Genomic DNA, 56,037 nt, shown 5'->3' with positions numbered 1-56,037 from the left:
CAGGATACGTTTCTTCATAGACATACGGGCGTTTTCTGCGTTCTGCTGCAAAGAAATCAGCCAAGTATTGTCCAAATGCCTCATCGTCAATTCCAGCTTCTTTTAAGCCGTTTGTCCAAGCGTTCTTTCGATATTCTGGTGCAAGGGCGTTCAGTTTTTGAAAGCCTTCGCTAATCGGTTCACTAAAATTTGACCACAGTCCTTCGAAAGGATTAATTCCGATCATGACAGTATAATCATATGTTTCATAAGAAGAGTACAGCTTTCTTGCTTCTTCACGTACAATCTGTTCAAACGCTTCTGGATCAAGTCCATATTTCTTTTCTGCTTCCCGGCATGTTTCCTGAAAAGTTGTGTGAATGCTTTTTTCATCCCAAAGCAAAGTATCATCTAAATCGAAAAATACGGCTTTCATGATCTTCTCCCTTGTTATGTATGTAGTTACCTTCAATTGCATGTGACAGGCTCATGTTCATTTTACAATAGAAGTTTTAGAGTTTAAATAGCTGATTTAGTAATAAAAAAGTGCACAAAAAATGTGCACTCTTACATTATTTTGATAAATCAATTGTCTTATACTTACCGCCAGTCCATCCTAGACCTGATGAGACTTGAAGAGAGAATTTCTTTTCATTTGGAACTTCGAAAGCGATTTTACCTTTTTTAGATAATTTAGGATTTATTTGTTTTAAGAAGAAACTGGATTGGGTATCATTGACATACATATTATTTGTTGCGAGTGATTTGTATTCTGTGCCGTCTTTGCCAATTAACCTAAACATCTCAGTATCTGCCATTCTACCTTTTTTACCTGTATTTGTGACCGTTACTTCAACAATCATAAATTTGCCGTCTGTCGTTACATCGCTCATATACTGTTTTTGCAAAGATTTCGCTTCTGTTACGCTATTTACTTGATAAGTAAAGTCTTCGACTGCTACTTTATCTCCAATTTTATGTGTTTTTTCTTTATTATTTTTCTTTTCACTGCTTGTTGCTGTATTTTTGGAACCAGTATTGGATGTATTATCTTTGTTGCTGCCGCCCCCAGCCATACAAGATACAAAGATAATAATCAAAATGAGAATAATGATACTAAGACACCCAACCTTAAAAAATTTTTTCAAATAAATCCCCTACTTTTCCTTGTTTTATTAAATGAATTAGAATACCTTCCAATGATAAGTCTAAAGGATTATAAAATCAATAATTTTTTGAAAAAATAGATATAATATCCTTTTTTATACGGGGGATGATTTTATTTTTTGATTCATTTGGCTTATACAACTTGATTTATATCGGTTTGTTACTGAAATATTAAAGTACTTGAAGAGACTTTATTTCTTTTTAAATAATTCTTGCCCAATTCGTTTCATCATGCTAAAATGAAAAAGTTGTTTCAAGAGTTCGGTTACTTGACGGACAAATGAAAATTGTGTAGAATAGTTAACGAATTGAATAGATATCACAAGCAGAAGCACCCGCTTCTCACCTGATTGACACATGTTTGTAGTTGACAGGTTGACCGTACATTTATTTTTTCATGCAAATGTTCGTAGTGTGGGTGTTTTATATGCCCACACTTTTTGTTTGCCTGTAAAACATACAACGAAATGGTCAAAATGAATTGTGAACTCAATTCAAAATCTCATGGAGGTGGCTCACTATTAGCAAAGATCAATTAGTTAATGAAGGTATTCGTGCGCGTGAAGTTCGTTTAATCGGACAAAATGGCGATCAGCTTGGGATTAAATCCCGACAGGAAGCTCTGGAGATAGCTGCTAAAGCCAATCTTGACCTTGTGTTAGTTGCTGCAAATGCAAAACCACCTGTTTGCCGAATCATGGACTACGGTAAGTTCCGATTCGAACAGCAGAAGAAGGATAAAGAGGCACGTAAGAATCAAAAAATCATTAGCTTAAAAGAAGTTCGGTTGAGCCCGACAATCGATGAACATGATTTTAACACGAAGCTCCGTAATGCAATCAAATTCCTTGAAAAGGGAGATAAAGTGAAAGCTTCTATCCGCTTTAAAGGCCGTGCGATTACGCATAAAGAAATCGGACAGCGCGTGTTAGACCGTTTCTCTGAAGCTTGCGCTGAAGTAGCAACAGTAGAAACAAAACCTAAGATGGACGGACGCAGCATGTTCCTTATGCTTGCACCAAAAGTCGAAAAGTAAAGTAACAGAGGGAGGAAATATCCAATGCCAAAAATGAAAACTCACCGCGGATCTGCTAAACGTTTCAAAAAAACAGGTTCTGGTAAACTTAAACGTTCTCATGCGTATACAAGTCACTTGTTCGCTAACAAATCTACAAAGCAAAAACGTAAATTGCGTAAGAGCGCAATCGTAAGTGCTGGAGATTTCAAACGTATCAAACAACAACTTGCAAACATTAAGTAATTTGGAATAGGAATCATAGGAGGGAATTACAATGCCAAGAGTAAAAGGCGGAACTGTGTCGCGTCAGCGTCGTAAAAAGGTTCTTAAATTAGCAAAAGGTTATTTCGGTTCAAAACATAGATTATACAAAGTAGCAAACCAACAGGTCATGAAATCTGGAAACTACGCTTTCCGTGACCGTCGTCAGAAAAAACGTGACTTCCGTAAACTATGGATCACTCGTATCAATGCTGCAGCTCGTATGAACGGTCTTTCTTACAGCCGTTTAATGCATGGCTTAAAGCTTTCTGGTATCGAAGTAAACCGCAAAATGCTTGCTGACCTTGCTGTGAATGACCTAAACGCATTCAATCAGCTTGCTGATGCTGCAAAAGCACAACTAGACAAGTAAGTCATATAAAAGATCATTCCGTCGAGGGGTGATCTTTTTTTCTCATCATGTGAGGTGAAAAGAATGAACATCGGTCTGATCCTGCTGCTCATCTTGGTGAATGGCTATGGTTTTTTTCTTATGGGAGAGGATAAACGCCGCGCTAAAGCGCATAAATGGAGAATTTCAGAGGCACATTTATGGAGTGCTGCGGTACTTTTTGGCGCTGCTGGGTCATTTCTTGGGATGCAGTATTTCCGGCATAAAACAAAGCATACTGCCTTTCAAATTGGCATGCCTGCTTTAATTGTTTTGCAGTTGATCATATTAGGATATATCCATCTCATCTGAAACTGAAAAAGGAGCAGACGCCATCAGGACGGCGTGTTTGCTCCTTTTTTTTGTTTGATTTTTTTGATGGGCTGATCCCAATCAATTTTTGTTTGAGGATACCGTTCGATGATGTTTTCCTCAAGTTTTTCAAAGTCTTCTAATGTAAATTCATTTAGTTTCTCAGGAGACTCCGTCCAAACGTAAATGGAGTGGACAAACAGAGGATGATCCTTAGAAGGAATATGCTTTTCCCCTTCAAACAAGACACCTTTATAGACGAAATTAAAATTTTTGCGCGCATTTTGCTGTTCGTCCATAAAATAAAAGCCTTCTTTTAATTGCGCTTGTTTCAGCTTTCTTCTCGGATTTGAGAAGAATTTTACCGCCATGTAGAAAATGTAGACAAGCAGTGCAACAAGAGCGAGTCTAATGAGGATTACAAACATGACAGGATGCACCTCCAATACCGTTATCTGATGTACTACGAATGAGAAAGTCAAAAGGTTTCAACTTTTTTTAAAAAATATTTCGTAAAACGAAAAAATATTCATAAAAAGATCGTATTGAACGAAAGAGGTTTTGTATAATAAGAATGCACCATGAAGATAAAGGAGGATAAATGGAATGACAAAGCTAGATCAAACATTAACTATGCTGAAAGACCTAACGGATGCAAAAGGGATTCCAGGTAATGAACGTGATGTCAAAAAAGTCATGCAGACATACATAGAATCATATGCAGATGAAGTCTCGACAGACCGCCTTGGCAGCTTGATCGCTAAGAAGGAAGGAAACGCAAACGGCCCTAAAATCATGCTCGCTGGTCACTTAGATGAAGTAGGATTCATGGTGACAAAAATTGATGACAAAGGCTATATTCGTTTTCAAACGGTTGGCGGCTGGTGGTCGCAGGTCATGCTGGCGCAGCGTGTCACCATTGTGACGAAAAAAGGGGAGATCACAGGCGTGATTGGTTCTAAACCACCACATGTCTTATCGCCAGAAGCCCGTAAAAAATCAATTGAGATCACAGATATGTTTATTGATATTGGGGCTTCAAGCAAAGAACAGGCAATGGAGTGGGGTGTGCTGCCTGGAGATCAAATCGTTCCTTACTTTGAGTTTACGGTGATGAATGATGAAAAAATGCTCCTTGCAAAAGCATGGGACAACCGTATCGGCTGTGCAGTTGCGATTGATGTCATGAAGAATTTACATGATACTCAGCATGAAAATATCGCTTACAGTGTTGCGACTGTACAAGAGGAAGTAGGCTTACGCGGAGCCAAAACAGCAGCTGCTACGATCCAGCCTGATATTGGATTTGCCATTGATGTTGGTGTAGCAGGAGATACGCCTGGCATTACTGAAAAAGAAGCAACAAGCAAACTTGGTCAAGGACCAACGATCGTTGTTTTTGACGCTTCTATGGTATCTCATAAAGGGCTTCGCGATTTTGTTGTCCAGACAGCAGATGAATTGAACATTCCTTATCAATACGATTCAATGCCTGGCGGGGGGACAGATGCTGGCGGTATCCATTTAACGGGACATGGTGTTCCATCCCTATCAATCGGGATACCAAGTAGATATATTCATACCCATGCAGCGATGATTCACCGGGATGATTATGAAAATGCAGTGAAGCTTTTAACAGAAGTAATCAAAAGACTCGATCAAAAAACTGTCGAGCAGATTACGTACGGTTCTTAATAGGAAGGCCTTTCCTCAGCATTGGGGAAAGGCTTTTTTTGTTCCAGTGAATTTCCCAGGAAATGAACCTCGTTGTTCAAGTTGCGTCAAAAGAACTGTTTTTGACAAATGGAGAGGAAATTTTCTAGTGAATAAGGCACATGTGATCAAGCTTTTATTTTTGTAAGATGAAATCAATAAAAAGGACAGAGCTTAGAGACCGCTCTGCCAAAAGAGAGTTTATGGAAGTAGGTGAAGCTAACTTAAGAATAAGTTAATTATTCCTATTTGTCAACTTGGTTTTAAAAGAAAGAAAAATCAATCAATTTATGTTATATTTGTAACAAATTGTTTATACAAAGGGGATGGTTAAATGAATGCGGTTACAATTGTCATAGGATCTATGTGTATTTTAGCGATAGCGTATCGTCTTTATGGCACATTTATGATGGTCAAGGTATTAAAGGTCACAGATGATCATCCGACACCAGCTCATACACTAGAGGACGGAAAAGATTATGTGCCAACAAATAAATGGGTCACATTTGGACATCACTTTGCTGCGATTGCAGCTGCTGGCCCACTAGTTGGTCCAATTTTAGCCGCACAATTTGGATATTTACCTGGTCTCCTTTGGCTTTTAATCGGAGCGGTGATTGGCGGGGCTGTGCATGACCTTGTCGTGTTATTTGCTTCGATGCGAAAAAAGGGGAGATCACTATCAGAGGTAGCGAAAGAAGAGCTAGGACCTGTTGCAGGATTTTGTACAGGGCTTGCCATGCTATTTATCATAACGATCACAATGGCAGGACTGTCGATGGTTGTGCTTCATGCTTTAGAACGAAACCCTTGGGGGACATTTGCAGTCGGAATCACCATTCCAATTGCAATGGGGGTAGGTCTTTATTATAAAAAGACAGGCAATTTAAAGCTGGCCACATCTGCGGGATTTATGTTACTGATGTTTGGTGTATTCCTTGGACCAAATATTCAAGGAACGGCACTTGGTGATTTTTTAACACTTGATACAAAAACGCTGGCTCTCGCCTTGCCGATTTATGCATTCTTTGCAGCGGCTCTGCCAGTTTGGCTGCTATTGGCACCAAGAGACTACTTAAGTAGTTTTATGAAAATTGGTGTTTTCATCGCTCTGATTGCTGGGATCTTTGTGGTGAATCCGGCCATTCAATTTCCAGCGTTTACAGAGTTTGTGAATGGAGGAGGGCCTGTTTTAGCTGGTCCTGTCTGGCCATTTATTTCAATTACAATTGCTTGCGGCGCCATATCCGGTTTCCACGCATTTGTTGGCTCAGGAACAACGCCAAAGATGCTGGACCGCTGGAGTGATATGAAGCCTGTAGCGTTTGGTGCAATGCTAGTGGAATGCTTGGTTGGGATCATGGCGTTAATTGCCGCCACAGCTCTTCATCCAGGAGATTATTTTGCGATTAACAGTACACCAGAAGTGTTCCGAACGCTCGGTATGAGTGTCGAGAACCTTCCGCAGCTTAGTAAGGAAATTGGTCTTGATTTAGAGGGGAGAACGGGTGGAGCCGTTACATTAGCAGTGGGGATGGCGTATATCTTTACGGGGATTCCATTCTTTAGCCATTTGGCGTCTTATTTCTTCCAATTCGTCATTATGTTTGAAGCTGTCTTTATTTTAACAGCTATTGATGCTGGAACGCGTGTGGCACGATATTTGATTCAAGACTTCTTTGGAGAAGCATATAAACCGCTTAAACGAAATGACTGGGTACCTGGGTCTGTGTTTGCAAGTGCGCTTGCCTGTTTTATGTGGGGATACTTGCTTTACTCTGGGGACATCGGGTCCATTTGGGCGCTGTTTGGGGTTTCAAACCAATTAATGGCCTCGGTAGGCTTGATCATTGGTGCGACCGTTGTGTTAAAAATTGCGGATAAAAGGCGATATATGCTGACTTGTTTAATTCCGCTTGCTTACTTATATGTCACCGTGAATTATGCGGGCTATTGGATGGTAGCCAATGTATATCTCAATCCTGAAGCATCCGGCTACAGCGTGCTGAATGCGGTGCTATCGATCATCATGCTGATCTTGGGATTTGTGATTATTGTGTTTGCTATTAAAAAATGGGTCGAGATCTGGCGTGATCCAGCGCTTCGGATGGAGACACCTATCACTGGATAAACGAACAAAAGCCGGTTTGCTGTCATACATAAGCAAACCGGCTTCTTTTATTGCTGCTGCTGAGGCTTTAAGCCTTGCTCCAATGTTTCAAGGATTTCATTTTTTTCGTTTTCTGATGCCTCTTGCCATAACACCTCGAACAAAACACCAAGGCCTGGTAGCATTTTTTCCTCGCCGCTTTGAATCGCATCTAAAATCGTATGTTCAAGCTGCTCTTGATTATGGCCAGTGATGTTTTGAATGACTGCGCCTCTTAAATTAAAATCCATTGCCCACACTCCTTTTTTGATGGTAATAGTCCTATTCTGTCTCAAAGACAGGTTTATTATGTAGTGTGCATGAGATATAATAAATTCATGATATTTAAAGGAGTTAAAGTCGCTTGAAATATATAGAATCAGCTAAAAACGCAAGCATTAAACAATGGAAAAAGCTGCATACAAAAAAAGAACGAACGAAAACGGGGCTATTTCTCGTTGAAGGAAAACATTTAGTAGAAGAAGCATTAAAGAGCGGGATTGTGATGGAGTTAATGGTCACATCGCCTGACATGCTTCCAGCTGGCATCGAGCCTGACATTGAGCTGTACGAACTAAGTGAAGAGGCTTTTTCTGCAATGACAGAAACCGAAACGCCTCAGCACATCGCAGCGGTTTGTACACTTCCTGTATTTGAAGAAAAGAAGTATGAGCGAATTCTTCTTTTAGATGCAGTGCAGGACCCGGGAAATTTGGGCACTCTGATCCGGACAGCAGATGCTGCTGGTCTTGATGCTGTGATCTTAGGGGATGGAACCGTCGATGCTTTTAACGGAAAAACGCTCCGTTCAGCTCAAGGCTCTCATTTCCATCTGCCCATCTTAAAGCAAACACTTCAACAGGCGATTCCAGCATTCAAAGAGCAGGGCATACCAGTGTACGGAAGTGCCTTAAAGGATGCGAAAGAGTATAGAAACATAGCGGCAGAAGGCCCGTTTGCGTTAATTGTTGGCAACGAGGGAGCAGGCATTGATCCAGAGATCCTTCAAATGACAGATCAGAATTTATATGTTCCGATGTATGGGCAAGCAGAATCATTAAATGTGGCTGTTGCAGCAGCGGTTCTTGTCTATCATTTGCGCGGATAGTGTTGCATCATGCACTGAATTTCACTATAATGAAACTAATATTTTAAAAACCATGATAGAGGAAGATTGTTTCAAGGAGCGGCCTTATAGGGAGAATGCATCGTAGACTGAAAGTGCATTTAAGGAATGCTGAAACAGGAATTCACCTCTGGAGTTGTCACCGGGACCGCAAGCTTTGCGTAAAGGTGAACCGGATTCGTTTGATTCCGTTATGTCAATGAAGCTTATTCGCACATGTATTTGTGCTTAACAAGGGTGGTACCGCGACCACAACTCGTCCCTTCTTTTTTGGAGGGGCGGGTTTTTTTATTGTCTTCAAACGATCAAACAGCCGTTTATCCAGGCGGTTTTGTATATCAAAAGGAGGATTACACTCATGCAAGAAACGTTAAAACAGCTTGAAACAGAGGCGATAGCGAAGGTAGAAGCAGCTAGCTCGCTCAAAGAGGTCAACGACATTCGTGTTCAATATTTAGGGAAAAAAGGGCCGATTACAGAAGTCCTTCGCGGAATGGGCAAACTCTCCGCCGAAGAAAGACCAAAAATGGGCGCGCTCGCAAACGAAGTGAGAGAGCAGATTGCTAGTGCCATTGCAGAAAAAAATGAACAGCTGGAAGCAGAAGAAGTGAAGAAGAAACTGGCTTCTCAAACCATTGATGTCACATTGCCTGCAAGTCCCATCAAAATGGGGGCAAGGCACCCATTAACGATTGTTGTAGAAGATATTGAAGATTTATTTATTGGAATGGGCTATACCGTCGAGGAAGGTCCTGAGGTGGAAACAGATTACTATAACTTTGAAGCGTTGAATCTTCCGAAGGAGCATCCGGCACGTGATATGCAGGACAGCTTCTATATTACCGAAGATACACTGATGAGAACGCAAACGTCACCAGTTCAAGCGCGTACACTTGAGAAATATAAAGGTCAGGGCCCCGTGAAGATCATCTGCCCTGGTAAGGTATATAGACGTGACAGCGATGACGCAACCCATTCACATCAATTCATGCAGATTGAAGGACTTGTGGTAGATCACCATATTAGCATGAGTGATTTAAAAGGAACGCTAGAGACGGTCGCAAGAAAAATGTTTGGTGAAGATCGTGAAATTAGACTGCGTCCAAGCTTTTTCCCATTCACAGAACCATCAGTAGAAGTAGATGTGTCTTGCTTTAAATGCGGCGGGAAAGGCTGTTCTGTATGTAAAGGAACAGGCTGGATTGAGATTTTAGGTGCAGGGATGGTTCACCCAAATGTACTGAAAATGAGCGGATTTGATCCAGATACTTACCAAGGCTTTGCTTTTGGAATGGGCGTTGAACGTATTGCGATGCTGAAATACGGTATTGATGATATTCGCCATTTTTACACAAACGATATTAGATTCACAAAGCAATTCAAGCAGGACTAAGAGGAGGAACTCAACATGTTTGTTTCATATAAATGGTTAGAAGACTATGTCGATTTAGAAGGCATTCAGCCGGATGAATTAGCAGAAAAAATCACAAGAAGCGGTATTGAAGTGGAAGCCGTTGAGTATAAAGGTGAAGGCATCAAAGGTGTTGTCGTTGGACATGTCATTGAGCGTGAACAGCACCCGAATGCGGATAAATTAAACAAATGTCTTGTTGATATCGGCGAAGGCGCACCTGTGCAAATTATATGCGGAGCTCCAAATGTGGATAAAGGACAGCATGTCGCAGTCGCAACTGTTGGAGCAGTCCTTCCAGGGAACTTTAAAATTAAAAAAGCAAAACTGCGCGGCGAAGAGTCTCATGGCATGATTTGTTCTCTGCAAGAATTAGGAGTAGAGAGTAAACTCGTACCAAAGGAATATGCAGAAGGTATCTTTGTCTTCCCGAATGATGTAAAACCAGGAGATGATGCACTTCAGGCACTTCAATTAGATGATGCGGTACTAGAGCTCGGCTTAACACCAAACCGTGCCGATGCCCTCAATATGCTAGGTGTGGCTTATGAAGTTGCAGCCATTTTAGGAAGAGAAGTCAAACTTCCTGATACAACACATGAATCTTCTTCGGAGAAAACAGCAGACTACATTTCAGTCAAAATTGAGGATCAAGAAGCGAACCCTCTTTACGCAGCGAAGATCATTAAAGGTGTAAAAGTTGGACCTGCACCGCTTTGGATGCAAACAAGATTGATGAATGCAGGCATCCGCCCAATCAACAACGTCGTGGATATTACGAATTTTGTGCTGCTTGAATACGGTCAGCCGCTTCATGCATTTGATTATGACCGCTTTGGTTCAAAGCAGGTGGTCGTACGGAAAGCGGCTGAAAACGAAATGATTCAAACACTGGATGATCAAGAACGCACATTGTCATCAAAGCATCTTGTCATTACAAATGGTACGAAAGCGCACGCTGTAGCAGGAGTCATGGGCGGCCTTGAATCAGAGGTGCGTGATGAAACGGCTACGATTCTTTTAGAAGCGGCATATTTTAACGGTCAAACAGTCCGTCAAGCATCTAGAGACTTAGGGCTTCGCAGCGAATCAAGCACACGATTTGAAAAAGGACTCGATCCACAGCGTGTGAAACCGGCAGCAGAAAGAGCAGCGCAATTGATCAGCGTTTATGCAGGCGGTGAAGTGCTAAGCGGCACTGTTGAGGAAAATCACCTTGAATCAAGTATGAATGTCATCCATGTATCAACTGAGCGTGTAAACAAAGTACTCGGAATGAGCATTTCAAAAGAAGATATGATTCATATTTTCAATAAACTGGGCTTTACAGTGGGCGAATCAAATGACGTTCTCGTCGTGACGGTTCCTTCTCGCAGAATGGATATTACGATTGAAGAAGACCTCATTGAAGAAGTAGCGAGATTATACGGCTACGATAATATTCCGTCTACACTGCCTGCGACAGCTGGTACAGTTGGCGGTCTCACGCCATACCAAGTGAAGCGTAGAAAGGTGAGACGTTTCTTAGAGGGAGCAGGGCTATCTCAAGCGATCACATATTCATTGACGAATCAGCATAAGTCCACAGCCTTTGCGCTGCATCCTGCTTATGAAACGAGACTTTCACTGCCAATGAGTGAGGAACGCAGTGTGCTAAGACAAAGTCTGTTGCCAAACTTACTTGATTCTGTTGCGTATAACTTGGCAAGACAGTCTGATTCAGTTGGATTTTATGAAACGGGTTCTGTTTTCTTAGCAGAAGCTGAAGGTGCAAAACCGGTGGAGAAAGAGCATGTGGCTGGCGCAGTGACAGGCCTATGGCATAAAAATCTTTGGCAGGGCGAGAAAAAAGCCGTTGATTTTTATGTAGCGAAGGGAATTGCAGAAGGTCTGTTTGGAAAGCTTGGTGTATCAGAGCAAATCACATATGTTCAAGCAGAGCGTGAGGGTCTTCACCCAGGACGTACAGCAGATGTTCACTTAAATGGAAAAGTGATTGGCTTTGTTGCCGCACTTCATCCGGTTGTCGAAAAGGAATTAGATCTAAAAGAAACATATGTATTCGAATTTGATTTAACAGATGTGATGACGTCTGAAACAGAGGATATGAAATATACAGCGATTCCGAGATTCCCTGCTGTGACAAGAGATATTGCGCTTGTCGTAGATCAGCATATTTCAAGCGGACAGCTGGAGCGAGTCATCTATGAAGCAGGCGGCCGTTTACTGACAGACCTATCCGTCTTTGACGTGTATGAGGGGGAGCATATGGAAGAAGGCAAGAAATCTGTTGCGTTCTCTCTGCAATATTTAAACCCGGAACAAACATTGACAGAGGAAGAAGTCACGGCTGTTCATACAAATGTATTGAAAGCATTAGAAGATACGTATCAAGCCTTCTTGCGCGGATAAAGAAAAGAGCTATGGCCTCATGGAGACTGACCCCATGGGCTATAGCTCTTTTTTGATTATAACCATTTTTTCGCTTTCTGGGTGTTGGCAAAATGCAGCTTTGTAAATTGGCGTAAAGCGTCTTCGCCGTGCTGCTTGATGAGCTTTGCAGCCGCCTTGTCAACATGAGAACCGGCTCCTTTTGGAATGTCAAAGCCCGCTGCTTTTGATAATTTGTCCATCTCGATTAAAAAAGCATACCTTGCGATAATGGAAGCCGCAGCAACTGACAAATGGATGCCTTCCGCTTTTGTACTAAAGTACGTACGCTCTCTGATGATCTTTTTTCCTGCAAGGTGCTTGAAATAAATACCGGGTTCTGCAAATTGGTCAATGAGAATAGCTTCTGGCTTTTTCCCATCCAGTTTCTCTAGCACAGAGGTGATCACTTGATTATGAAGAAGTGCCTTCATTTTCCCTTGGCTCATGCCCTTTTCCTGCATCGTATTGTACTTTTCATTACGGAGAACGAGAAGGCTGAACGGAATGGTTTTGATAAGATCTTTGGCAATGTTGATAATCTGCGGATCCTTTAGTCCTTTTGAGTCTTTAACGCCAAGCTCTTTCAACAGAGCAAGCTGGCTGGAATCAACGTAGGCCGCACAGACCGTAATCGGTCCAAAATAATCACCTGTACCTACCTCATCTGAACCGATAACCGACATGGAAGCAATGCCAGACGGCGGGCTGTATTTTGTGACAGCAGGTGCTTTTTTACTTTTCGTATCAGCTGCTTTTATATGGCTGAACTGACTTGCTTCAGCTTCTGCCTTTTGTCCTTGGAACAGCACTTTTCCGGATTGATATGCTGTAATCGTACAGCCAGGAACCTTTGCTTGAAAAAGAGCGCCTGGCGGCAAAGTGTCAGTTAAATGTTGAGCATACAAGCTCTTCATCTTCTTAATGTCTTCTGATGTTGCTTTTAAGACGGATTGGGGCACAGTGGATAACTCCTTTTCACCTTGATATCATTGATTTCTAAAGTGTACCATAACAGGGAAGGGCTCGTCTTTCCATTCAATGTCTAAACATGTTATGATAGAGACTAGGATTCTCGTGGAATGGAGGAGAAACGTTGTCTGACGGCGGTAAAACGAAAACAACAGTTGAGATTTACGGACAGTCCTATACGATCATCGGTCAAGAAACAAAGATGCATATGCGACATGTTGCTTCAATTGTTGATGATAAAATGAGAGAAATAAATGAAAAAAACCCATACCTTGATATAAACAGATTAGCTGTACTGACAGCAGTCAATGTCGTCCACGACTACTTGAAATTAAAAGAGCAATACGAAAAACTAGAGGTTCAGCTTAAAGAAAAGGAATGAAATTACCGTGATCGATATCATCATTTTGTTTTTGCTTCTTATGGGAACGCTTGTCGGTCTAAAACGCGGGTTTATTCTTCAATTTATTAAATTGATTAGCTTTGTTGTTTCTATTTTAGTGGCTTCCATGTTGTATCAGTCACTTGCACCACAGCTTACGTGGATTCCAGCACCTAATTTTAGCGGTGGTCAAGCGGAGCTCGCTTTCTTTAGTGGGAATCTAGAAACAGCTTATTATAATACCATTGCGTTTATCATTCTGTTTATTTTGACCAAAATCCTGCTCGCCATTATTGGCGGATTGCTCACAACCATTGCAAGTATACCTGTGATTAAACAGGTTAACAAACTGCTTGGCGGTGTTTTAGGATTTCTCGAAACATATCTATTTGTGTTTATTCTATTGTTTGTCGCTGCATTGCTTCCAGTGGATGCGCTGCAAACAATGATGAGCAAATCAATATTAGCAGATGTGATCGTAGGCAACACCCCTTATCTGTCCAGTCTTGTCAAAGACTTATGGACGACGTATGGAGTTTAAAAACTTCTCCTTTCTTGGAGAAGTTTTTTCTCATTCCATGACAGAAAGTTGTAGGATGAAGGAAAAGTTTGTATATTGATAAAGGAAGATGCCAAAGCGGCTGGAGGATGAGAGATGAATAAAAAAGATATTATCAAACTTCTTGAAACAATCGCAGTATATATGGAGCTAAAAGGAGATAATCCTTTTAAAATATCTGCCTTTCGTAAAGCAGCAGCGGCGCTTGAACAAGATGACCGCAGCCTTTCTCAAATAGATGATCTATTAGCATTACCCGGCATTGGGAAAGGAACCTTTGCTGTCATCACAGAGTATATCGAAAAAGGACAATCAGAAACTCTCGAACAATTAAAAAAAGAAGTGCCTGAAGGACTTGTCCCGCTCTTGAAATTGCCAGGATTAGGCGGGAAGAAGATCGCTAAGCTTTACCAAGAACTTGGTGTAAGCGATGCACAGTCTTTAAAAGAAGCGTGTGAAGCTGAGAAAGTTCAAGCGCTCGCTGGCTTCGGCAAAAAAACAGAGGGAAAAATTCTTACAGCCCTTGAGGAAGCGGGAAAGCAGCCTGAACGACTGCCAATTGGCTTTGCATTAGATGTCGCAGAGCGAATTGACCATGCGCTGGAACATATGGAGGGAATCATCCGTTTTTCAAGAGCGGGCAGTTTAAGGCGTGCACGTGAAACGGTCAAAGATTTAGATTATATCATTGCAACAGATCACCCAGAACAGGTCAGAGAGCAGCTCGTTGCACTTGATGATGTAAAAGACATCATTGCAAGTGGTGATACGAAGGTATCTGTGATTCTTACGCTTGATTTTGAGATCAGTGTGGACTTCCGTCTTGTGACAACAGAGCAATTTGCTACAACGCTGCATCATTTCACTGGCTCAAAAGATCATAATATTAGAATGCGGCAGCTTGCGAAGGAACGCGGAGAGCGTATTAGCGAATATGGTGTTGAAACGATTGAAACAGGCGAAGTGAAAACATTCGAAGACGAAAGCGCTTTTTACGCCCATTTTCAACTTCCGCTCATTCCGCCAGAAATTCGTGAAACCGGAGCAGAGATTGATACGTATAAAGAAAGTATGCAATTTGTAGAATTGAAAGATATCAAAGGCGACCTTCATATGCACTCGACATGGAGTGACGGAGCATTCTCTATTCGTGAAATGGCAGAGGCGTGTATCGCTAAAGGCTACGAATACATGGCCATCACGGATCACTCGCAATACTTAAAAGTCGCAAACGGTTTAACAAAAGAACGGCTGCGTCTGCAAGCAAAAGAAATTGACAAGCTCAACCAGGAATTCGAGCATTTTCACATTTTCAAAGGGGTCGAGATGGATATTTTGCCGGATGGATCGTTAGATTATGATGATGACTTTTTAGCAGACATGGATTTTGTGATTGCCTCTATCCATTCTAGCTTTTCTCAGCCGGAGGAAGTCATTATGAAGCGCCTTGAAAATGCCCTGCAAAATCAGCATGTGGATTTAATTGCACATCCAACAGGACGTTTGATCGAGAGACGCGACGGCTATGCCTTAAATATTGATCAGCTCATAGAGCTTGCGAAGAAAACGGGCACTGCACTAGAACTCAACAGCAACCCGTCAAGACTTGATTTGAAAACAGAGCATTTAATGAAAGCAAACGAAGCGGGTGTGAACATCATGATCAATACAGATGCACACAACATCGCCATGCTGGATCATATGGAAGTCGGTATAACAGCTGCAAGAAAGGGCTGGACACCAAAAGCAAATGTCGTGAACACATTTTCTCTTAAAGAGATGAAAAAGTTTTTAACGCGTGACAGGTAGTCGTTAGGAGGCTGTACAATGCTGCAACAAAAAGTGTTAGCATCATTAGAATTTCATAAAGTAAAAGAAAAAGTCATGTCCTATACCGCATCCACTTTAGGAAAAGAAAGAGCGCAGGATTTAACGCCACTCACGGATATAGAAACCATTCAGCATTTGCTGGAAGAGGTAGCAGAAGCACAGGATGTAATCCGCTTAAAGGGATCTGCGCCGTTTGGCGGGCTAACGGATATTAGACGCGGGGTCAAACGGGCAGAGATCGGCAGTACATTAAGCCCATCTGAGCTCATGGAAATTGCAGCGCTATTATACACTGCGAAAAATATGAAGCACTTTCTCACGTCCATGTATGAAGATGGTGTAGACATACCGCGCCTTCATACATATGCAGAGACGCTGATTTTACTGCCTGAAGTCAGAAAAGAAATCGAAAGCTGTATCGGTGATAATGGAGAAGTGCTTGATCACGCAACTCCGGCGCTTCGAACAATACGTACGCAATTACGTTCATTAGAATCAAAAGTTCGAGATAAATTAGAATCCATGATTCGCTCACAATCTGCTTCGAAAATGCTGTCAGACACGATTGTCACCATTCGTAATGACCGGTTTGTGATTCCAGTAAAGCAGGAGTACCGCTCGAATTATGGTGGAATTGTTCACGATCAGTCTTCTTCCGGGGCAACACTTTTTATTGAGCCTCAAGTGGTCGTGGATTTAAATAACACCTTGCAGCAAACTCGTTTAAAAGAAAAACAAGAGGTCGAAAAGATCCTGCAAATGCTGACAGCGAGCGTGTCAGAACACATTGAGGAACTGCTTCACAATGTAAAGGAGCTTCAGACGCTAGATTTTATTTTTGCTAAAGCCAAATATGCAAAGGCAGAAAAAGCCACAAAACCTGCTGTGAACGATCAAGGGGAGATTTATTTAAAGCGGGCAAGACATCCTCTATTGCCTAGGGATCAGGTTGTGGCAAATGACATTGAGCTCGGCAAGGATTTTTCAACGATCGTGATCACTGGACCAAATACAGGTGGTAAGACAGTCACCTTAAAAACACTTGGGCTGCTGACACTCATGACGCAGGCGGGCCTTCACATTCCAGTTGAAGAAGGATCGGAAGTGGCTGTATTTGACCAGGTCTTTGCCGATATTGGAGACGAACAGTCCATTGAACAAAGCTTGAGTACGTTCTCATCACATATGGTCAATATTGTGGATATCTTAAAGCATTTAACCTCGAATTCACTTGTGTTATTTGATGAATTAGGGGCAGGCACAGACCCAGCTGAAGGTGCAGCACTTGCGATGAGCATATTAGATGAAGTTCATCAAACAAATGCACGCGTCATCGCAACGACTCATTATCCTGAGCTGAAGGCATATGGGTATAACCGAAAAGGTGTCACAAATGCGAGCGTCGAGTTTGATATTGAAACCTTATCACCAACGTACCGTTTGCTCATCGGTGTGCCGGGACGAAGTAATGCGTTTGAAATTTCCAAACGTCTTGGTTTGCCTGACCATCTGATTGACCGGGCAAAAGCGGACATGCATGCAGAGCATAATGAAGTAGACCAAATGATTGCTTCATTAGAAGACAGTAAGAAACAAGCGGAAGAAGAACTGCATGAGACAGAAGCCTATAGAAAAGAAGCAGAGAAGCTACATAAGGAACTGCAAAGACAAATTCTTGAATGGAATGAGCAAAGAGACAAGCTGCTTGAAGAGGCCGAACGAAAAGCGAAAGAAAAAATCGAACAAGCAGCCAAAGAAGCAGAAGACATCATTCAAGAGCTGCGGTCCATTAAAAGTGAGCATCGCTCGTTCAAAGAACATGAACTCATCGATGCGAGAAAGCGTCTTGAAGAAGCTGTCCCTGAGTTTGACCGGAAGAAAAAACCAGAGCCAGCGAAAAAAGCAGAAAGACAACTAAAACCAGGCGATGAAGTCAAAGTGCTCACATTCGGACAAAAAGGAACGCTGCTCGAACAAACGGGTAACAAAGAATGGAGTGTTCAAATGGGCATTCTGAAAATGAAAGTAAAAGAAAAAGACATGGAATTTATCAAATCAGCACCCGAATTTAAACAAGAGAAAGCCATTACGGCAGTCAAAGGGAAAGATTATCATGTATCGCTTGAGCTTGATTTAAGAGGAGAGCGTTATGAGAATGCCTTAAGCAGGGTCGAGAAATATTTAGATGATGCTGTATTAGCTGGCTATCCGCGCGTGTCGATTATTCATGGAAAAGGAACTGGCGCTCTAAGAAAAGGGGTCCAGGAATTATTAAAGCAGCACAGAAGTGTGAAAAATGCTCGTTTTGGCGAACAAGGCGAGGGAGGATCAGGTGTCACCATCGTCGAATTAAAGTAAAGGAGAAAACGCATGAAAGCCTTTTGGGAAAATGAACTTGTGGAAATCGCCGCCTATTACAGCGTGGCCGTCCTATGTCTTGTCTTATTTCTAACCATTTTTGAACTCGTGACCTCCTATAAAAACTGGGAAGAGATCCAGCGGGGGAACTTAGCGGTTGCCATGGCAACCGGCGGGAAGATCTTTGGGATTGCGAATGTGTTTCAGCATTCCATCACACAGCACAACTCCCTTCTTCAAATGGTTGGATGGGGCGTATACGGCTTTGTGATGCTGCTTGTCAGCTATTTCATTTTTGAATTTTTAACACCAAGATTTAAAGTAGATAAAGAGATTGAGAATGATAATAGAGCAGTTGGGTTTATTTCACTCATTATTTCAGTTGGGCTGTCTTACGTAGTAGCAGCCGGCATTTAAGGAGACGACATGGAAAAGCTAGCAAAAGTATTAATCATAGTTGCCTGCACTTTTGCGGTCATTGGCGCCGTTTACATGTTCCTGTGAAATGAAGAATACAATGTTAGAAAGCTGTCAGGGAACCCCTTGACAGCTTTTATCTCCTCAAAGGCCTAGTATCCATAAACAGATCGTGGAAAGAGTCAATGAGGCGTTCCGTGCGGTTGGGGGATTATATGAGAAGTGGCATCACGAAGGAAAAAGAGCATCTATAGAATCACAGGTGAAAAAATGAAGGTGTGCAATTGAACCAAGCTCTATTTGAAAAAAGGAAACTGCCCTAAGGAAAAGTTTGCTATAATAAAATAGTACGAAAGTTCAGGAAGGAGGGTTTTTATGCAGTCAGATAAACGATGGCTTCTGCATTACCCGAATCAAATTCCCCACGAACTCACCATCCCAAATGAAACGTTGCAATCTTACTTATTCAGCTCCGCAGAGGCAGCACCTGAGCATACAGCCATTCATTTTTCAGGAAAAAACATCACCTATGAACAGTTACAAGAAGAGGCACTCAAACTAGCCAATCACCTGATGAAAATTGGCGTAAAAAAAGGCGACCGAGTGGCTATTATGCTGCCAAACTGCCCTCAATCGGTCATTTCTTATTATGCTGTTTTGATAGCAGGCGGCATTGTTGTTCAAACGAACCCGCTTTATACAGAGAAAGAACTCGCGTATCAAATGGAGGACAGCGGCTCCAAAGTGCTGATCACACTCGATCTATTGTATCCAAAGGCCTATAAAATGAAAGCGCTGACAAGTGTGGAGCACTTAATTATCACCAAACTACAAGATTATTTGCCATTTCCGAAAAATATTCTGTTCCCCATTGTCCAAAGAAGAAAAAACAAAATGGTCATCCAAGTCGAGAAAAGTGATACCATTCATCACTTCTCGCAGGTGATGAAAGAATCTTCAGGAGAACAGATTCCACAGCGAGCCTTTCAACCGAAAGAGGATGTCGCTGTTTTGCAGTATACAGGCGGAACGACCGGTTTACCGAAAGGGGTCATGCTCACGCATGAAAATATATTAGCCAATACAGAAATGTGTGCATCCTGGATGTATAAAACGAATCGCGGAAAAGAACGGATCCTTGGCATCATTCCGTTTTTTCATGTGTACGGAATGACCACTGTGTTGAACCTTGCAGTCAAAGAAGGTCATCAAATGATTCTTCTTCCTCGTTTTGACGTGGCTGATACCCTCAAAACCATTGAAAAACAGAGGCCAACGTTGTTTCCAGGAGCACCAACGATGTATATCGCCCTGCTGCATCACCCGAATATTGAAACGTATGACCTGTCGTCCATTACGGCTTGTTTAAGCGGCTCTGCGCCTCTTCCTGTTGAAGTCAAACAAAGCTTTGAAAAATTAACAGGAGGACGTTTAGTGGAGGGATATGGTCTTTCAGAAACCTCACCAGTTACCCATGCCAACTTCTTATGGGGAGCGAACAAAACTGGCAGTATTGGCTGTCCTTGGCCCAATACAGATGCCGGCATTTATTGCGAGGAAACCGGAGGACTCAAAGAGCCATATGAGCATGGAGAAATCATTGTCAAAGGGCCTCAGATCATGAAGGGATACTGGAATCAGCCAGAGGAGACAGCGGCTGTGTTAAAGGACGGGTGGTTTTTCACCGGAGATATTGGATATATGGATGAAGACGGTTTCTTCTATATAGTAGATCGGAAAAAAGATGTCATCATCGCGAGCGGCTATAATATTTATCCAAGAGAGGTTGAAGAAGCCCTTTATGAGCATGAGCTTGTGCAAGAAGTAGTCGTTGCAGGTATTCCAGATCCGTACAGGGGAGAAACAGTGAAAGCATTTGTTGTCCCAAAAAAGGATGCCTATTTAACTGAGGATGAGCTCGATCGTTTTGTTCGAACGAGAATTGCTTCATTTAAAGTGCCGCGTGTCTATGAATTTAAAGAGTCACTGCCTAAAACGGCCGTAGGAAAAATCTTGCGCAGAGTGTTAATTGAAGAAGAAAAAAGAAAGCAATCATCTTCTTTTGAAGCGCCTGTTGACCAATTGAAAAAATAACCTGCATCATCCGGTCCAGCGGCCGGATGATTTGAATTGTGACTGTCTGCTCTAGTATGCTAAAGGTTGAAAAGAAAAAAGAAGAGCACTTGACAAATCACTCGTTTCTTTTTAACATGAAGTTATGAATGAATGCTCATTCAATTTAGAAAGGGACGAAGCACATTGAAGCAGAAAAGACCGAAGTACATGCAAATTATTGATGCAGCAGTTGTGGTGATTGCAGAGAACGGCTATCATCAATCACAAGTTTCAAAGATTGCCAAACAAGCAGGGGTAGCAGACGGAACGATTTATCTCTATTTCAAAAACAAAGAGGATATTCTGATCTCATTATTCAAAGAAAAAATGGGACAGTTCATCGAACGGATGGAAACAGATATTCAAAAGAAACCGTCTGCCAAAGAAAAGCTTCTTCTGCTGATTCAGGAGCACTTTCGCCTGCTTTCGCAAGATCATCATTTGGCCCTTGTGACACAGCTTGAACTCAGACAGTCAAACCTTGAGCTGCGGCAAAAAATCAATGAGGTGCTGAAAGGGTATTTAAATATGCTCGACTCGATTTTAACAGAGGGAAAGAAAACAGGAGAATTCAGACAAGATCTAGATGTCCGCTTAGCGAGACAAATGGTATTTGGGACGATTGATGAAACCGCTACAACATGGGTCATGAATGATCAAAAGTATGATCTGACTGCACTTGCAGAAAACGTACATGATCTTCTCTTAAACGGAATACATCAATCTTAAAGACAATTGAAAAAGGATGATTGATATGGAAAAGATACTCAGCTTACATCAAGAAGAACAAATAGCGCTCATCACGATTCAACATCCACCTGCAAATGCCTTATCTTCTCAGCTTCTCACTGAGCTCAATGATATGTTTGACCAGCTCGAACAAAACGAAGAAGTGAGAGCCATTGTGATCCACGGAGAAGGCAGATTCTTCTCAGCAGGTGCTGATATTAAAGAATTTACGACCTTACAGAAAGAGTCTGATTATGCGAGTCTTGCAGACAGAGGACAGCAAGTCTTTGAACGAATTGAGCAATGTCCAAAACCAGTCATTGCCTCTATTCACGGAGCAGCATTAGGCGGAGGTCTTGAGCTGGCGATGTCATGTGATATTCGAATCGCAACAAAAGAGGCGAAGCTTGGGCTGCCGGAACTAAACCTCGGCATCATTCCAGGATTCGGCGGCACGCAGCGCCTGCCTCGCTATGTTGGATCTGCTAAAGCACTTGAAATGATGGGAACAGCTGAGCCGATTACAGGAGAAGAAGCACTTGCCTGCGGGCTTGTTTCAAAGCTTGCAGAAACAGAGGAAGAAGCGCTGGATGCAGCCAAAACACTTGCGGCGAAATTTGCAGCGAAAAGCCCTAAAACGCTCGAGTATGTGCTTGAGTTATTGAATGCGGCAAAAGTGTACTCATATGATGGTGGAATGAAGCTGGAAGCCAAAAAATTTGGTGAGGTTTTCCAATCAAATGACGCCAAAGAAGGCATTCAAGCCTTTATCGAAAAGCGCAAACCGAACTTTAAAGGGGAATAAGGGATTAGTATGACACAAGGGGGAGAAATGAATGAATATATTTGTTTTGATGAAGCGTACGTTTGACACGGAAGAGAAGATTTCCATTCAGTCTGGTGCAATTCAAGAAGATGGGGCAGAGTTCATTATTAATCCTTATGACGAGTATGCAATAGAAGAAGCGATTCAGCTTCGGGATGAGCACGGAGGAGAAGTGACCGTTGTCACAGTTGGCAGCGAGGATGCGGAGAAACAGCTAAGAACAGCGCTTGCTATGGGCTGCGATCAGGCCGTTTTATTAAATGTTGAAGATGACTTGGAGGAGTGGGATCAATATTCAGCTTCTACTATTCTTTATCACTATTTCAAGGACAAAGATGCTTCCTTGATATTGGCAGGGAATGTGGCGATTGACGGCGGCTCTGGCCAGGTTGCTCCTCGTCTTGCTGAATTACTTGGTTTTTCATATGTCACAACGATTACACGTATTCAAATAGACGGCGACTCAGCTTCAATTGAACGAGATGCAGAGGGTGACGTGGAAGTGATTTCCGCCCAGCTCCCGCTTGTTGTCACAGCGCAGCAAGGTCTTAATGAGCCTCGTTATCCATCGTTACCAGGCATTATGAAGGCAAAGAAAAAGCCTTTAGAAGAATTGGAACTAGATGATTTAGATCTCGATGAAGACGATGTGCCATATAAAATCAAAACGATTGAACGTTTCTTACCGGAGAAAAAAGAGGGTGGAAAGGTGCTGAGCGGTGAGCCTCAGGATCAAGTCAAAGAACTGACAGATCTACTAAGAAATGAAGCAAAAGTCATCTAAATATCCACTTTACGATATCACGAGAACAAGGGGGAGCTTGAAAGATGAGTAAAAAAGTTGTTGTACTTGGAGAAAGTCGTGACGGTAAATTAAGAAATGTGACATTTGAAGCGATTGCTGCCGCTCATCAAGTGGCTGATGGCGGTGAGGTCATTGGCGTATTAATAGGGGATCAAGTCAAAGAACAAGCCGATGAACTGCTTTACTATGGAGCAGATCATGTCATGCTTGTGGAGCATCCTCACCTTTCATATTATACATCTGATGGTTTTACGCAGGCGCTTCAAGCCATATTAGATCAGGTCAATCCGGATGCAGTGCTCTTTGGCCATACGTCTATCGGAAAAGACTTGTCACCCAAAATAGCAGCACGCCTGCAGACAGGCTTGATTTCAGATGCGATCGATGTAAGCGTTACCGGAGAACATCTCGTTTTCACTAGACCGATTTACTCTGGAAAAGCCTTCGAAAAAGTCATCTCGACGGATCGCCTGCTTTTGGCGACCATTCGGCCAAACAACGTGGCACCGCTGGAGCGGGATGCGTCACGAGACGGAGAAGTCACTCCAGTTTCTGTCGATATTCAGAACCTGCGAACGATCGTGAAGGAAGTCGTTAAAAAAACGTCAGAAGGTGTAGACTTATCCGAAGCAAAAGTTATTGTCGCTGGAGGGCGAGGGGTCAAGAGCAAAGAAGGCTTTGAACCGCTGAAAGAACTCGCCCAAACGCTGGGCGCAGCAGTCGGTGCCTCGCGTGGAGCTTGCGATGCAGACTACTGTGATTATGCCCTGCAAATTGGTCAAACCGGTAAGGTCGTCACACCTGACCTTTACATTGCCTGCGGGATTTCAGGCGCGATTCAGCATTTAGCCGGAATGTCTAACAGTAAAGTCATTGTGGCGATTAACAAAGACCCTGAAGCTGAAATCTTCAAAATCGCCGATTACGGAATTGTTGGTGACTTGTTCGAAGTGGTCCCGCTTTTGAATGAAGAGTTAAAAAAGATGAATATCCACTCGTAACGCTCATACACTCAGAATGCCTAGGTATTCTGGGTTTTTTTGTATGTCATTATGGAACAAAGGAGCGGTTGACAAGTGAAGGGTACAGTAAAAGTCAATGACGTGATCGGACGCATTTCTAAACACATTTATGGACACTTTCAAGAGCATTTAGGAAGAGGGATTTATGACGGGATTTGGGTAGGAGAAGACTCATCAATTGACCATATTGAAGGAATTCGAACCGATGTGCTAAAGGCGCTTCAAGCATTACATATCCCGGTGCTTAGGTGGCCGGGCGGCTGTTTTGCAGACGAGTATCATTGGGCAAATGGCGTTGGTGATCTGAGTGAACGAAAGCCGATGGTGAACACTCATTGGGGAGGTACCATTGAATCAAATGCGTTTGGCACACATGAATTTATGCGATTGTGTGAATTACTTGAATGTGAGCCTTATATTTGCGGCAATGTTGGAAGCGGGTCTGTTCAAGAATTAGCGGAATGGGTAGAATACATCACATTTCCTAAGGGGACACCTATGTCCGATTGGCGCATTCAAAATGGAAAACAAGAGCCTTGGAAGCTGACTTATGTTGGCGTAGGCAATGAAAGCTGGGGCTGCGGCGGGAATATGACACCTGAATACTATGCAGACCTATATAAACGCTATCAAACGTATGTGAGAGAGTTTGCTGGTAACCGTATTTATAAAATAGCTTGCGGCGCGAATTCAAATGACGTGAATTGGACAAAAGTATTAATGGAACGGGCTGCACCATGGATGGATGGGCTCAGTTTACATTACTATACCGTTCCTGGTACATGGGAGAAGAAAGGGTCTGCGACTGATTTTGATGAGGATGAATGGTTTACAACGTTGAAAAAGGCCTATGAGATGGAGCAGCTTGTCATGGATCATGGAAAAATCATGGATCGTTATGATCCAGACAAGCGAATCGGGATGATTATTGATGAATGGGGGACATGGTATGACCCAGAGCCAGGGACCAATCCGGGGTTTTTATATCAGCAGAACACACTGAGAGACGCCCTTGTCTGTGCCCTGCATTTTCATATATTTCACCGTCATTGCCAGCGGATTCACATGGCGAATATTGCCCAGACGGTCAATGTCCTGCAAGCGATGGTGTTAACGAAGGACGAAAAGATGATCCTGACCCCTACCTATCATGTATTTCACATGTTTCAAGTGCATCAGGAGGAAGAAGCACTTGAAGTGGAGTTTGATTCACCGCCGTATGAACGCCGAGGTGAAAAAATTCCTCAGGTCAGCGTGTCAGCCTCACGTTCCTCTGACAAGATGCATATTAGTTTTTGTCACCTGAACCCTTATGAAAAAGCAGAGGTATCCCTTGCAATAGATGGGATTGATCCACAAACGACTGCCACTGGCCGCGTGCTGACAGCTGATCGGATGAATGCGCACAATACATTCGATGATCCTCAATCCGTTCAGCCTGCGGACTTCCAGCAATTTGCTGTAAAGCCCGGCGAATTAACCATAGATCTCCCGCCTATGTCGGTTGTCATGATGACTGTCGATCTGACTTGATCACATATTTTGATGTTTGATGAGAAGAATGTTGGGGCATCATACATTGTAAATGAAGCGGAAAGGGAGTTATGTCATATGCTTAGAACCATTCTGATGATCATCGGTGCGATTGTTGTTATTGGTGCGATTATACGGTTTGTTTTTTAATTCATTTCATAAAAAATGATTCGTAAGCATTTCATTCGCAAGTCACATTGGTAGATGCTATACTAAAAAGCATAATTTACATTGGAGGAATGAATAATGGCAATCGTAAAAGCTACTGACGCAACATTTTCACAAGAAACTGCAGAAGGTGTTGTTCTTGCAGATTTTTGGGCACCATGGTGCGGACCTTGTAAAATGATTGCTCCAGTTCTTGAAGAACTTGATCAAGAAATGGGCGATAAAATGAAAATTGTAAAAATTGATGTAGACGATAACCAAGAAACTGCTGGTAAATACGGCGTGATGAGTATCCCAACACTTCTTGTTTTAAAAGACGGTGAAGTCGTAGAAACGTCTGTTGGTTTCAAACCAAAAGAAGCACTAGCTGAGCTTGTCAACAAACATCTATAAACACAACCATGCCATTGCGGTATGACCACTGAAGCGGTTCTCGTATAGACGAGAGCCGCTTTTCTTTCAATATGGTATAAAACAAATGTTCGTGATACACTAGAAGGAGTGAAAGAGGAAAACAAGGACGGATGAAAATATGAACAAACTGATCAAAGAAAAGCTGTCAGTCCTGCCTGATCGACCAGGCTGTTACTTAATGAAAGATAGACAAAATACGGTCATCTACGTGGGGAAGGCAAAGGTATTAAAAAATAGAGTGCGCTCTTATTTCACTGGATCTCATGATGCCAAAACGCAGCGGCTTGTCAGTGAAATTGCGGACTTTGAATACATTGTGACCTCATCTAACATTGAGGCACTGATTTTAGAGCTGAATTTAATTAAAAAGTATGACCCAAAATACAATGTCATGCTCAAGGATGACAAGACGTATCCTTTTATTAAAATTACGAATGAACGGCATCCTAAGCTGATCGTCACCCGCAATGTGAAAAAGGATAAAGGGAGATACTTCGGTCCATATCCGAACGTACAAGCAGCAAGAGAAACCAAAAAGCTGCTTGACCGCTTATATCCTCTAAGAAAATGTGCGACACTTCCTGATCGTGTCTGTCTTTATTATCATCTTGGACAATGTCTCGCACCATGTGTGTATGACATTTCTGAAGAAACGAATAAACAGCTCGTGGATGAAATCACCAGGTTTCTAAATGGAGGGCACCAGCAAATCAAGAAAGAACTAACCGAAAAGATGCAGGAAGCGGCCGAACAATTAGAGTTTGAGCGGGCAAAAGAACTGAGAGATCAAATCGCTTACATCGACTCAACAATGGAAAAGCAGAAAATGACGATGAGTGACTTATCAGATCGAGATGTATTTGCCTATGCCTATGATAAGGGCTGGATGTGTGTCCAAGTCTTCTTCATTAGACAGGGGAAATTGATTGAACGTGATGTCAGCTTGTTCCCTATGTATCAAGATCCAGAGGAAGAATTCCTCACGTTTTTGGGGCAATTTTATGAAAAAAACAACCACTTCCTGCCGAAGGAAATTTTGGTGCCAGACAGCGTAGATCAAGAGATGATCGAGCAGTTGCTTGAGACGAACGTTCACCAGCCGAAAAAAGGAAAGAAAAAAGATTTGCTTTTACTTGCACACCAAAACGCCAAAATCGCCCTGAAAGAAAAATTCTCGCTCATTGAGCGCGATGAAGAACGGACAATTGGAGCGGTGAAGCAGCTCGGGGACGCACTTAATATTTATATGCCATACCGGATCGAGGCATTTGATAACTCAAATATTCAAGGAGCAGATCCTGTTTCCGCCATGGTTGTCTTTCAGGACGGGAAGCCATATAAAAAGGAATACCGGAAATACAAAATCAAAACTGTCGCAGGGCCAGATGATTATGCATCCATGCGTGAAGTCATCAGAAGACGATATACACGCGTGTTAAAGGATGAGCTGCCGCTGCCAGATTTAATTTTAATTGACGGAGGAAAAGGACAGATCAACGCAGCAATAGACGTGCTCGAAAATGAATTGAATCTGTCTGTTCCAGTGGCAGGTCTTGTGAAAGATGAAAAACATCGGACATCGAATCTCATGATGGGTGATACACTTGAAATTGTTGCGCTAGAGCGTAACAGTCAGGCCTTTTATTTATTGCAGCGTATTCAAGATGAAGTGCACCGGTTTGCCATTAGCTTTCACCGGCAGCTGCGCGGAAAAAATGCATTCCAGTCTATTTTAGATGATGTACCAGGTATTGGAGAGAAGCGAAAAAAACAGCTCCTCAAACATTTTGGCTCTGTGAAAAAGATGAAAGAAGCCTCTGTCCAAGATTTTCAGGAGGCTGGCATTCCGAAACAAACGGCCGAACTTTTAATGGAGGCATTAAAAAAATAGATTGTACTTTTTCCAAAAGTCTGTTAAGATGTGACTAATTTAATAAATGAACGTGTTGTTTGTTGAAGATAGAGGTGCGAACTTCAAGAGTAGGCCTTCAGAGATCGATGGGATCTAGGAAGAGGGCTGAAAGGGGAGCGTCGCCGAAGTGAATAAAATCCACTCATTTTATTCGCTGGCTGTACATTGAAGAAATGTAGGGCTGTCAAGAATTTATTTCTTGGAGGGCTATCTCATTGTTTGCATCTTTTAATGATGATTTCAAAGCAATGGGAGATTTGTTCTCTCATTGCTTTTTTTATTTGCAGTGAGTGGGCAGTCTCCAAAGCCGCTTCTTGCTCTTCTCTCACACGTGATCTTTTGAAAAAGGGTGGTAGACATGGGACTAATTGTACAAAAATTTGGCGGAACATCTGTTGGATCGACAGAAAAAATTCGCAAAGCCGCAGAGAGAGTCATCGCTGAACGTAAGGCAGGTCATGATGTGGTCGTGGTTGTGTCGGCGATGGGAAAATCAACGGATGTTCTAGTAGACCTTGCCAAAGAACTCACAGATGATCCAAGCAAGAGAGAAATGGATATGCTGCTAACAACTGGGGAGCAAGTGACCATTTCATTATTGGCGATGGCGCTGCAAGCAAACGGCTATGATGCCATTTCCTTTACAGGCTGGCAGGCTGGTATGAAAACAGAGCAGGTGCACGGAAATGCAAGAATCGTGGACATCGATGAATCAAGAATCAAAGAGAAACTAAGTGCTGGGAAAGTCGTTGTTGTAGCAGGTTTCCAAGGAATTGCAGATGACCTACATATCACAACACTTGGACGCGGGGGATCAGATACGACGGCTGTGGCACTTGCTGCTGCATTAAAAGCAGACAAATGTGATATATACACGGACGTACCGGGTGTGTTTACGACAGATCCGCGTTATGTACCGTCCGCGCGAAAACTTGCAGGAATTTCATACGATGAGATGCTCGAGCTGGCCAATTTAGGGGCAGGCGTCTTGCATCCGAGAGCCGTTGAGTTTGCGAAAAATTATCAAGTCCCACTAGAAGTCCGTTCTAGTATTGTAAATGAATCGGGTACGTTAATTGAGGAGGAATCATCCATGGAACAAAATTTAGTCGTAAGAGGAATTGCATTTGAAGATCAGATGACACGCGTGACGGTGTGCGGCCTGTCAAGCGGTTTAACAACATTGTCGACCATTTTTACGACGCTTGCTAAGCAAAATATCAATGTTGATATCATCATTCAGTCCGTCACAAGCACAAATCAGACTTCCATCTCTTTCTCTGTGAAAACAGATGATTTGTCCAAAACAGTTGAAGTACTAGAAGAATATAAAGGGGCGCTTGGCTATGAGCAGATTGAGACAGAAAGCAAATTAGCCAAAGTATCCATCGTTGGGTCTGGTATGGTCTCAAATCCAGGCGTAGCTGCTGAAATGTTCGCTGTGTTAGCTGAAAAAGACATTCAAGTGAAAATGGTCAGTACGTCTGAAATCAAAGTTTCCACAGTGGTTGGCCGTGATGATATGGTCAAAGCGGTGGAAGCCCTGCATGATGCATTTGATTTATCGAAAGCGAGCGCAGCTGCTCATTCTTAAAAGAATAAAAAGAGGTGTATCTCATGAAAGAGTGCACCTCTTTTTTATATTTGAATCAGCCGCATAAAGAAAGGAACACACGTGCATAAACCCATTCACTAAGTATGCTATGATAGAAGAAGACATATAAAAAAAGGCGTGACCGGTAGTCCTCGCCTTTCATAAACAGTGTTAGCTAGGGTCTCTTAAATCCCATTTAACGGTTAAAATGACTTTATCAGCACGCTTTTTCACTTGCTCATAGGATTCAGCAACGTGCTCATTGAGAAGCTGAATCTGTTCAGCAATAAAACCTGCCTCCATTTGAAAGCATGGCTCTTTTTGATAGGTGAGTCGATTCGATACAAGTGGACCTTCGAGCTCAAACTCAATTTCCTGTTTTTTAGAATGGGCCATCGTGAGTGTCCCCCATCCGGCATCATGGAAAAATTCGGGGATTTTCTCCCATGACTCTTGAGGAAATTTACGAGCAAGCAGCTTACCCGCAAAATACATCATAGATGAATGATCCTGACCAAGAATGTCAGGCAGCAGAACTTCGCGTATCAGCTCGTAGGCAAATCCATTAACTTCAATTTCTTTTAGCTGTTCTAAGTTAGATTCAAATTTATTCATTGTACGGCTCCCCTCTTTCAACAATTTATTATAGCTTATGTGGGCATATGATGACAGAGTTTTCCCTGAAGTCTAAGAAATTCTTATTGTAGTAAAACGAATTTTGAATTAAAACTTTTAAATTTCGGAAAATTTTAATTTATGTACGCGGTTTCTTGACGCTTTTTTGACATAGGAGTAAAATGAAATTGTCAATAAATTTGAATAAAGTGCTTACATTTGAAAGAAGCGGGGGTAAGACAATTTTCAAGCAATTGCACTTTTTTTACTAGGGGGTAAAGTAATGTCGGGGAACAAAGAATTTTTTTATCGGAGATTGCATTCTTTGCTTGGCGTCATTCCGGTCGGTCTATTTTTAATACAGCACTTAGTGATTAACCACTTTGCGACAAATGGACCAGAGGCGTTTAACAAAGCTGCACACTTTATGGAACAGCTTCCATTCAGATATGCACTTGAGCTGTTCGTGATTTTCTTACCACTGATCTATCATGCTGTTTATGGGGTGTACATAGCCTTTACGGCACAAAACAACACGTCACGCTTCAGTTACTTAAGAAACTGGTTATTCAGACTGCAAAGGATTACAGGTATCATCACATTGATTTTTGTCACTTGGCACGTATGGGAAACACGAATTCAAGCTCAGCTTGGAGCTGAAGTAAACTATGACATGATGGCGAATATTTTAAGCTCTCCATTTATGCTAGGCTTCTATATTGTCGGCGTTTTATCTACTATTTTCCACTTTGCTAATGGCTTGTGGTCATTTGCTGTCAGCTGGGGAATTACCGTTTCACCACGCTCACAAAGAATCTCCACATATGTGACATTAGGTATATTTATAGCGCTTTCATATGTAGGGCTAAGAGCAATTTTCGCTTTTGTTTAAGAGGAAATAGATTAGTAGAAGAGGGAGAGGGGCTACAATGAGTAATTCTAGCATCATCGTTGTCGGAGGCGGCTTAGCTGGTCTCATGGCAACTATAAAAGCAGCAGAAGCGGGAACAGCTGTTAAACTATTTTCAATCGTACCTGTAAAACGTTCGCATTCAGTATGTGCACAGGGCGGAATCAACGGAGCGGTGAATACAAAAGGTGAAGGGGATTCACCTTATGAGCATTTTGATGACACGGTATATGGCGGAGATTTCTTAGCCAACCAGCCGCCAGTAAAGGCAATGTGTGAAGCAGCGCCGTCCATTATCCACTTACTTGATCGTATGGGTGTGATGTTTAACAGAACACCAGAGGGATTACTGGACTTCCGCCGCTTCGGGGGAACACAGCACCACCGTACAGCATTTGCTGGTGCCACAACGGGTCAGCAGCTATTATACGCACTGGATGAGCAGGTTCGCCGCTATGAAGTAGCAGGGCTTGTCACGAAATATGAAGGCTGGGAATTCCTTGGCGCTGTTTTAGATGACGAGGAAGTATGCCGAGGCATTGTCGCACAGAATTTGACGACAATGGAAATTGAATCCTTCCGTTCAGATGCCGTGATCATGGCAACAGGCGGTCCTGGAATCGTGTTCGGTAAATCAACGAACTCCATGATCAATACTGGATCAGCTGCATCAATCGTTTATCAGCAAGGTGCTCATTATGCAAATGGAGAATTCATTCAAATTCACCCAACAGCGATCCCAGGAGATGACAAGCTTCGTCTCATGAGTGAATCAGCTCGTGGTGAAGGCGGACGTGTTTGGACATATAAAGACGGGAAGCCTTGGTACTTCCTAGAAGAAAAATACCCAGCATACGGGAACCTTGTACCGCGTGACATCGCAACGCGTGAAATCTTCGACGTATGTGTCGAGCAAAAGCTTGGCATCAACGGAGAGAACATGGTATACCTGGATCTTTCTCACAAAGATCCAAAAGAGCTTGATATTAAGCTTGGCGGAATCATTGAAATCTATGAAAAATTCATGGGGGATGACCCGCGTAAGCTTCCGATGAAAATTTTCCCTGCTGTCCATTACTCCATGGGCGGACTATGGGTCGATTATGATCAAATGACCAATATCAAAGGTTTGTTCGCTGCCGGAGAATGTGATTACTCTATGCATGGCGGAAACAGACTTGGAGCGAACTCCTTGCTTTCTGCGATTTACGGCGGAATGGTCGCAGGACCAAATGCTGTGAAGTACATTAGCGGTCTTGAAAAGTCTGCGGAAGACCTCTCTTCTGCAACATTTGACAGCGCCGTGAAGAAAGAGCAGGAGAAATGGGACAACATCCTCAGCATGGATGGAACAGAAAATGCATACGTGCTTCATAAAGAGCTTGGAGAATGGATGACGGATAACGTGACAGTGGTTCGTTACAATGACAAACTCTTAAAAACAGATCAGAAGATTGAAGAGCTGATGGAGCGCTATAAGCATATCAACATCAACGATACAGCATCATGGAGCAACCAAGGCGCTGCCTTCACGCGTCAGCTTGACAACATGCTTCAGCTGGCAAGAGTCATTACGATCGGGGCATACAACCGGAATGAAAGCCGAGGAGCACACTATAAACCGGAATTCCCAGAAAGACACGATGAAGAATTCCTAAAAACAACGATGGCTACGTTCAAAGGGAAAAATCAGAAGCCTGCATTCCACTATGAGGACGTCGATGTATCGTTAATTGCACCTCGTAAACGAGATTACTCGAAGAAAAAGGTGGAGAAATAAGATGAGTGAAAAAAACACGATTCAATTCATTATCACACGTCAAGATACAGCAGATGGAAAGCCTTATGATGAGGAATTCGAAATCCCTTACCGTCCGAATATGAACGTCATTTCCGCCCTTATGGAAATTAGACGTAACCCGGTCAATAAAAAAGGTGAAAAAACAACGGCCATCAACTGGGATATGAACTGTCTTGAAGAGGTGTGTGGAGCTTGTTCCATGGTCATTAATGGAAAACCGCGCCAGTCATGTACAGCTTTAATTGACAAGTTAGAGCAGCCGATCCGTCTCCAGCCGATGAAGACATTCCCTGTTGTGAGAGACTTGCAGGTTGATAGAAGCCGTATGTTTAATTCCTTGAAAAAAGTCAAAGCATGGGTGCCAATCGATGGCACATATGACCTTGGACCTGGACCAAGAATGCCTGAGAAAAAACGTCAATGGGCGTATGAGCTTTCTAAATGTATGACATGTGGTGTCTGCCTTGAAGCTTGTCCAAACGTGAATGATAAGTCTTCCTTTATGGGCCCTGCACCGCTTTCGCAAGTTCGTTTATTTAACGCACATCCGACAGGTGCGATGAATAAGTCTGATCGTCTAGAAGAAATTATGGGTGATGGCGGTCTAGCTAACTGCGGGAACTCCCAAAACTGTGTGCAGTCTTGTCCGAAAGGAATCCCGCTGACAACGTCAATTGCAGCACTAAACCGAGATACAACATTACAAGCTTTCCGTAACTTCTTCGGAAGCGATCACGCAGAATAACATCACATTCAGTCCTCGTTGCTAATCATGATGAGTGTTTACAAGAGGCTGGATGCAACACATAACAAACGCCTCTTCCAATACGGGAGAGGCGTTTGTTTGGGAATAAGGAGTGGATCAAATGAGACTGCCGGCATATATTGAAGAACCGTTTGAGCAATGGAGGGCTTCGTTTCGATTTTATGTGGAAACGACCGTCCGTTTTTCAGAAACGGATATGTTTGGCCACATGAACAATGTCACCCCTTTTGTGTATTTCGAAGAGACGCGGATTGCCTTTTTCCAAAAAACAGGGCTTGTTGATAAACGAATGAAACGCGCGCGAGAGACCATCACGGTCGTTGCAAACCTGCAATGTGATTACATCAAACAAGTGGAGATCGGTGAGAGGCTTCGTGTGTATGTAAAGCCGGAAAAAGTCGGATCAAGCTCCCTCATTCTTCATTACCTAGGAGAAAATGAACAGCAGGAACCATGCTTTACTGGCTCTGTGACGATGGTGCAAATTAGTAAAGACACAGGCGCATCTGTCCCATTTACAGAAGAAGAAAAAGAAATATTTCAGGCTCAGCGAAATTAACGGTTGATCAAACGTGTATGCTTCGTTTTGTTATAATAAAAAGATCATATCAAGAAGAAACAAAAGGAGAACACATGAAGATTTTTCAATATGACACCATTGATAGTACAAATAATGAAGCGAAGAGGCTGATTCAACAAGGAAAAGTGCCTTCATTTGCCGTCTATGCCCGGCAGCAGACAGCAGGAAGGGGGAGGCTCGGCAGACCGTGGGAAACACCTACAGGGAATGTCGCGGTGACCATGACGGTCATGCCGCCAGAAGATCTCTCCACCCAGTCAATGATTGCCCCGCTGACGGCTCTAGCGATCTATGATGTACTCAAATCACTCATGAGAGCTGAGGATCAGCTCGCGATCAAATGGCCAAATGATATTCTCATTAATGAAGCAAAGGTATCCGGCACATTGATTGAAGCAGACCGCAGCGCCATCTATATCGGTGTTGGCATTAATGTAGAGACAAAGCCGGAGCATGTCCCGTACAAAACCATTTGCTTATCAGAGCTTACAGAGGTGAAAGCCGATCAGCTTGTGAAAGAACTGACAGTGGCTTTTGAAAAATACCATACACGCTGGCAAAATGAGGGATTTGAAGCACTCACTGCCCTCTACAACAAACGGTTATTTCGTCTGAATCAACCGCTTCGCATCTCATTAGATCGAGAAAAACAAACATGGCAAGAAGGCATTTGCTGCGGGGTCAACCGCTACGGTCATCTGCAGCTAAAAGATGACCAAGGACATATAAAAGCCCATTCTGCCGGAGATATCGATGCACCTCTTCAAAAGTAAAAAAGCAGACGATTTCCTCGTCTGCTTTAGGCTTCTCTTTTAATGTGTTGCTGAACCATATAGTCTTGTTTCGTAAAGACAACCCCGTCCAGAATTTCTCTTGCGGTTCGAATGACCTTGACTCTGTTTTGGGACATATCAATTTCAGTCTGCATAATACCAGCAGGGTGCCCAATTCGCAGCGTTTCATCTTGACCTTGATAAATCTGTGCAGGAAGCGTTTGTTCCATAAAACAGCTGGCTGACACGCAGACAGACCCGGTAATGGCAAGTGCTTGATGGGGTCTTTGCATCGATAGCATGCGCACGATGATATCCATATCTGCTGCTCGTCTCATGATCCCATTTGTATCTACATAATCAGCTGGTTCACTAATAATCGCAAGCTTTGGAACAGCAGGAGACTGTAATGTCGCCATTTCCTTTGGAGAGAAGTGACACATTTCAGCAGCAATGGAACGAATCTCCTCCATATCATTCAGTAATGATTCTGTAAACTCCTCAGGCAATTCCGTTCCTTTTAAGTGGATATCCTTCGCACGGATAAAGGCAATCGGGTTTGCGATATCAATGATCGAGATGGGAATCTCTCCGAACTTTGTTTGAATTGTATCAATGCGGTTCCCAGTCGGAAAGGTTTTACCTGTGACAGCGCCCTCAGGCTTCTCAAAGGATAAATAAATGGGAGAACCTGTCCCTTTTACTCCTGGAATTTCTGCATGTCCTTCGAATTTAACCTCACCATTTTCGACTTCTACCTCTGCCACAATGATTTTATTCGTGTTGGTATTGAGGATACGTACAGTCGTGATGGGCTCAACCGCTTGAACAAACCCTTTAATGATGGCATATGGACCTACAGCTGATGAGATATTCCCGCAGTTTCCTTTAAAGTCTACATATCTTTCATTAATACTGACTTGTGCAAATGTATAGTTTACATCAACATCTGGACGAGTCGATTTGTCAATAATTGCCACCTTGCTTGTTAAAGAATTACCGCCGCCGATTCCATCGACCTGCAGCCGGTCAGGACTGCCCATAATGTCTAAAAGAAATGCCTCGATCTCATCGTGTTCATGGGGTGCATCGTTTGCTTGAATGAATACCCCTTTGCTTGTACCGCCTCGCATGATAGTGATTGGAACTTTTCTCATTGCTCTCACCCTCAATTTTTTAATTAACTGTTTATCTAACCAAAATGGTAAAGTATAATAAGAAATAAGTTAAATACATTATTTATAGAGAATTCAATAAAATTTTTTTATAATGAAAAAGGAGACTACACAATGGATGAGAAAGACTGGCGATTTCTAAAAGTACTTTATGAAGAAAAGAACATTACAAAGGCGGCAGAAAAATTATTTGTCTCGCAGCCTGCCTTAAGCTATCGATTGAAGCAGCTTGAAGAGGAGTTTGATATGAAGCTTTTCTTCAAAAGAAAACGAGGGATTGAATTTACGTCAGAGGGCGAGTACTTGGCTGAATACGCAAATGACATGCTCAAACAGCTCCAGCAAACGAAAGATGGCATGCTCAATATGCAAAAAAAGGTCAAAGGAACGATCCGGTTAGGGGTCTCAAGTAATTTTGCCCAGTATAAACTGCCAGAAATTTTAAGAGAATTTTCTAAGCAGTATCCACATGTTCAATTTATGGTGAACACAGGCTGGAGCACAAAGGTAATGGATCTGTTAGGGACATCCAGTGTGCACTTAGGGATTTTAAGAGGAGATTACGATTGGAATGGAGAACGGTTTTTGCTTGATAAAGAGCGGCTTTGTATCATTTCAAAATCAGATATACAGCTAAAGGACCTGCCGAAGCTGCCGCTCATTGACTATCACACGGACAGTTCATTGAAACGATTGATTAACAGATGGTGGCAGGAAACGTTTACGATGCCGCCGCTTGTGACGATGGAGACAGACCGTCAGGATACATCGAAAGAAATGGTGAAGCATGGCTTGGGCTATGCCATAGTTCCAGAAATTTGCCTCCGACCAAGTGATGAGCTATTTGTCAAAGGGCTTTCGTATAAAGATGGACAACCAGTTTTAAGAGATACATGGCTCATGTATCAGCCAGACTCACTTCATTTGTCTGTTGTGAAAGCGTTTATTGAGTTTTTAAGAAGTCGACAAGGTTAATTATAAAAGAAATTTATTGAATAAACGAAAAAATCAATATTTTCATTATAAAAAAACCTATTATATCCTTGAAATAGAAAGCGCTAACATTCCGGTCGCAAGTGCAAGGGGCGCTTGTTGATCGTGTAAAGAAGAGGATGGAGGGATATAAAGTGCTAGCTATTTTAGGGATCTTGATGGTCTTGACATTTACATTTCTCATTATGACAAAACGAATGCATCCGGTGGTGGCTTTAACCGTTGTACCTATCATATTTGCATTGATCGGTGGATTTAACAGCGGCTTAGGGGACATGATGCTTGATGGACTCAAAACTGTTGCACCATCTGCTGCTTTATTGTTATTTGCAATTTTGTTCTTCGGTGTCATGCTGGATGCGGGTTTATTTGATCCACTGATTAGACTCATTTTACGTATTGTGAAAGGCGATCCTGTCAAAATTGCTTTTGGGGTAGCGATTTTGTCTATGCTTGTTGCATTAGATGGTGATGGGACAACAACGTACATGATTACAGTATCAGCTATGCTGCCACTTTTCTTAAGAATTGGGATGAACCCGCTGATTTTAGGAACCATCTCATTATTATCATTAGGAATTATGAGCGGTATGACGCCTTGGGGCGGTCCGGCTACTCGTGCAATCGCTGCGCTTGGATTAGATGCCGCTGAATTTTTTATTCCATTACTCCCGACGATGTTAGGGGGCGCTCTTTTTATACTTTTTACTGCATATGTACTTGGGAAAAAAGAACGGAAGCGAATTGGTATTGCTGAGATTCAGCACAAAGAAGAGGTATCCATCTCTCCTGAATTAGCTGCATCAATTGAGGATGGCGTAGAGGATATGAAGAGACCAAATCTGATCTGGGTCAACTTTTTCCTGACGATGGCTGTCATGACCACACTTGTCTTCGATATCGTGCCGATTCCTGTTCTCTTTTTAATTGGATTTGTCATCGCTCTCATGATCAACTATCCAAAAGTTGAAGACCAGCGTGAGCGAATTTTATCGCATGCAGGAAATGCATTAACGGTCATTACCCTTGTGTTTGCAGCAGGAATTTTCACAGGGATCTTTTCGGGGACAAAAATGGTTGAGTCGATTGCCAATTTAGTAATTTATTTAATCCCGGATTCCTACGGCTCATTTTTCCCGCTGATTGTTGCTTTGACGAGTATGCCATTTACTTTTGTTCTTTCAAATGATGCTTATTATTTCGGAGTGCTGCCAATCTTGGCTGAAGCGGGCGCAGCTTATGGCATTGCTCCGGTGGAAATTGCGCGCGCCTCTATTATCGGACAGCCTGTCCATTTACTGAGTCCACTTGTGGCCTCAACCTTACTTCTTGTCAGTATGCTGAACAAAGATATTGGTGATTTGCAAAAATACGCACTGTTATGGACTGTGTTAACCGCCCTTTTTACAACACTGATCGCTCTGTTAACAGGAGCCATTTCCATATTTTAAATGCCTGTTTGAAAAGGACGATGTCTCGATAGGAGACTCGTCCTTTTTTGTGCTGCTCTAAGTGTATGAAATTGGACGCTGATCTGCGGGAATTCTTGATTTTAACGTCACCTACCTCTGATACGCGGCATATGATATCTCGACTATACAGAATCCCATTCTATAGAGACTAGAGCTCTCACCTTAGCAAGGAGGGTTACAATACTTGAAGGAGAAAGAGTTTCAATCCAAGCCGCTATTAACCAAAAGAGAAAGAGAAGTATTTGAATTGCTCGTCCAAGATAAAACAACAAAAGAAATTGCAAGCGAGCTTTTTATTAGCGAAAAGACTGTTCGAAATCATATTTCGAATGCTAAGCATACCTTTTACAAACAGAAACAACATTTAACAAAATAGCTCCAAAAGTCATGTGTAAACCTATACCACAAATGGATTATAATACAATTATCAGTGTAACAATTCTTATTAAAAATTCATACTTATTCGACAATTTTTGACAGCTTTTTCGACTTTAGTGTGCTAAATTGATTTTGAAAGGTGATCATATGAGTGTAATTGCAAAAAAAGAAATAGGGGAAATTCTCAAAGACAGTTTAATTTCATCTGAAATGACTCAATTAGATATCGCAAAAAAAATCGGCATTACTAAGGGCTACATGAGCAAATTCTTATCCGGAAAAGAGATAGCTTTCTGGATGGTGATAGAGGCTGTTAAGTGCATACTTCCAGAAAAAGAAAAAGAGTTGATGGGAGATTACTGCAAAAGCGGTATTGATAAAAAGTATTTGTTTTGTGCTTTGGAGTATTGTTATACCCAAAAAATGTTTGATGTTATGAGATACTTGATTGTAGAATACTCAGCGGTTGCACCTGAACCTTGCTCGCTTTACAAATGGATTCTAAATTATAGAGGAAATTTTGACATGCAACACATCAGTAAGTTACGTAATAATAATCTCAAATCTATAGAGGCAAAAACATTATTATTAATCCTTGAAACTTACGGTTATTATAATTTAGGCAAATACGATATGGCCCACTTTTATATTAGCAAAGCAGGATCATACATTACCAAAATTAAAGATCCATTTCTCAGGAAAAGTTTTAGCGCAAGAATAGATGAGGTATTAGCAAATGTTTATTTGAAGCAAGAAAACAATGTTGAGTTTGCAAGACTCGCAGCTAAATCACTTCTTGAGAATAAAGTGAGTGAAAGCCATGAAATAACCGCTAACCATCTGTTGGCACTCTCATATTTCTTAACATCTTATGAAAAATCAATTTCGTATTACAATATATTTTTAAATCTCATGGAGAAGCATCCAGAAAGAGTAGATGAGATTATTCAAAATAAAGAGGAAATTGCAATTCTACAGTATTACTGGAAAGCTAGTATAGATTCAAGATATAACGTTTCTGATTTTACCAGAAAATTAAAGAAGCACAGTATATTATCTGATTATTATAGTGATGAGCGTCTTAAGCCATATGCGTACTTATTCGATGGAATTAAAGAAGCTAGAGCAGATAAAATTCTTTTATCACTTCACTATTTCTCAGAAAAACGTGAGTATTTCAGAGCTAACATTCCTAAATTAGAGTTGCAAAAATTGGAACTAGACTATAAACTCTAATAGTCAGGAGGTGAAAGCATGAAAAAATTAACTAAAGTGCTGATTTTAGCCAGCGTAATTCTGTTTGTATCAGGGTATCAAACCACTGTGTCAGCAAAAGAAACGGTTTATCAAACTAAAGATGTAAAAGTAGGCATGTAAAAAAGACGCTACCAGAAATGGTAACGTCTTTCGTGTTTTAAAGGGAAGTTTCCTGTTTTACAAAAACTTAAAAACAGGAAACCCTTTCAAAAAGATAAAAAATACAATATAATGGGAATGTATGTTCTTGTTTAGGAGGATATTATGTCAATTATTTATGAAGAATTACTTAAAAAGGTATCAAAACCAACAAAAAAAGAAGAACCATCTCATTCTTCTTCTACGGAAGCTCTTCCTAAAAACTTCGCTTTAGATTCTCGATAATTTTCAAGTGCATTAAGCATAAATTCTCTTTCATCTTTTGTTATTTTATTACCATGTTTATCTATAATATCTGCCTTCTCAATGAGATCCAGGCTTAACTTTCTTGAGAAGACGAGTTCTTTTTCTTCATCACTCATTTTATTAAGTTCTTCTTTATCGGTTACGAAATAAGAAAGGTCCACATTAAAATATTTTGCAATTGTATTTAAATTTTCAAATGACGGCTTTTTTATTTTTCCAGATTCTAATTTCGATAAATAACTATGAGTAACCCCTATTTCTTCTGATATTTGCGCGAGTGTTAAACTCCTGCTTTTTCTTAAATCGGCTAGATTTCGCCCTATGACTTTATTAATATCATCCATAAACAGCAATCACCTTTCTGTAGTGCTCGATATACATATTATTATAACATGTTTTTTCCTTTGGGAAAAAAATTAGAAAAACAACTTTACAACGGGTTAGACACGATGTTATATTTGTCTTGTAAGTTCCTACAGGAACATTAGAGGCGGTGTACAACGTTGGATTTTAAGATTGTTTTCGGTAAAAAAATTAAGCAAATTCGTTCAGAAAAAAAGATGTCCATTATTGAATTTGCTGAATTAACAGGCTTCACAAGCTCCTACATCTCTAAAATAGAGAACTATAAGATTAACCCGACTATAAAAAGTGTTCTACAATTCTGTAATAAGTTGAATTTAAACATTGGCTATTTTTTTTAATCATAAAGTTCCTGTAGGAAGAATTTTACGAGGAGATAGAGCAAGTGAAAATCGATATTGAGATGGCAAATGTCTTATATCGAAAAATATTCCAATGTTTTTTTGGTAGGTAGTCCTACTGTCCACATTGCATATTATGTTTCGAGGTGATCTTTATGGCTAAGAACAAGAAAAAGAGAAAAAGCAACCTGTTCGTTGGGGAAGTTTTCTTTGGGGAAGAAGACAGAGAAAAACTTTTTACTGAGGCTGTGGCGCCTTATTACACACCAGTAAAAAAAGAGAAGAACAAAAAAAATAAAGAGGCTTGAAACTTTTGTTTCACCTTTTTTTAAAGGACAAGCTTTAATGAGAAAACTATTCATAAAAAACATTAGGAGGCTTTTGAAGATGGGGGAAGTCAAATGGGTGAAACTAAGCACCCAGATGTTCGATGATGAAAAAATTAAACTCATTGAACAAATGCCTGAATCTGACACTCTGTTGATTATATGGGTTAAATTACTTGCTCAAGCAGGAAAAACTAACGCATCTGGTTTTATTTATCTAAGCGAAAACGTGCCTTACACAGACGAAATGTTAGCGCATATCTTTGGAAGACCATTAGGAATTGTTCGTATGGCTTTAGACACATTCAGGAAATTCGGCATGATAGAAATTAATGAACAGAATTATATCAGTATATGTAATTGGGAGAAACATCAGAATTTGGATGCTCTCGAAAAGATCAGGAAGCAGAACCGGTTGAGAAAGCAAAAGCAACGCAAAAAACAGAGTCTTCCACAACCTGAAAATGACATGTCACGTGACGTCACGATCAACGTCACACCAAGTCACGCAACAGATATAGATAAAGAATTAGATAAAGATAAAGAATTAAAAGATATATTGTCGGGTAACCCGACTGTTGATCCTGAAACTCAAGAATCTGAAATTCCATTTAAGCTGATTGTTGATCTTTTGAACAAAGTAACAGGGAAGTCATTCAGACATACGTCTGCTGCTACACAAAGATTAATTAAAGCACGCTGGAATGACGGATTTAGAATTGAAGACTTTAAAACAGTGATCCTGACAAAAACTAATCAATGGCTTAAAGACGAAAAAATGAATAAATACTTGCAGCCAACGACATTGTTTGGAACAAAGTTTGAAGGATACCTGAATGAAGGTGCGGGGGTGATAAAACGTGCAGAAGCAAGAGCAAAAGAAACAACGCCGTATGACAACCTTTTCTAGTGTAGGTGCTCAATTATCACATCTTGCACCGCAACTGATTGGTGAAAGGCAATGTCCTAACTGTAATGAAATGGTGCCTATCTATTTGCAAAGAGACAAAGAGATCAGTATTTGTCTTTCATGTGACAACAAAAACATTCAAGAAAGCATGGAACAGTTTCGGATAAGAACTGAGGCCGACAGGTTTTTCAAGTCTTACAGTCTCGTTCCTGATGAAACAAGAAAAGCGACATTTGACAATTTCTATCCCAATGGACTTGACCAATCCCAAGCAGATGCTCAACACACGCTACAAAGATATGTAAAAGAGTTTGATAATTTGAAAGAAACCAAGTCTTTCTTGCTACAGGGTCTATACGGATTAGGGAAAAGTCATCTAGCTCACAGTGTTGCTATCGCATTGAAGGACCAATACAAAAAAGTCATTTTTGTAAACTCAAAACTTTTGTTGAAACGGATTCAATCGACCTACGGTTCTTCAGAAATTAGTGAATCTCAAATTTTACAGCAAATAAATGATTGTGACCTATTTATTCTGGATGATATTGGTGCAGAGTATGTCAAAAAAGAAGCGAACGATGCAGAGTCTTGGGGAATTGATTTGATGCTAACTATTGTTGAATCAAGAGAAAACAAAGCCAACATTTACACCACGAATTACAATGCAAAAGATTTGGCAGAAAAGTACGGGCGGCATGGTGGACGCATTTTGTCACGAATGGCACATGGCTGCCGGACCCTCAAATTAACAGGAAAAGATCGGCGAATTGCTGGAATCTTGTAGCCAATATGTTTCAACACTACTCAAGGTTGAGGGTTTATTAGCTCAATTGGATGCCAGTTTAAAAGACTATGAAAAACAAAAGGAGGAAAGATTATGAAAAAAGGCGGCAGAAAGCCCACGAGAGCCGAAAGAAAGATTTTAGTGGTAAATGGGTTAAACCCACTTTATTGGCTCGTAGAAAAGAATCTGGCGACATCTGTGCATGTTGTACACAAAGAGGTCGGTCGCAGAAAGGAAATTGCGAAATGAGTGTCACTAGAATCATTTTGGATCATGTCAATTTCGAATGGACGATTGTTGGCCTTAAACGTTTTCTTGATTACTGGTACGAAGGCAGGTCGATCGAAGAGATGGCAGAGTTATTTAACCGACCGTCAGAAGAAGTATTGCTGCTGATGATTGATTTTTCGAAAAGAGGAAAGATCAAGGAGCGTCCTAACGGCGTAGGCGCAAACGATCCTATGTACATCAAAAAGAGTGTCATGAGCGCAAAGAAGCGAGAATTACGCAAGTTGTTTGAAGATCAACCAGTTTACTACGCTTGTCCGCACAGTGACTTCATCTGGTGCGAGAAGGACATCATGGCTTTTCGGAAGATGTGGCAGGACCATGAGCCAATTAGGCATATCGCCAATCGTTTGGCTCGCAAGGCTGATGATGTCATGCTGCTGATTATCGATCAAGCAGAGTTAGGCGAAATCTCACCACGTAAAGGCGGGGCACTAGGAAAGGAGTACAAGCATGAAAAGAAAAAGAATCCTGTTGCCATTTGAGAAAGCGACAGCACGTCAACTGGAAGTCATTGCGAGATATGAAGATTGTCCTAAGAAGATAAAGACAGCAGCCGTGCGCCACCTCAAACAGAGGGGAGGCATTAAGTGATGACAGTTGAAGAGAGAGAATTTTTGATCGAGTGGTTGAGTCTTACAAATGGGGCATACGGGCGGGAGTATTGCGAGAAACTGACTGACGATGAGCTAGAAAGAATCTATAATCTCAACGTTCCTCAAAGGGATGAATAAAAGGAGGTGAACACATTGGAAACAGTAGCGAATCCATACAAAGCGGGTCCAGTAAAATCGTGGGTTATGTCAGAGGATGAACTAGCAGATTATAGGCAGCAACATCCACCCAAACCATATAAAAAGAGACTCAAACGTAAAGACTGGCGTTGGCAGCGCACAGATCAATCCGTCGAGTCTCAGTGATCACCATGATTTCCATGTGATTAATAAAACCTACAGAACTTTATTATATCACATGGAGTGATCAAAGTGAATGAACCACAACGAATCACATTAGGGAAAAACGATCTTTTTACAGCTGATGTTGAACCGGGAAAAATTCAAGTGATTGTCCTAGACGGAATTAATAACACAGCTCATATAACAGAAGCACCTGAACACGGACATACGATTGTCGAAACCATCAAAGGCAAATTAGATCGAATACGTTTTGACTACGGATTCAAATTCAATAAATAAGCAGGGGTTCATCATCCCCTGCGGGGGAGGAATTGCGATGTTATCAAAAGATCAAATAAACGTTGACGACCTTTTGCGTGAGGTGAAACGTTTAAAAAAAGAATGCGACCAAGCAGAAAATTGGATACGAGAGAAAAGAAAGATAGTGAAAAACGCAAAGAAAGAACTAGAAATATTAGGGGAACAGATCAATGAAGTTGATGCAGCATACAAAAGGGTTGACGCAGCGTATAAAAGGATTTTCGGAAAAGCAGAGGACGGTGAAAAATCATGAGTCAGAAACTAAAAAAGGGCGACATGGTCGTCATGCATACATGCGTGGAAGCGGTGCTAAACGAAGGTAGAGTGTGGAAATGTGCGGCCGATGAATTTAATCCAAGCGCACCTGCTGTTTTCCTAGAAGGTTTTTCAGGACACTTCGCCGTTGAATTTCTGCAAAAAGTAGACGTGCCAATTGGTAAAACGGAAATGGACCTATACAACGAGATACAGAGCCTAAAGCAAGAATTGAGAATCTCAAACAAAAAGAACGAACAGTTTTTGAACGATTGGAAAAAGGCTGAAACACAGGCAAACAGAGCAACAGAAAAACTGGGGGATGTCACCATTGAACTAAAAAACTTACAGCGATCTTTGCTAATGGAGGCGGGGAAATAATGAGTCTACCAAAACACGTTGAACTGTCGCAGGCGGTCAAAGCCTGCAAACATCAAGCGATGACAATAGATGATGCAGCTGCACATCTAGGCGTACCCAAGTTTTTTGTTCCAGTGCTGGCTGATTATTGCCCTGATCTGATCATAGAGGGAAATGTCATCATGGCGAAAAGGGAATCAAACGGGCCTGTCATCTTCACCTTGATTGGTTTCATGGCGATTATAACGATCGCTGGATTACTTGGAAATTAACGCCTTGCGGCTTAGGAGGAAACGGAATGAACCTTGAAAAAATGTTCGAAATGCAGGCGGAGTTAGACCGCCGAATCATCCGAGAAAAAGGGCTGGAAGGTCAAGACCTGCTGCCTAACACATATGTTGCACTCATCACCGAACTAGGAGAATTTGCGAATGAAGGTCGCTGGTTTAAGCATTGGAGTGATGACCAGCAGCCAAAAACAGAAAGATTGATATATTGTTCCGTTTGCAATGGAACGGGCGACGAGAACAACGAAAGAATTGTAGAGGAAGCAGAAGGCTACGGAGGACATGAATATATTCAGTGCAACACATGCAATGGAATGGGAAATACAGGCATCAAAAACCCACTCTTAGAAGAATACGTTGACTGCTTGCACTTCTTCTTATCAATTGCGATTAAAAAGGGCTGGCATCTGTATTTATTAGAAGAATCCATTGAAGATTTCCAAAGGGAAGGCTTTGAAGGTGGACTTTCAGGAGCATTTTTAAAAATGCAGTGGCATTTACTGAACTCTCAAATGTTTAGTGATGAATACACAAAAGAATCAAATTTTCGTTTAGCATGGTGGCTATTTATTGCAATTGGAATCGTTGGCTTCGGTTTCACTATCGACCAAATCGAATCCGCATACATGGACAAGAACACCGTCAATCATAAGCGGCAGCAGGAGGGCTACTAAATTATGAACACTGTACCAGCGATTGCATTTAAAAACAAAAACACTGAACGTTACCTAAGTGATGGACCTGATTTTATGGATTTAACCGATCCTAACGGGGATGTAGCAGATTTAACAGATGCATTGTGCATCATCAGGATAGATCGCAATAAACCAACTGATCAAGATTTATCCGATTTTTACAAATGGTGTAGCGGTATAACTTTCCTCTTTGATTTTAACGATCTCAAAAACTGTTACGATCCTGTTCACGTGGATTTAACACTTGATCAGTATAAAACAATCAAGGAAAGACATGAGGAGGGTTACTAGATTATGAACTACTCACTATATTTGATTGACGACAGACTCGTAATTGATCTTGGAGCGGGCGAAAAAAGCCAGCATAAAGCGTTTAGTGGCGTGCCTGAATTAGTAGAAACACATACTTTCTGCGAGGAACCAATCGGACAAGTTGAAATAAGCGATGAGCAACTAGCAAAGATCGAGCTTGATTTTCATAATGGCGGCTTGTGTGATTACTGCGATGAACTATCAAACAAAGTACGCCCTTCACCTTTTATGGGTGACATCGGCTCAAGCATGTGTAAAGGATGCTGGGACATGACAAAAAAGGAGTATGCCGCATCACATGATGAGCATATAGGAGAGTTTGAAGATTACCCTCACTGGAAGGAGAATGTTTGATGCGAAATACTAAATTCCGTGTTTGGGATGAGAATGCTCAAGAAATGGTCTATGGAGTAGGTTTGACACCGGGGGGAATTCCTTATTCCATTCCAAACTATGCCGAGGCTAGCGATCAATTTGATTATTATCCTAGCTGTCACAAAATGGAGTTTACTGGATTGAGAGATAAGAACAACGTTGATATTTATGAGGGGGATGTAGTTCAAGGGTCACTCCGATTGCACGGTGATGTTGATCCAATCATGCGAAAGGTGTGTATGCATAAGGGCTGCTACATGTTAGGAGTTTGGAATGCTCATGAGTATTTCAACAAACATCAGCATATCGAAGTCATCGGCAACATCTATCAAAATCCTGATCTATTGGAGGGCGCGGAGTGAAGCTCAATAAAAAGCAACAAAATCAAATCATTGAGCGAATGAACGACTTTGGAGAAAGAGGAGTTCGTTCGAATGGAGCGGATAAAGAAGCTGTTGCCGGAATGGCTACTCTTCTTTGGATGCTACAGGTCTTAAACGTTGATATGCAATCACTAAAGGAGGAAGCACGATGAAAACTAAAAAAATCAAACTAGAAATAGAAGAGATACTAAAATACCACCGCAGCATGCTTATTGAGGTTCCAGAAGATTTTTCGAAAGATGTCTTAGATGATGTTCTTGATGAGGTTGAAAAGACAGCATCGAGTGGACTAGATGTGTCATATGCTCTTGAAAAGATTGAAGGGTTAAAAGTGTTGGAGCATGCAGACGATGACTTAAGAAGTCCTCACAGTGCGGAAATAGAGATATATGAAATGAACGAAATGAGGGATGACAAATGAAAAAACTACTAATCACACTAACTATTATTATTGCGGCGGTGCTTTATGCGCCGTCTGCTCAAGCGGTATGGTCAAACTGGCAAACGGAGGGATATGGTCACCAAGCGCGAGCTTTCACCGATGATACCAATTACTATGCAGGTGCAAAAACGGTCGATTGGAGAGCGGAAAAGAAAGGATCGAGCACGATCTACTACACCGCTGGCGTTTATAAAAAGCGAAGCGGTGGCGGGCTAACTGATACGAACCTTGTACAAAGAGGTAGCTTCAAAGCGTCAACGCCTCTAAAGTCGTTTAGTGTTAAAGAAATCCGCAAGCGTACCGGAAAAGGAACATACGTGATCCAGCTTGATTGCTACACGGATTCAGAAAAGAAAAAATACATCGGCACCTTTGAGTCCGTTAAATTCAATATCAAATGAATTACGAAAAAGAAATTTGAAATTCAGCTGGAACAGCCAAAACTCTAGCGGACAAGATACACATTCTTAGGAAATCGTTTTTATTAACGACTGCAAAGGTTGATTCCGTTTTAATTACAATAGGTGAGCAGATTGACCGTACTTTAAAAACAAAACGAGGAGAATGAATATGAATATTGATCCAAGACAAGCATTTAGGACTTTCTTTAAATTCCAGTTAGAGAATGGAGAAGGTTTATCAGAATTAGAGCTTAATGAAAAAAACATAGAGAGATTCATTAACGGTGTGGAAGATGACATGCTTTTCCACTCTAAGTTAGATGATTTTCTGAAAGAGTACATTGAAGATTTTGGAGAGAATTACGGAATCGACATTCCATTAGAAGATTAAATAAGTCCAAGACGGAGAGCCTGCGGACACTGATCAACACCTTTTTAGGGTGCTGGTTGGTGTCCGTTTTCTTTTTGTCAGAAAGGAGTAGCCATGAAGAAGGAAAATGCTAAATAATTGATAAAATAGCGCCTTTTTTCAAGTGTTTTTTTGTATAATTAACTTTAATATTTAAAATTTTCCACGCTTCACCATACCAAAAAAATCAAAAAGGAGAAAAAAATGGAATTAAAAGAAATTTTAAAGGGAATGAATGAGTTTTTTAAAATTCCGGGTATCGTATTGTCTATTTTCTTTTTTCTTAGTGCTTTTAAGCCAGTTTCTTTTTTTTCAGCAGGATTAGTTGAAAGAAAGTTTTTTTCAAAAGAAAAATTATTTGTTTTTAATGCTGTTAAGTATATATTTCAGCTATTACTATGGGCATTTATTATATATTTTTTTGCAACATTATTTAAATCTTCAAAAATAAAATTAAGCGGAAATTTCATATTTTGGATGGCAATCGTAGCGGAATTTATATGGTTTTTAATTCTTTTTATGTATACAAACAAAGAAAATAAACTTGTACAAATAATAACATCAAAAAAATGGTCGAAATTAATAATTATTCTTCTATTTATTGTATGTCTGCTATGTTGTTATTCTGGATTTTATAATATGGTTTTAGAATTTGATATTGGTGGGACATTTGAAGGTATAATAGCTATAGTGGTAATTTTATTTATAACAACATTGCCAGTGCCTTTTATAATGAAGCCTGTTTCACATCTTTTAAATTGGTATACAAATAAAGTGCTGTACTGGGAAGATGATGAAAAAAACAAATGGTATTTGATTCATCTTATAGATAAGAATTCATTCTTAGTAGGAGATCATAAAGATTATATTTCATGTGAGAAAACTATGCTTCTAAAAAAAGATGATTTATATGAAAAAACAATTCATATTGAATAACAGTACGTCCAAGACGGAGAGCCTGCGGACACTGATCAACACCTTTTAAGGGTGCTGGTTGGTGTCCGTTTTTTATTTGTCGGAAAGGAGGATGAACATGAAGAAGGAAAAGCCCAAAAAGAACACGCAAAAGCTCACTGATAGAGATTTAAAAGAGCTGATGGGGCAAAACATGCAGCGGTTAAAAAGAGCCAAAGGCGGGGCCATGCGGAGAAAATAAAGGGGGAATTATCATGAATCAAACAAGTTTAGACATTCCGCAGATCGACGAGGAAAAAACAAGATTCAAAATGGAAAAGATGATGGGGAAATATAAAATGCTTAGGTTGCAAACGCCAGAAGACTTTCTTCCAAAGATCACAACAACATATACCATTACGCCGCCTAGCTTTTCCAATCAGTTTCATTCATCGACCGAGGGTGCAGCTCTTAAAAAGATGGATTGGGAGATTGAGCGTGATCAATTCATGAAGCGAATTGAAAGAGGCATTAATCGCCTTACCCAAAGAGAGCGACGCATCTTGGTCACGCTTTACATGCAAGACGAAGAAATGTACGACTATGAAATTTATGCGGAAATGGGTCTCAGCCAGCGGAACTATTACCGATTCAAAAATAAAGCCTTTTACCGTTTAGCCTTCACGCTTAGAGAAGAAGTGTACAAGGGGGACAAGTCATGAATTTTGTTCAGCCGATAAGAGACTTTGAAAAGGTGGAGCAAATGAAGGCTTATCTAAAAAGGAAAAACCGAAGGAATTATATATTGTTCATATTGGGGATCAGTACAGGCTTAAGGATATCTGATATCCTCAAGGTCAAAAAAGAAGATTTGCTGAAAACACATCTGGTCCTCAGAGAAACAAAAACAAAGAAGCAAAAGAGAATTCGTATACCGCCATCAGTTAGAAATGAATTGATTGCCTATGCTAAGGACCTAAAAGACGGATCATACGTGATTAAAAGCAGGCAAGGGGAAAACAAAGCAATAGATAGATCGGTGGCATATCGCATTCTTAGAGAAGCAGCTGAACAAGTGAACATTACTGAAATAGGCACGCACACATTAAGGAAGACCTTCGGCTACCATTTTTATAAACAGACAAAGGACGTGGCAATGCTTCAAGAAATATTCAATCATGCCAGCCCAGATATCACATTGAGATACATCGGAATCAACCAAGACAACATGGATTCCGCAATGATGAAGTTTAAGATATAATTTTTTTTAGATATATCTGCACCAAAAAATATCAAAGAGTGCAGTCATTAAAGAGATTTAGAGAAAGCTTTATGTGACAAGGATTTCAGCGATTCTACGAGTACAACACACTATGTGTTATGGTGTAGTGATAAGGAGAGAAATATTGATGTCTATAAAGATTGAAATTCCTCAAATGATATTCAGTTTTAAAAAGGATGAACTGCACAACATCCCGAATCGGAGCGGGATATATATCATCTTTGGATGTAACGATGACGTTTTGTATGTTGGTAAGGCGAAAGAATTGAGAGGAAGAGTGAAAGGTCATTTCGCAGGGACAACATCGCTAAAAGATGTGGCTCATAACTTTGACGAAGTGAGTGGTTTCTTCTGCGATGACGAAACAGAAAGAGACATCTATGAAACTTACATAATTAATATATTGAAACCCAAATTAAATGTCGAGAAGGCATATACTTATAAAACTTCAAGATTTGATGATGTATTTCTAAGTGAAAAAGCTAAGCAGCGTAGTATGGAGAAGCAAAAGAGAATTGATGAGTCAATGGGTCAATTTGGACTTTAATTTGAAAATGGCACATTATTGGCACGATCTTAGCAAAGCGTTTTGCGCGAGAGCGGTTATGATGATATTAGGTGATAAATCGATAGCGGCTTCCGTTGAGATTGATAGATATAGGTTGAGTCGCTATATCTAAAGTAAAACCATTTAAAAAATTGTTAATTGATTTTATGAATAATTTTGTATATTTGTTAAACATTACTATGTTTTTGCCGATTTTAATTATATGGAGGTGATACAATTGGAATTTGATCAAAGTTTAATTAGTTGCTTAAAAAGTTATAGCAAAGTTCAACTTAGTTATGAACCTGATATTCCAGGTTTTGATGAAAGTATAAACCATAGAATAAAAGGTCATGATCTACTTGATACAAAATCAGGTGCTCTTTTGCTCGTTCATTTGGAAAATCCAGAAACCAAAGAGGAGTATACATACAGTTTTCCTGACATTGTTAAAACCGAGTTGGTTAATTTTTCAGAAAAACATGACAAATGGTATGTCTATTCATTAGACAGATCAAAGTTTAAGGAAAATATTCGAAACAAAAAAATGGTTTATAGGCTAATATTTAGTAAATAAAAGCATCCTTCGGGGTGCTTTTTTAATTGATGTAAGACGTTCCTGTCTGTTTTTAATGATTCCCTGAGTTAGACACCCTAATAAATAGGTTTATTGGTGGATTGTGTGAATTTGTAAAATTTTATTGATAAATCAATCTACTAATTTGTTTGTATGAGAAAATACAGACTGAAAAACCTCTATTTTTCTTTAGAAAAAAAAGAAAAAACCGATATGAAAATAAAAAAGGATGGTTTGCATGAATTATGATGAAGTTAATGATTTAATCTCTAAACACCTTGACCCACAAACAGATATACCACCGTTGTATCATTATACTAGTGTTTATGGACTAGAAGGCATAATGGATGGCAAAGAGGTATGGGTGTCCCATACCGATTTTTTAAATGATAAAACAGAGCGCTTATATTCTGAAAATATTTTATTGGATCTAATTGAAAAAAAAATTAAAGCCGAATTATCTGATGAGTTAAAAGAGCATCCAAATGTTAATGCTTTACTTGACAAAATAAAAGAATCTTTTCAAAAAAAGTTTGCACCAACATTTGTTTTATCATTATCCACAAACAAAGATTCAAATTTATTATGGTCAAATTATTCAAAAGATGATGGGTATAACATTAAATTTGACCCTGAATTTTTAAGATTTTCAGAATATATCCAAGAAGATGATAACTTAGGAGAAGCTGTTGTTTTTAAATCAAAAGTTATATATGACGAGGAAAAACATATTGTGGCTTTAAGTGAGTTAGCTGATATTTATGTTGAACATTTCTTATTTAACCATGAACAAAGCGCCGAAGAATATGAAATAAACCTAGTAAATATGCATATTGCCTTTCAAGTAATGGCTTCATTTTTTAAAGATTCGTGTTTTCAACAAGAAGAAGAGTGGAGAATTGTACTTTTCACAAAAACAAAAGGTATTCCTATTAAACATCGGATTATGAATGGTGCATTTATTCCATACGTTAAATTAAGCTTCAATAAGAATGTAATTAGAGGAATAACTATTGGTCCAAAAAACAAAATGGATATATCTGAAGAAGGATTAAAGAGTTTTTTGACAACAAATACATATGATTTGAAGAGAATAGAAATCAATCGATCAAAAATTCCTTACAGATATTAAATTTCCTGTAAGAAGTTAATTTAGCATAAAAATGGCACACTTTTGGCACGATCTTGGCAAAGCATTTTGTCTGAGAGAAGTTATGATGGTATTGGGTGAAAATTAAGATTGAGAACGTCTCCTTTAAAGGGACGTTTTTTAATTGCAATTTTCTGATTTCTGTCGATATAAAGACAGGAGGTTTTTAGAAATGAAAAAGTCGAGTATGTATTCAAATACTGTATTCTTTATTGTTATTATTTCTTTATTATTAGGTGACCTTATAATTTACACAGGATTATTGAATTTGTTTTTTGAAGAGAAGGAAACAATGTGGGCTGGAATAATAGGTTTCACTGGTGCGGTTTTAGGTGGGGGAATAACTTATTATGGTATTAGAATGCAATTAAACCATAGAGATAGGGAATTATTTTTGCAAACGGTACACATTAAAATGGAGACTTGTCAAGAATTAATAAGGAAATATTTTAATTATCAAACCTTGGCATATGGTGGGTTAGAAATGTCAAGAAATTTTGATAATGATGAACGTGAAAATTTTTTAAGTAAACAATCTTATTTAATTCCAGAATTTACTGAGCTTATATTTCAAGATAGGGCCGCTTACATGAGTGTTCTCGATTATGAATCTGCTGAAAAGGCAAAAGAAATTCGTACCTCATTAAATAAAAAAATGACAACGTCGGGTAAGGTAAAAAAACACATAAACTATTATGAAGCTTTTGAGGAGATTGAACAGTTTTGTCTTATATTTCATAAAACTTTTGAGCAACTTGAAAACAAGTATATTGAGCTTAAAAAATTCAATAAATAAAAAGTTTAAATACTAATGGCATCCTTCGGGGTGCTTTTTATTTTGGGGAGGGACACAACGTGGGCAACTCACTCAGGGAACTAATCATTAACACAGCAATTGGACACGTAATAAGGACAGACCAATTGTATAACGGTCTTAAAGCCCTTAATAAAAGGGGATGCGTATGGGCGGATGGGGAGATTATCAGGGGGTTAGGGATGCTTGGGTCTTATGGTGTGAGGGATAGGCAAGCTATAGACAGCCTCCTACATGTCAGCCAGACTATGACCTATGAAGAAGTTCGATCCTATCTAGCATCATATCAAAGGGAGTACAGGGAGTTTTATGCCGTGCAGAAAGTAGGGCATCTTCATGCCTTTGTTTTGTTTGCAATGATAGATGAGAGAAAAGCTGGTGAATTAGATGCCACCTAAACCATTGAGAGAGTGTAAGGTGCGAGGGTGTAGGGAGTTAACAAGGGATGGTTATTGTCCTGCTCATGCTGATGGTAAGCAGCAGGAAGCAAAGTATTACAACAAACATGTTCGAGATAAACAATCAACAAGTTTTTATAAATCAAGAGAATGGAAACAGACAAGACAACTTGTTCTAATGCGAGACAATTACCTTTGTCAAAGCTGTTTAAAACTAGATCGTGTCGTTCCTGCTGTCACGGTTCATCACATAGTGGAGCTAAAACAGGATTGGAACAAACGATTAGATATAAATAACCTCGAAAGCATGTGTAATAGCTGTCACAACAAGGTTCATGGCAAGCGAGGGTCATAGTACCCCCCGGTGTTAAATCCCTAGAAAACGGCTTCGTGAAGATCGGTGAGCCGTCGTCTGCAAACAAACACCGCTTTTCAAAGTTTCCGAAAAACAGAAAACCCTCTCGGCGAAAATGCCGAGAGGGCTTGGTACGACTGGTTTTGTTGTTAATTCGATCATAGCAACGAAATTGATCAAAAACAAGCATAAATTTTAAAATTCGAAACGGAATGAGGTGAAAAATATGCCTAGACCTGCAAAATCCGCAACGCTTCAATTAATACAGGGCAATCCAAATAAGAAAAACACAGATGAATTAGCCATGCGCGCCGAACAAGAACAGAAAATGAAAATGCGATCAAACATTATTAAACCTCCATCCTGGTTAGATAAGGTTGCTAAAAAGGAATTCAAACGGATTGCCGGGCTATTAAAGGAAGTGGACATTATAACGGAGGCAGATATCAGCATGTTGGCCGCCTATTGTAATGCATATTCACAATACATTTCAATAACTAAAGTGATCGAAGAAGATGGCCTCATGGTTCATAAAGAAGGTTTTGATGAAGGGGGGAATCCAATTGAATTAATTGGAGAAGAACATCCTTTATTGAAACGGCAGAAAAACTTTTTTGATCAAATGAAGTCAGCTGCAAATGATTTTGGTCTCACTCCATCAGCGCGCGCAAAATTGGCTATCACCAAAACACAGGAGATCAGAGAAAAGACGGCAGCAGAAAAGGAGTTTAATGTATGACTATTAAACAATTTATGATTGATTATTCCCGTGATGTGCTATCAGGGGAAATATTGGCGTGCCAAAAACACAAATGGGCCTGTGAACGCTTTTTAAAAGATATTGAAAGAGAAGGAACAGCAGATTTCCCCTATTTCTTTGATGACGAGAAGGCAAGGCGATTCCTATTCTGGATGACACAATTTAAACATACAAAGGGTCCTTTGCAAGGTGAAAATATTGTACCTGAACCCATTCAGATTTTTATTTTTGGTAATATTTACGGTTGGGTACATAAAGACACGGGATACAGGAGATTCAAAAAAGCTTACTGGCAAGTCGGCCGGAAAAATGCCAAGACACAAAGCCTTGCTTGTGTGGGGTCGTACGAGGCATTTGCAAACGATGAATACATGTCTGAGGTGTATATTGGTGC

At 40.7% G+C, this 56,037-nt stretch carries 71 protein-coding genes, 1 pseudogene, 1 riboswitch and 1 other annotated feature (2 of these 74 running past the window's edge); of the genes and pseudogenes, 64 read left to right on the top strand and 8 right to left on the bottom strand.

Translation table 11 applies throughout. The features are described from left to right. Positions 1–415, bottom strand: the 5' portion of a protein-coding gene (locus ACSLGF_RS07610) for an HAD family hydrolase (RefSeq protein WP_456004008.1). 365 nt of this gene lie to the left of the window's left edge; the window shows 415 of its 780 coding nt (coding positions 1–415); it begins with the start codon at positions 413–415; its stop codon lies beyond the left edge, outside the window. 136 nt (positions 416–551) lie between these two features. Next, the gene (locus ACSLGF_RS07605; RefSeq protein WP_456004006.1) at positions 552–1,127 is read right to left on the bottom strand and encodes a DUF4352 domain-containing protein; all 576 of its coding nucleotides are present in this window, start codon (positions 1,125–1,127) and stop codon (positions 552–554) included. A 336-nt stretch (positions 1,128–1,463) separates the two neighbouring features. Next, positions 1,464–1,595, top strand: a sequence feature (ribosomal protein L20 leader region). 71 nt (positions 1,596–1,666) lie between these two features. On the opposite strand from ACSLGF_RS07605, the gene infC reads away from it, so the two are divergent. The 4 genes from infC (at position 1,667) to ACSLGF_RS07585 (ending at position 3,128) form a co-directional block, all read left to right on the top strand. After that, on the top strand, positions 1,667–2,182 hold the full coding sequence (gene infC, locus ACSLGF_RS07600) for a translation initiation factor IF-3 (protein WP_034320896.1): 516 nt from the start codon (positions 1,667–1,669) through the stop codon (positions 2,180–2,182). A gap of 24 nt (positions 2,183–2,206) precedes the next feature. Further along, positions 2,207–2,407 (top strand): 50S ribosomal protein L35, encoded by a 201-nt coding sequence (rpmI, locus tag ACSLGF_RS07595; RefSeq protein WP_003216324.1) that lies wholly within the window; start codon positions 2,207–2,209, stop codon positions 2,405–2,407. A 31-nt stretch (positions 2,408–2,438) separates the two neighbouring features. Continuing rightward, the gene (gene rplT, locus ACSLGF_RS07590) at positions 2,439–2,798 is read left to right on the top strand and encodes a 50S ribosomal protein L20 (RefSeq protein WP_007501659.1); all 360 of its coding nucleotides are present in this window, start codon (positions 2,439–2,441) and stop codon (positions 2,796–2,798) included. 63 nt (positions 2,799–2,861) lie between these two features. Further along, the gene (locus ACSLGF_RS07585; protein ID WP_249704969.1) at positions 2,862–3,128 is read left to right on the top strand and encodes a DUF1294 domain-containing protein; all 267 of its coding nucleotides are present in this window, start codon (positions 2,862–2,864) and stop codon (positions 3,126–3,128) included. A gap of 23 nt (positions 3,129–3,151) precedes the next feature. Here ACSLGF_RS07585 and ACSLGF_RS07580 read toward each other — a convergent pair whose 3' ends face one another. Further along, positions 3,152–3,556: a sigma-w pathway protein ysdB gene (locus tag ACSLGF_RS07580; RefSeq protein ID WP_456004004.1), complete on the bottom strand. Its 405-nt coding sequence runs from the start codon at positions 3,554–3,556 to the stop codon at positions 3,152–3,154. A gap of 178 nt (positions 3,557–3,734) precedes the next feature. Here ACSLGF_RS07580 and ACSLGF_RS07575 point away from each other — a divergent pair, with 178 nt between their 5' ends. Together ACSLGF_RS07575 and cstA are read left to right on the top strand one after the other, a co-directional pair. Next, on the top strand, positions 3,735–4,823 hold the full coding sequence (locus ACSLGF_RS07575; RefSeq protein ID WP_456004002.1) for a M42 family metallopeptidase: 1,089 nt from the start codon (positions 3,735–3,737) through the stop codon (positions 4,821–4,823). A 352-nt stretch (positions 4,824–5,175) separates the two neighbouring features. Continuing rightward, positions 5,176–6,972 (top strand): carbon starvation protein CstA, encoded by a 1,797-nt coding sequence (gene cstA / locus ACSLGF_RS07570; RefSeq protein WP_456004000.1) that lies wholly within the window; start codon positions 5,176–5,178, stop codon positions 6,970–6,972. Between the two features lie 47 nt (positions 6,973–7,019). On the opposite strand, the gene sspI is transcribed toward cstA, so the two are convergent. Continuing rightward, entirely contained in the window at positions 7,020–7,241 is a 222-nt protein-coding gene (sspI, locus tag ACSLGF_RS07565; protein ID WP_024425725.1) for a small acid-soluble spore protein SspI, read from the bottom strand. A gap of 113 nt (positions 7,242–7,354) precedes the next feature. Here sspI and ACSLGF_RS07560 point away from each other — a divergent pair, with 113 nt between their 5' ends. The 3 genes from ACSLGF_RS07560 (at position 7,355) to pheT (ending at position 11,939) form a co-directional block, all read left to right on the top strand. Continuing rightward, positions 7,355–8,098, top strand: coding sequence for a TrmH family RNA methyltransferase (locus ACSLGF_RS07560; RefSeq protein WP_456003998.1), 744 nt, complete (start codon positions 7,355–7,357; stop codon positions 8,096–8,098). Between the two features lie 376 nt (positions 8,099–8,474). Further along, complete coding sequence (gene pheS / locus ACSLGF_RS07555; protein WP_456003996.1) at positions 8,475–9,509, top strand: phenylalanine--tRNA ligase subunit alpha; 1,035 nt, start codon at positions 8,475–8,477, stop codon at positions 9,507–9,509. A 15-nt stretch (positions 9,510–9,524) separates the two neighbouring features. After that, entirely contained in the window at positions 9,525–11,939 is a 2,415-nt protein-coding gene (pheT, locus tag ACSLGF_RS07550) for a phenylalanine--tRNA ligase subunit beta (RefSeq protein WP_456003994.1), read from the top strand. 56 nt (positions 11,940–11,995) lie between these two features. Here pheT and rnhC read toward each other — a convergent pair whose 3' ends face one another. Next, positions 11,996–12,919, bottom strand: coding sequence for a ribonuclease HIII (gene rnhC / locus ACSLGF_RS07545; protein ID WP_456003992.1), 924 nt, complete (start codon positions 12,917–12,919; stop codon positions 11,996–11,998). Positions 12,920–13,053: 134 nt separating this feature from the next. Between rnhC and zapA the strand changes: the two genes are divergently transcribed. The 14 genes from zapA to ACSLGF_RS07475 all read left to right on the top strand — a co-directional run bounded on the left by zapA (position 13,054) and on the right by ACSLGF_RS07475 (position 29,593). Beyond that, on the top strand, positions 13,054–13,311 hold the full coding sequence (gene zapA / locus ACSLGF_RS07540) for a cell division protein ZapA (protein WP_034320877.1): 258 nt from the start codon (positions 13,054–13,056) through the stop codon (positions 13,309–13,311). A 7-nt stretch (positions 13,312–13,318) separates the two neighbouring features. Next, the gene (locus ACSLGF_RS07535; RefSeq protein ID WP_456003990.1) at positions 13,319–13,852 is read left to right on the top strand and encodes a CvpA family protein; all 534 of its coding nucleotides are present in this window, start codon (positions 13,319–13,321) and stop codon (positions 13,850–13,852) included. 114 nt (positions 13,853–13,966) lie between these two features. Beyond that, positions 13,967–15,679 (top strand): DNA polymerase/3'-5' exonuclease PolX, encoded by a 1,713-nt coding sequence (gene polX, locus ACSLGF_RS07530; RefSeq protein WP_456003988.1) that lies wholly within the window; start codon positions 13,967–13,969, stop codon positions 15,677–15,679. Positions 15,680–15,700: 21 nt separating this feature from the next. Continuing rightward, complete coding sequence (locus tag ACSLGF_RS07525; RefSeq protein ID WP_456004120.1) at positions 15,701–18,058, top strand: endonuclease MutS2; 2,358 nt, start codon at positions 15,701–15,703, stop codon at positions 18,056–18,058. A gap of 12 nt (positions 18,059–18,070) precedes the next feature. After that, positions 18,071–18,475, top strand: a complete 405-nt coding sequence (locus ACSLGF_RS07520) for a DUF350 domain-containing protein (RefSeq protein WP_456003986.1) — start codon at positions 18,071–18,073, stop codon at positions 18,473–18,475. A gap of 375 nt (positions 18,476–18,850) precedes the next feature. After that, positions 18,851–20,569 carry an AMP-binding protein gene (locus ACSLGF_RS07515; RefSeq protein WP_456003984.1) on the top strand — a complete coding sequence of 573 codons (1,719 nt, stop codon included), beginning with the start codon at positions 18,851–18,853 and terminating at the stop codon, positions 20,567–20,569. A gap of 165 nt (positions 20,570–20,734) precedes the next feature. Next, positions 20,735–21,319, top strand: a complete 585-nt coding sequence (locus ACSLGF_RS07510; protein ID WP_456003982.1) for a TetR/AcrR family transcriptional regulator — start codon at positions 20,735–20,737, stop codon at positions 21,317–21,319. Positions 21,320–21,344: 25 nt separating this feature from the next. After that, entirely contained in the window at positions 21,345–22,124 is a 780-nt protein-coding gene (locus ACSLGF_RS07505; protein WP_456003980.1) for an enoyl-CoA hydratase, read from the top strand. A 31-nt stretch (positions 22,125–22,155) separates the two neighbouring features. Then, complete coding sequence (locus ACSLGF_RS07500) at positions 22,156–22,929, top strand: electron transfer flavoprotein subunit beta/FixA family protein (RefSeq protein ID WP_456003978.1); 774 nt, start codon at positions 22,156–22,158, stop codon at positions 22,927–22,929. Positions 22,930–22,973: 44 nt separating this feature from the next. Beyond that, positions 22,974–23,951 (top strand): electron transfer flavoprotein subunit alpha/FixB family protein, encoded by a 978-nt coding sequence (locus tag ACSLGF_RS07495; RefSeq protein WP_456003976.1) that lies wholly within the window; start codon positions 22,974–22,976, stop codon positions 23,949–23,951. 75 nt (positions 23,952–24,026) lie between these two features. Then, positions 24,027–25,505 (top strand): alpha-N-arabinofuranosidase, encoded by a 1,479-nt coding sequence (locus tag ACSLGF_RS07490; RefSeq protein WP_456003974.1) that lies wholly within the window; start codon positions 24,027–24,029, stop codon positions 25,503–25,505. Positions 25,506–25,751: 246 nt separating this feature from the next. Further along, entirely contained in the window at positions 25,752–26,066 is a 315-nt protein-coding gene (trxA, locus tag ACSLGF_RS07485) for a thioredoxin (protein WP_007501629.1), read from the top strand. Between the two features lie 139 nt (positions 26,067–26,205). Beyond that, complete coding sequence (gene uvrC, locus ACSLGF_RS07480) at positions 26,206–27,978, top strand: excinuclease ABC subunit UvrC (RefSeq protein ID WP_456003972.1); 1,773 nt, start codon at positions 26,206–26,208, stop codon at positions 27,976–27,978. A gap of 61 nt (positions 27,979–28,039) precedes the next feature. Next, a riboswitch (Lysine riboswitch) is annotated at positions 28,040–28,217 on the top strand. A gap of 140 nt (positions 28,218–28,357) precedes the next feature. Further along, on the top strand, positions 28,358–29,593 hold the full coding sequence (locus ACSLGF_RS07475) for an aspartate kinase (protein WP_456003970.1): 1,236 nt from the start codon (positions 28,358–28,360) through the stop codon (positions 29,591–29,593). 171 nt (positions 29,594–29,764) lie between these two features. Here the strand turns inward: ACSLGF_RS07475 and ACSLGF_RS07470 are convergent, their stop codons facing one another. Continuing rightward, positions 29,765–30,208: a YslB family protein gene (locus ACSLGF_RS07470; RefSeq protein WP_456003968.1), complete on the bottom strand. Its 444-nt coding sequence runs from the start codon at positions 30,206–30,208 to the stop codon at positions 29,765–29,767. Positions 30,209–30,491: 283 nt separating this feature from the next. Here ACSLGF_RS07470 and ACSLGF_RS07465 point away from each other — a divergent pair, with 283 nt between their 5' ends. From ACSLGF_RS07465 to ACSLGF_RS07445, 5 genes are all read left to right on the top strand, one after another. Beyond that, positions 30,492–31,100 (top strand): succinate dehydrogenase cytochrome b558 subunit, encoded by a 609-nt coding sequence (locus tag ACSLGF_RS07465; RefSeq protein ID WP_456003966.1) that lies wholly within the window; start codon positions 30,492–30,494, stop codon positions 31,098–31,100. A 37-nt stretch (positions 31,101–31,137) separates the two neighbouring features. Further along, positions 31,138–32,898 carry a succinate dehydrogenase flavoprotein subunit gene (sdhA, locus tag ACSLGF_RS07460; protein WP_456003964.1) on the top strand — a complete coding sequence of 587 codons (1,761 nt, stop codon included), beginning with the start codon at positions 31,138–31,140 and terminating at the stop codon, positions 32,896–32,898. Between the two features lies 1 nt (position 32,899). Beyond that, positions 32,900–33,664: a succinate dehydrogenase iron-sulfur subunit gene (gene sdhB, locus ACSLGF_RS07455; RefSeq protein WP_060781255.1), complete on the top strand. Its 765-nt coding sequence runs from the start codon at positions 32,900–32,902 to the stop codon at positions 33,662–33,664. A 121-nt stretch (positions 33,665–33,785) separates the two neighbouring features. Beyond that, entirely contained in the window at positions 33,786–34,244 is a 459-nt protein-coding gene (locus ACSLGF_RS07450; protein WP_456003962.1) for an acyl-CoA thioesterase, read from the top strand. A gap of 74 nt (positions 34,245–34,318) precedes the next feature. After that, positions 34,319–35,038: a biotin--[acetyl-CoA-carboxylase] ligase gene (locus tag ACSLGF_RS07445; RefSeq protein ID WP_456003960.1), complete on the top strand. Its 720-nt coding sequence runs from the start codon at positions 34,319–34,321 to the stop codon at positions 35,036–35,038. Between the two features lie 26 nt (positions 35,039–35,064). On the opposite strand, the gene ACSLGF_RS07440 is transcribed toward ACSLGF_RS07445, so the two are convergent. Next, positions 35,065–36,195 carry a PrpF domain-containing protein gene (locus ACSLGF_RS07440; protein ID WP_456003958.1) on the bottom strand — a complete coding sequence of 377 codons (1,131 nt, stop codon included), beginning with the start codon at positions 36,193–36,195 and terminating at the stop codon, positions 35,065–35,067. 132 nt (positions 36,196–36,327) lie between these two features. Between ACSLGF_RS07440 and ACSLGF_RS07435 the strand changes: the two genes are divergently transcribed. From ACSLGF_RS07435 to ACSLGF_RS07415, 5 genes are all read left to right on the top strand, one after another. Further along, on the top strand, positions 36,328–37,188 hold the full coding sequence (locus ACSLGF_RS07435; protein ID WP_456003956.1) for a LysR family transcriptional regulator: 861 nt from the start codon (positions 36,328–36,330) through the stop codon (positions 37,186–37,188). 152 nt (positions 37,189–37,340) lie between these two features. Then, positions 37,341–38,657, top strand: coding sequence for a CitMHS family transporter (locus ACSLGF_RS07430; protein WP_456003954.1), 1,317 nt, complete (start codon positions 37,341–37,343; stop codon positions 38,655–38,657). Positions 38,658–38,862: 205 nt separating this feature from the next. Then, positions 38,863–39,054: a helix-turn-helix domain-containing protein gene (locus ACSLGF_RS07425; RefSeq protein WP_456003952.1), complete on the top strand. Its 192-nt coding sequence runs from the start codon at positions 38,863–38,865 to the stop codon at positions 39,052–39,054. Between the two features lie 149 nt (positions 39,055–39,203). After that, a complete protein-coding gene (locus ACSLGF_RS07420; protein ID WP_456003950.1) occupies positions 39,204–40,292 on the top strand; it encodes an AimR family lysis-lysogeny pheromone receptor in 1,089 nt (362 codons plus the stop codon). A gap of 18 nt (positions 40,293–40,310) precedes the next feature. Beyond that, on the top strand, positions 40,311–40,433 hold the full coding sequence (locus ACSLGF_RS07415) for a hypothetical protein (RefSeq protein ID WP_268508633.1): 123 nt from the start codon (positions 40,311–40,313) through the stop codon (positions 40,431–40,433). A 209-nt stretch (positions 40,434–40,642) separates the two neighbouring features. On the opposite strand, the gene ACSLGF_RS07410 is transcribed toward ACSLGF_RS07415, so the two are convergent. Next, positions 40,643–41,062, bottom strand: a complete 420-nt coding sequence (locus ACSLGF_RS07410) for a helix-turn-helix domain-containing protein (protein ID WP_268508634.1) — start codon at positions 41,060–41,062, stop codon at positions 40,643–40,645. 159 nt (positions 41,063–41,221) lie between these two features. Between ACSLGF_RS07410 and ACSLGF_RS07405 the strand changes: the two genes are divergently transcribed. From ACSLGF_RS07405 to ACSLGF_RS07255, 31 genes and pseudogenes are all read left to right on the top strand, one after another. Then, entirely contained in the window at positions 41,222–41,422 is a 201-nt protein-coding gene (locus ACSLGF_RS07405) for a helix-turn-helix domain-containing protein (protein WP_456003948.1), read from the top strand. A gap of 387 nt (positions 41,423–41,809) precedes the next feature. Beyond that, entirely contained in the window at positions 41,810–42,658 is an 849-nt protein-coding gene (locus ACSLGF_RS07400; protein ID WP_456003946.1) for a phage replisome organizer N-terminal domain-containing protein, read from the top strand. Next, positions 42,609–43,442: an ATP-binding protein gene (locus ACSLGF_RS07395; protein WP_456003944.1), complete on the top strand. Its 834-nt coding sequence runs from the start codon at positions 42,609–42,611 to the stop codon at positions 43,440–43,442. Before ACSLGF_RS07400 ends, ACSLGF_RS07395 begins: the two co-directional genes overlap by 50 nt. 93 nt (positions 43,443–43,535) lie before the next feature. Then, entirely contained in the window at positions 43,536–43,691 is a 156-nt protein-coding gene (locus ACSLGF_RS07390) for a DUF6906 family protein (protein ID WP_003216234.1), read from the top strand. Further along, positions 43,688–44,215 (top strand): hypothetical protein, encoded by a 528-nt coding sequence (locus tag ACSLGF_RS07385; protein WP_456003942.1) that lies wholly within the window; start codon positions 43,688–43,690, stop codon positions 44,213–44,215. The genes ACSLGF_RS07390 and ACSLGF_RS07385 overlap by 4 nt, the downstream gene beginning before the upstream one ends. A gap of 108 nt (positions 44,216–44,323) precedes the next feature. Further along, positions 44,324–44,464 (top strand): BH0509 family protein, encoded by a 141-nt coding sequence (locus ACSLGF_RS07380; RefSeq protein ID WP_456003940.1) that lies wholly within the window; start codon positions 44,324–44,326, stop codon positions 44,462–44,464. Between the two features lie 6 nt (positions 44,465–44,470). Continuing rightward, a complete protein-coding gene (locus ACSLGF_RS07375; RefSeq protein ID WP_456003938.1) occupies positions 44,471–44,650 on the top strand; it encodes a hypothetical protein in 180 nt (59 codons plus the stop codon). 66 nt (positions 44,651–44,716) lie between these two features. Next, positions 44,717–44,926: an XtrA/YqaO family protein gene (locus ACSLGF_RS07370; protein WP_456003936.1), complete on the top strand. Its 210-nt coding sequence runs from the start codon at positions 44,717–44,719 to the stop codon at positions 44,924–44,926. A 37-nt stretch (positions 44,927–44,963) separates the two neighbouring features. Beyond that, entirely contained in the window at positions 44,964–45,200 is a 237-nt protein-coding gene (locus tag ACSLGF_RS07365) for a hypothetical protein (RefSeq protein WP_456003934.1), read from the top strand. Beyond that, complete coding sequence (locus ACSLGF_RS07360; protein ID WP_456003932.1) at positions 45,197–45,583, top strand: hypothetical protein; 387 nt, start codon at positions 45,197–45,199, stop codon at positions 45,581–45,583. The genes ACSLGF_RS07365 and ACSLGF_RS07360 overlap by 4 nt, the downstream gene beginning before the upstream one ends. Continuing rightward, positions 45,583–45,834 (top strand): hypothetical protein, encoded by a 252-nt coding sequence (locus tag ACSLGF_RS07355; RefSeq protein ID WP_456003930.1) that lies wholly within the window; start codon positions 45,583–45,585, stop codon positions 45,832–45,834. The genes ACSLGF_RS07360 and ACSLGF_RS07355 overlap by 1 nt, the downstream gene beginning before the upstream one ends. Positions 45,835–45,860: 26 nt before the next feature. After that, entirely contained in the window at positions 45,861–46,523 is a 663-nt protein-coding gene (locus tag ACSLGF_RS07350) for a dUTP diphosphatase (RefSeq protein WP_456003928.1), read from the top strand. Positions 46,524–46,526: 3 nt separating this feature from the next. Then, positions 46,527–46,835 carry a hypothetical protein gene (locus ACSLGF_RS07345; protein WP_456003926.1) on the top strand — a complete coding sequence of 103 codons (309 nt, stop codon included), beginning with the start codon at positions 46,527–46,529 and terminating at the stop codon, positions 46,833–46,835. Between the two features lie 3 nt (positions 46,836–46,838). Continuing rightward, positions 46,839–47,210, top strand: coding sequence for a hypothetical protein (locus ACSLGF_RS07340; protein WP_456003924.1), 372 nt, complete (start codon positions 46,839–46,841; stop codon positions 47,208–47,210). Continuing rightward, positions 47,210–47,593 carry a YopX family protein gene (locus tag ACSLGF_RS07335; protein ID WP_456003922.1) on the top strand — a complete coding sequence of 128 codons (384 nt, stop codon included), beginning with the start codon at positions 47,210–47,212 and terminating at the stop codon, positions 47,591–47,593. Before ACSLGF_RS07340 ends, ACSLGF_RS07335 begins: the two co-directional genes overlap by 1 nt. Continuing rightward, complete coding sequence (locus ACSLGF_RS07330; protein ID WP_186316280.1) at positions 47,590–47,766, top strand: hypothetical protein; 177 nt, start codon at positions 47,590–47,592, stop codon at positions 47,764–47,766. The genes ACSLGF_RS07335 and ACSLGF_RS07330 overlap by 4 nt, the downstream gene beginning before the upstream one ends. After that, the gene (locus ACSLGF_RS07325; protein WP_456003920.1) at positions 47,763–48,035 is read left to right on the top strand and encodes a hypothetical protein; all 273 of its coding nucleotides are present in this window, start codon (positions 47,763–47,765) and stop codon (positions 48,033–48,035) included. Before ACSLGF_RS07330 ends, ACSLGF_RS07325 begins: the two co-directional genes overlap by 4 nt. After that, positions 48,032–48,457 (top strand): hypothetical protein, encoded by a 426-nt coding sequence (locus tag ACSLGF_RS07320; RefSeq protein ID WP_456003918.1) that lies wholly within the window; start codon positions 48,032–48,034, stop codon positions 48,455–48,457. The genes ACSLGF_RS07325 and ACSLGF_RS07320 overlap by 4 nt, the downstream gene beginning before the upstream one ends. Positions 48,458–48,626: 169 nt before the next feature. Then, the gene (locus ACSLGF_RS07315; RefSeq protein WP_456003916.1) at positions 48,627–48,848 is read left to right on the top strand and encodes a hypothetical protein; all 222 of its coding nucleotides are present in this window, start codon (positions 48,627–48,629) and stop codon (positions 48,846–48,848) included. Between the two features lie 222 nt (positions 48,849–49,070). Then, positions 49,071–49,802 carry a hypothetical protein gene (locus tag ACSLGF_RS07310; RefSeq protein WP_456003914.1) on the top strand — a complete coding sequence of 244 codons (732 nt, stop codon included), beginning with the start codon at positions 49,071–49,073 and terminating at the stop codon, positions 49,800–49,802. A 97-nt stretch (positions 49,803–49,899) separates the two neighbouring features. Beyond that, a complete protein-coding gene (locus ACSLGF_RS07305) occupies positions 49,900–50,022 on the top strand; it encodes a hypothetical protein (RefSeq protein WP_456003912.1) in 123 nt (40 codons plus the stop codon). Positions 50,023–50,035: 13 nt separating this feature from the next. Beyond that, entirely contained in the window at positions 50,036–50,482 is a 447-nt protein-coding gene (locus tag ACSLGF_RS07300) for an ArpU family phage packaging/lysis transcriptional regulator (protein ID WP_456003910.1), read from the top strand. Continuing rightward, the gene (locus tag ACSLGF_RS07295) at positions 50,479–51,021 is read left to right on the top strand and encodes a site-specific integrase (RefSeq protein WP_456003908.1); all 543 of its coding nucleotides are present in this window, start codon (positions 50,479–50,481) and stop codon (positions 51,019–51,021) included. The genes ACSLGF_RS07300 and ACSLGF_RS07295 overlap by 4 nt, the downstream gene beginning before the upstream one ends. Before the next feature lie 148 nt (positions 51,022–51,169). Next, a complete protein-coding gene (locus ACSLGF_RS07290; protein WP_456003906.1) occupies positions 51,170–51,589 on the top strand; it encodes a nucleotide excision repair endonuclease in 420 nt (139 codons plus the stop codon). 238 nt (positions 51,590–51,827) lie between these two features. Beyond that, positions 51,828–52,166, top strand: coding sequence for a hypothetical protein (locus ACSLGF_RS07285; protein WP_456003903.1), 339 nt, complete (start codon positions 51,828–51,830; stop codon positions 52,164–52,166). A 238-nt stretch (positions 52,167–52,404) separates the two neighbouring features. Beyond that, the gene (locus ACSLGF_RS07280; protein WP_456003900.1) at positions 52,405–53,298 is read left to right on the top strand and encodes a DUF2971 domain-containing protein; all 894 of its coding nucleotides are present in this window, start codon (positions 52,405–52,407) and stop codon (positions 53,296–53,298) included. A 190-nt stretch (positions 53,299–53,488) separates the two neighbouring features. After that, positions 53,489–54,112 (top strand): hypothetical protein, encoded by a 624-nt coding sequence (locus ACSLGF_RS07275; protein WP_456003897.1) that lies wholly within the window; start codon positions 53,489–53,491, stop codon positions 54,110–54,112. A 59-nt stretch (positions 54,113–54,171) separates the two neighbouring features. Next, on the top strand, positions 54,172–54,528 hold the full coding sequence (locus ACSLGF_RS07270) for a hypothetical protein (protein ID WP_456003894.1): 357 nt from the start codon (positions 54,172–54,174) through the stop codon (positions 54,526–54,528). Beyond that, on the top strand, positions 54,518–54,883 hold the full coding sequence (locus tag ACSLGF_RS07265) for an HNH endonuclease (protein WP_456003891.1): 366 nt from the start codon (positions 54,518–54,520) through the stop codon (positions 54,881–54,883). The genes ACSLGF_RS07270 and ACSLGF_RS07265 overlap by 11 nt, the downstream gene beginning before the upstream one ends. Before the next feature lie 226 nt (positions 54,884–55,109). Continuing rightward, the gene (locus ACSLGF_RS07260; protein WP_456004117.1) at positions 55,110–55,622 is read left to right on the top strand and encodes a phage terminase small subunit P27 family; all 513 of its coding nucleotides are present in this window, start codon (positions 55,110–55,112) and stop codon (positions 55,620–55,622) included. Beyond that, a pseudogene (locus ACSLGF_RS07255) lies at positions 55,619–56,037 on the top strand (terminase large subunit domain-containing protein) (its annotated part continues 208 nt past the right edge of the window); the annotation flags it as partial. The gene ACSLGF_RS07260 and the pseudogene ACSLGF_RS07255, both read left to right, overlap by 4 nt.

This window comes from Bacillus sp. A015, from assembly GCF_053851875.1.
The sequence above is the reverse complement of the archived record's forward strand: the minus strand, read 5'-3'. Positions and strand labels throughout refer to the sequence as shown.

Bases quoted from the DNA above. Each gene is read 5' to 3' on its own strand.
- ACSLGF_RS07495 (WP_456003976.1), top strand. From the start codon at position 22,974: ATGAGTAAAAAAGTTGTTGTACTTGGAGAAAGTCGTGACGGTAAATTA.
- ACSLGF_RS07580 (WP_456004004.1), bottom strand. From the start codon at position 3,556: ATGTTTGTAATCCTCATTAGACTCGCTCTTGTTGCACTGCTTGTCTAC.
- ACSLGF_RS07310 (WP_456003914.1), top strand. From the start codon at position 49,071: ATGGAATTAAAAGAAATTTTAAAGGGAATGAATGAGTTTTTTAAAATT.
- ACSLGF_RS07585 (WP_249704969.1), top strand. From the start codon at position 2,862: ATGAACATCGGTCTGATCCTGCTGCTCATCTTGGTGAATGGCTATGGT.
- ACSLGF_RS07390 (WP_003216234.1), top strand. From the start codon at position 43,536: ATGAAAAAAGGCGGCAGAAAGCCCACGAGAGCCGAAAGAAAGATTTTA.
- ACSLGF_RS07380 (WP_456003940.1), top strand. From the start codon at position 44,324: ATGACAGTTGAAGAGAGAGAATTTTTGATCGAGTGGTTGAGTCTTACA.
- pheT (WP_456003994.1), top strand. From the start codon at position 9,525: ATGTTTGTTTCATATAAATGGTTAGAAGACTATGTCGATTTAGAAGGC.
- ACSLGF_RS07505 (WP_456003980.1), top strand. From the start codon at position 21,345: ATGGAAAAGATACTCAGCTTACATCAAGAAGAACAAATAGCGCTCATC.
- pheS (WP_456003996.1), top strand. From the start codon at position 8,475: ATGCAAGAAACGTTAAAACAGCTTGAAACAGAGGCGATAGCGAAGGTA.
- sdhB (WP_060781255.1), top strand. From the start codon at position 32,900: ATGAGTGAAAAAAACACGATTCAATTCATTATCACACGTCAAGATACA.
- ACSLGF_RS07435 (WP_456003956.1), top strand. From the start codon at position 36,328: ATGGATGAGAAAGACTGGCGATTTCTAAAAGTACTTTATGAAGAAAAG.
- sdhA (WP_456003964.1), top strand. From the start codon at position 31,138: ATGAGTAATTCTAGCATCATCGTTGTCGGAGGCGGCTTAGCTGGTCTC.
- ACSLGF_RS07325 (WP_456003920.1), top strand. From the start codon at position 47,763: ATGAAAACTAAAAAAATCAAACTAGAAATAGAAGAGATACTAAAATAC.
- ACSLGF_RS07515 (WP_456003984.1), top strand. From the start codon at position 18,851: ATGCAGTCAGATAAACGATGGCTTCTGCATTACCCGAATCAAATTCCC.
- ACSLGF_RS07295 (WP_456003908.1), top strand. From the start codon at position 50,479: ATGAATTTTGTTCAGCCGATAAGAGACTTTGAAAAGGTGGAGCAAATG.
- ACSLGF_RS07265 (WP_456003891.1), top strand. From the start codon at position 54,518: ATGCCACCTAAACCATTGAGAGAGTGTAAGGTGCGAGGGTGTAGGGAG.
- cstA (WP_456004000.1), top strand. From the start codon at position 5,176: ATGAATGCGGTTACAATTGTCATAGGATCTATGTGTATTTTAGCGATA.
- ACSLGF_RS07315 (WP_456003916.1), top strand. From the start codon at position 48,627: ATGAATATTGATCCAAGACAAGCATTTAGGACTTTCTTTAAATTCCAG.
- ACSLGF_RS07260 (WP_456004117.1), top strand. From the start codon at position 55,110: ATGCCTAGACCTGCAAAATCCGCAACGCTTCAATTAATACAGGGCAAT.
- polX (WP_456003988.1), top strand. From the start codon at position 13,967: ATGAATAAAAAAGATATTATCAAACTTCTTGAAACAATCGCAGTATAT.
- ACSLGF_RS07305 (WP_456003912.1), top strand. From the start codon at position 49,900: ATGAAGAAGGAAAAGCCCAAAAAGAACACGCAAAAGCTCACTGATAGA.
- ACSLGF_RS07575 (WP_456004002.1), top strand. From the start codon at position 3,735: ATGACAAAGCTAGATCAAACATTAACTATGCTGAAAGACCTAACGGAT.
- ACSLGF_RS07280 (WP_456003900.1), top strand. From the start codon at position 52,405: ATGAATTATGATGAAGTTAATGATTTAATCTCTAAACACCTTGACCCA.
- rplT (WP_007501659.1), top strand. From the start codon at position 2,439: ATGCCAAGAGTAAAAGGCGGAACTGTGTCGCGTCAGCGTCGTAAAAAG.
- rpmI (WP_003216324.1), top strand. From the start codon at position 2,207: ATGCCAAAAATGAAAACTCACCGCGGATCTGCTAAACGTTTCAAAAAA.
- ACSLGF_RS07355 (WP_456003930.1), top strand. From the start codon at position 45,583: ATGAGTCTACCAAAACACGTTGAACTGTCGCAGGCGGTCAAAGCCTGC.
- ACSLGF_RS07445 (WP_456003960.1), top strand. From the start codon at position 34,319: ATGAAGATTTTTCAATATGACACCATTGATAGTACAAATAATGAAGCG.
- ACSLGF_RS07420 (WP_456003950.1), top strand. From the start codon at position 39,204: ATGAGTGTAATTGCAAAAAAAGAAATAGGGGAAATTCTCAAAGACAGT.
- ACSLGF_RS07345 (WP_456003926.1), top strand. From the start codon at position 46,527: ATGAACACTGTACCAGCGATTGCATTTAAAAACAAAAACACTGAACGT.
- ACSLGF_RS07320 (WP_456003918.1), top strand. From the start codon at position 48,032: ATGAAAAAACTACTAATCACACTAACTATTATTATTGCGGCGGTGCTT.
- ACSLGF_RS07340 (WP_456003924.1), top strand. From the start codon at position 46,839: ATGAACTACTCACTATATTTGATTGACGACAGACTCGTAATTGATCTT.
- ACSLGF_RS07350 (WP_456003928.1), top strand. From the start codon at position 45,861: ATGAACCTTGAAAAAATGTTCGAAATGCAGGCGGAGTTAGACCGCCGA.
- ACSLGF_RS07360 (WP_456003932.1), top strand. From the start codon at position 45,197: ATGAGTCAGAAACTAAAAAAGGGCGACATGGTCGTCATGCATACATGC.
- uvrC (WP_456003972.1), top strand. From the start codon at position 26,206: ATGAACAAACTGATCAAAGAAAAGCTGTCAGTCCTGCCTGATCGACCA.
- ACSLGF_RS07400 (WP_456003946.1), top strand. From the start codon at position 41,810: ATGGGGGAAGTCAAATGGGTGAAACTAAGCACCCAGATGTTCGATGAT.
- ACSLGF_RS07440 (WP_456003958.1), bottom strand. From the start codon at position 36,195: ATGAGAAAAGTTCCAATCACTATCATGCGAGGCGGTACAAGCAAAGGG.
- ACSLGF_RS07500 (WP_456003978.1), top strand. From the start codon at position 22,156: ATGAATATATTTGTTTTGATGAAGCGTACGTTTGACACGGAAGAGAAG.
- ACSLGF_RS07410 (WP_268508634.1), bottom strand. From the start codon at position 41,062: ATGGATGATATTAATAAAGTCATAGGGCGAAATCTAGCCGATTTAAGA.
- ACSLGF_RS07475 (WP_456003970.1), top strand. From the start codon at position 28,358: ATGGGACTAATTGTACAAAAATTTGGCGGAACATCTGTTGGATCGACA.
- ACSLGF_RS07465 (WP_456003966.1), top strand. From the start codon at position 30,492: ATGTCGGGGAACAAAGAATTTTTTTATCGGAGATTGCATTCTTTGCTT.
- ACSLGF_RS07470 (WP_456003968.1), bottom strand. From the start codon at position 30,208: ATGAATAAATTTGAATCTAACTTAGAACAGCTAAAAGAAATTGAAGTT.
- ACSLGF_RS07290 (WP_456003906.1), top strand. From the start codon at position 51,170: ATGTCTATAAAGATTGAAATTCCTCAAATGATATTCAGTTTTAAAAAG.
- trxA (WP_007501629.1), top strand. From the start codon at position 25,752: ATGGCAATCGTAAAAGCTACTGACGCAACATTTTCACAAGAAACTGCA.
- ACSLGF_RS07300 (WP_456003910.1), top strand. From the start codon at position 50,036: ATGAATCAAACAAGTTTAGACATTCCGCAGATCGACGAGGAAAAAACA.
- ACSLGF_RS07415 (WP_268508633.1), top strand. From the start codon at position 40,311: ATGAAAAAATTAACTAAAGTGCTGATTTTAGCCAGCGTAATTCTGTTT.
- ACSLGF_RS07365 (WP_456003934.1), top strand. From the start codon at position 44,964: ATGTTATCAAAAGATCAAATAAACGTTGACGACCTTTTGCGTGAGGTG.
- ACSLGF_RS07450 (WP_456003962.1), top strand. From the start codon at position 33,786: ATGAGACTGCCGGCATATATTGAAGAACCGTTTGAGCAATGGAGGGCT.
- sspI (WP_024425725.1), bottom strand. From the start codon at position 7,241: ATGGATTTTAATTTAAGAGGCGCAGTCATTCAAAACATCACTGGCCAT.
- ACSLGF_RS07335 (WP_456003922.1), top strand. From the start codon at position 47,210: ATGCGAAATACTAAATTCCGTGTTTGGGATGAGAATGCTCAAGAAATG.
- ACSLGF_RS07520 (WP_456003986.1), top strand. From the start codon at position 18,071: ATGAAAGCCTTTTGGGAAAATGAACTTGTGGAAATCGCCGCCTATTAC.
- ACSLGF_RS07385 (WP_456003942.1), top strand. From the start codon at position 43,688: ATGAGTGTCACTAGAATCATTTTGGATCATGTCAATTTCGAATGGACG.
- ACSLGF_RS07275 (WP_456003897.1), top strand. From the start codon at position 53,489: ATGAAAAAGTCGAGTATGTATTCAAATACTGTATTCTTTATTGTTATT.